At 74.7% G+C, this 55697-nt stretch carries 52 protein-coding genes (2 of these 52 cut by a window edge); 27 read left to right on the plus strand and 25 right to left on the minus strand.

Annotated elements, in window-relative coordinates; genetic code table 11:
• Window positions 1-878 carry the 5' portion of a pyruvate dehydrogenase gene (locus tag ACFU9A_RS03955; RefSeq protein ID WP_430573962.1) on the minus strand. It extends 862 nt beyond the left edge of the window, so 878 of the gene's 1740 nt are visible here — the first part of the coding sequence; it begins with the start codon at window positions 876-878; the stop codon falls past the left edge of the window.
• A 130-nt stretch (window positions 879-1008) separates the two neighbouring features.
• Here ACFU9A_RS03955 and ACFU9A_RS03960 point away from each other — a divergent pair, with 130 nt between their 5' ends.
• Both ACFU9A_RS03960 and ACFU9A_RS03965 read left to right on the plus strand, forming a co-directional pair.
• Complete coding sequence (locus ACFU9A_RS03960) at window positions 1009-1743, plus strand: thiamine pyrophosphate-dependent enzyme (RefSeq protein WP_430573963.1); 735 nt, start codon at window positions 1009-1011, stop codon at window positions 1741-1743.
• Entirely contained in the window at window positions 1740-2702 is a 963-nt protein-coding gene (locus ACFU9A_RS03965; protein ID WP_430573964.1) for a transketolase family protein, read from the plus strand. The genes ACFU9A_RS03960 and ACFU9A_RS03965 overlap by 4 nt, the downstream gene beginning before the upstream one ends.
• Here the strand turns inward: ACFU9A_RS03965 and ACFU9A_RS03970 are convergent.
• Window positions 2683-3171: a DUF952 domain-containing protein gene (locus ACFU9A_RS03970; RefSeq protein WP_430573965.1), complete on the minus strand. Its 489-nt coding sequence runs from the start codon at window positions 3169-3171 to the stop codon at window positions 2683-2685. The genes ACFU9A_RS03965 and ACFU9A_RS03970 overlap by 20 nt on opposite strands.
• Window positions 3172-3241: 70 nt before the next feature.
• Between ACFU9A_RS03970 and ACFU9A_RS03975 the strand changes: the two genes are divergently transcribed.
• Window positions 3242-3859 (plus strand): TetR/AcrR family transcriptional regulator, encoded by a 618-nt coding sequence (locus ACFU9A_RS03975; protein WP_430573966.1) that lies wholly within the window; start codon window positions 3242-3244, stop codon window positions 3857-3859.
• A 108-nt stretch (window positions 3860-3967) separates the two neighbouring features.
• Window positions 3968-4579: a class I SAM-dependent methyltransferase gene (locus tag ACFU9A_RS03980; RefSeq protein ID WP_430573967.1), complete on the plus strand. Its 612-nt coding sequence runs from the start codon at window positions 3968-3970 to the stop codon at window positions 4577-4579.
• A 28-nt stretch (window positions 4580-4607) separates the two neighbouring features.
• Here the strand turns inward: ACFU9A_RS03980 and ACFU9A_RS03985 are convergent, their stop codons facing one another.
• Both ACFU9A_RS03985 and ACFU9A_RS03990 read right to left on the minus strand, forming a co-directional pair.
• The gene (locus ACFU9A_RS03985) at window positions 4608-5288 is read right to left on the minus strand and encodes an SDR family oxidoreductase (RefSeq protein WP_430573968.1); all 681 of its coding nucleotides are present in this window, start codon (window positions 5286-5288) and stop codon (window positions 4608-4610) included.
• 245 nt (window positions 5289-5533) lie between these two features.
• Window positions 5534-7051 (minus strand): MFS transporter, encoded by a 1518-nt coding sequence (locus ACFU9A_RS03990; protein WP_430573969.1) that lies wholly within the window; start codon window positions 7049-7051, stop codon window positions 5534-5536.
• 114 nt (window positions 7052-7165) lie between these two features.
• Here ACFU9A_RS03990 and ACFU9A_RS03995 point away from each other — a divergent pair, with 114 nt between their 5' ends.
• From ACFU9A_RS03995 to ACFU9A_RS04030, 8 genes are all read left to right on the plus strand, one after another.
• Window positions 7166-8086, plus strand: coding sequence for a helix-turn-helix transcriptional regulator (locus ACFU9A_RS03995; protein WP_430573970.1), 921 nt, complete (start codon window positions 7166-7168; stop codon window positions 8084-8086).
• The gene (locus tag ACFU9A_RS04000; protein ID WP_430575335.1) at window positions 8086-9312 is read left to right on the plus strand and encodes a pyridoxal phosphate-dependent aminotransferase; all 1227 of its coding nucleotides are present in this window, start codon (window positions 8086-8088) and stop codon (window positions 9310-9312) included. Before ACFU9A_RS03995 ends, ACFU9A_RS04000 begins: the two co-directional genes overlap by 1 nt.
• Before the next feature lie 239 nt (window positions 9313-9551).
• Window positions 9552-10010 carry an SRPBCC family protein gene (locus tag ACFU9A_RS04005; protein ID WP_430573971.1) on the plus strand — a complete coding sequence of 153 codons (459 nt, stop codon included), beginning with the start codon at window positions 9552-9554 and terminating at the stop codon, window positions 10008-10010.
• Window positions 10007-10360, plus strand: a complete 354-nt coding sequence (locus ACFU9A_RS04010) for an ArsR/SmtB family transcription factor (RefSeq protein WP_430573972.1) — start codon at window positions 10007-10009, stop codon at window positions 10358-10360. Before ACFU9A_RS04005 ends, ACFU9A_RS04010 begins: the two co-directional genes overlap by 4 nt.
• 5 nt (window positions 10361-10365) lie before the next feature.
• Window positions 10366-10809 (plus strand): SRPBCC domain-containing protein, encoded by a 444-nt coding sequence (locus ACFU9A_RS04015; RefSeq protein WP_430573973.1) that lies wholly within the window; start codon window positions 10366-10368, stop codon window positions 10807-10809.
• A 97-nt stretch (window positions 10810-10906) separates the two neighbouring features.
• Window positions 10907-12091 (plus strand): sensor histidine kinase, encoded by a 1185-nt coding sequence (locus tag ACFU9A_RS04020; RefSeq protein WP_430573974.1) that lies wholly within the window; start codon window positions 10907-10909, stop codon window positions 12089-12091.
• Window positions 12088-12777: a response regulator gene (locus ACFU9A_RS04025; RefSeq protein WP_430573975.1), complete on the plus strand. Its 690-nt coding sequence runs from the start codon at window positions 12088-12090 to the stop codon at window positions 12775-12777. The genes ACFU9A_RS04020 and ACFU9A_RS04025 overlap by 4 nt, the downstream gene beginning before the upstream one ends.
• A 67-nt stretch (window positions 12778-12844) precedes the next feature.
• Complete coding sequence (locus ACFU9A_RS04030) at window positions 12845-14110, plus strand: alpha/beta hydrolase (RefSeq protein WP_430573976.1); 1266 nt, start codon at window positions 12845-12847, stop codon at window positions 14108-14110.
• Here ACFU9A_RS04030 and ACFU9A_RS04035 read toward each other — a convergent pair.
• Window positions 14082-15122 carry an acetylxylan esterase gene (locus ACFU9A_RS04035; protein WP_430573977.1) on the minus strand — a complete coding sequence of 347 codons (1041 nt, stop codon included), beginning with the start codon at window positions 15120-15122 and terminating at the stop codon, window positions 14082-14084. The two genes, ACFU9A_RS04030 and ACFU9A_RS04035, sit on opposite strands and share 29 nt — an antisense overlap.
• A gap of 137 nt (window positions 15123-15259) precedes the next feature.
• Between ACFU9A_RS04035 and ACFU9A_RS04040 the strand changes: the two genes are divergently transcribed.
• Window positions 15260-16057, plus strand: coding sequence for a DeoR/GlpR family DNA-binding transcription regulator (locus tag ACFU9A_RS04040; protein ID WP_430573978.1), 798 nt, complete (start codon window positions 15260-15262; stop codon window positions 16055-16057).
• Window positions 16058-16095: 38 nt separating this feature from the next.
• On the opposite strand, the gene ACFU9A_RS04045 is transcribed toward ACFU9A_RS04040, so the two are convergent.
• From ACFU9A_RS04045 to ACFU9A_RS04090, 10 genes are all read right to left on the minus strand, one after another.
• A complete protein-coding gene (locus ACFU9A_RS04045) occupies window positions 16096-16950 on the minus strand; it encodes a LacI family DNA-binding transcriptional regulator (RefSeq protein ID WP_430573979.1) in 855 nt (284 codons plus the stop codon).
• A gap of 71 nt (window positions 16951-17021) precedes the next feature.
• On the minus strand, window positions 17022-19316 hold the full coding sequence (locus ACFU9A_RS04050) for an FAD-dependent oxidoreductase (protein ID WP_430573980.1): 2295 nt from the start codon (window positions 19314-19316) through the stop codon (window positions 17022-17024).
• 89 nt (window positions 19317-19405) lie between these two features.
• Entirely contained in the window at window positions 19406-21310 is a 1905-nt protein-coding gene (locus ACFU9A_RS04055) for a BNR-4 repeat-containing protein (RefSeq protein ID WP_430573981.1), read from the minus strand.
• A gap of 71 nt (window positions 21311-21381) precedes the next feature.
• On the minus strand, window positions 21382-22704 hold the full coding sequence (locus tag ACFU9A_RS04060; RefSeq protein ID WP_430573982.1) for an extracellular solute-binding protein: 1323 nt from the start codon (window positions 22702-22704) through the stop codon (window positions 21382-21384).
• Between the two features lie 62 nt (window positions 22705-22766).
• On the minus strand, window positions 22767-23702 hold the full coding sequence (locus ACFU9A_RS04065) for a carbohydrate ABC transporter permease (protein ID WP_430573983.1): 936 nt from the start codon (window positions 23700-23702) through the stop codon (window positions 22767-22769).
• Complete coding sequence (locus ACFU9A_RS04070; RefSeq protein WP_430573984.1) at window positions 23699-24625, minus strand: carbohydrate ABC transporter permease; 927 nt, start codon at window positions 24623-24625, stop codon at window positions 23699-23701. The genes ACFU9A_RS04065 and ACFU9A_RS04070 overlap by 4 nt, the downstream gene beginning before the upstream one ends.
• A gap of 256 nt (window positions 24626-24881) precedes the next feature.
• Window positions 24882-25829 (minus strand): DUF1214 domain-containing protein, encoded by a 948-nt coding sequence (locus tag ACFU9A_RS04075; protein WP_430573985.1) that lies wholly within the window; start codon window positions 25827-25829, stop codon window positions 24882-24884.
• A 105-nt stretch (window positions 25830-25934) separates the two neighbouring features.
• Window positions 25935-28202, minus strand: a complete 2268-nt coding sequence (locus tag ACFU9A_RS04080) for an alpha-galactosidase (protein WP_430573986.1) — start codon at window positions 28200-28202, stop codon at window positions 25935-25937.
• A 107-nt stretch (window positions 28203-28309) separates the two neighbouring features.
• Entirely contained in the window at window positions 28310-28570 is a 261-nt protein-coding gene (locus ACFU9A_RS04085) for a hypothetical protein (RefSeq protein WP_430573987.1), read from the minus strand.
• Between the two features lie 32 nt (window positions 28571-28602).
• A complete protein-coding gene (locus tag ACFU9A_RS04090) occupies window positions 28603-29028 on the minus strand; it encodes a RidA family protein (protein ID WP_430573988.1) in 426 nt (141 codons plus the stop codon).
• Between the two features lie 96 nt (window positions 29029-29124).
• Here ACFU9A_RS04090 and ACFU9A_RS04095 point away from each other — a divergent pair, with 96 nt between their 5' ends.
• From ACFU9A_RS04095 to ACFU9A_RS04110, 4 genes are all read left to right on the plus strand, one after another.
• A complete protein-coding gene (locus tag ACFU9A_RS04095) occupies window positions 29125-29391 on the plus strand; it encodes a hypothetical protein (RefSeq protein WP_430573989.1) in 267 nt (88 codons plus the stop codon).
• 213 nt (window positions 29392-29604) lie between these two features.
• Window positions 29605-30768: a pyruvate dehydrogenase (acetyl-transferring) E1 component subunit alpha gene (gene pdhA, locus ACFU9A_RS04100; protein WP_430573990.1), complete on the plus strand. Its 1164-nt coding sequence runs from the start codon at window positions 29605-29607 to the stop codon at window positions 30766-30768.
• A complete protein-coding gene (locus tag ACFU9A_RS04105) occupies window positions 30765-31766 on the plus strand; it encodes an alpha-ketoacid dehydrogenase subunit beta (protein ID WP_430573991.1) in 1002 nt (333 codons plus the stop codon). Before pdhA ends, ACFU9A_RS04105 begins: the two co-directional genes overlap by 4 nt.
• A gap of 20 nt (window positions 31767-31786) precedes the next feature.
• Window positions 31787-33274: a dihydrolipoamide acetyltransferase family protein gene (locus ACFU9A_RS04110; RefSeq protein WP_430573992.1), complete on the plus strand. Its 1488-nt coding sequence runs from the start codon at window positions 31787-31789 to the stop codon at window positions 33272-33274.
• 90 nt (window positions 33275-33364) lie between these two features.
• Here the strand turns inward: ACFU9A_RS04110 and ACFU9A_RS04115 are convergent, their stop codons facing one another.
• The 7 genes from ACFU9A_RS04115 to ACFU9A_RS04145 are packed head-to-tail and all read right to left on the minus strand — an operon-like array spanning window position 33365 to window position 41309.
• Complete coding sequence (locus ACFU9A_RS04115) at window positions 33365-34852, minus strand: NAD-dependent succinate-semialdehyde dehydrogenase (RefSeq protein ID WP_430573993.1); 1488 nt, start codon at window positions 34850-34852, stop codon at window positions 33365-33367.
• Window positions 34849-35691: an HpcH/HpaI aldolase/citrate lyase family protein gene (locus ACFU9A_RS04120; protein WP_430573994.1), complete on the minus strand. Its 843-nt coding sequence runs from the start codon at window positions 35689-35691 to the stop codon at window positions 34849-34851. The genes ACFU9A_RS04115 and ACFU9A_RS04120 overlap by 4 nt, the downstream gene beginning before the upstream one ends.
• On the minus strand, window positions 35676-36488 hold the full coding sequence (gene hpaH, locus ACFU9A_RS04125; protein ID WP_430575336.1) for a 2-oxo-hept-4-ene-1,7-dioate hydratase: 813 nt from the start codon (window positions 36486-36488) through the stop codon (window positions 35676-35678). The genes ACFU9A_RS04120 and hpaH overlap by 16 nt, the downstream gene beginning before the upstream one ends.
• Before the next feature lie 8 nt (window positions 36489-36496).
• Window positions 36497-37645: a 3,4-dihydroxyphenylacetate 2,3-dioxygenase gene (hpaD, locus tag ACFU9A_RS04130; protein WP_430573995.1), complete on the minus strand. Its 1149-nt coding sequence runs from the start codon at window positions 37643-37645 to the stop codon at window positions 36497-36499.
• A gap of 30 nt (window positions 37646-37675) precedes the next feature.
• Window positions 37676-39175, minus strand: a complete 1500-nt coding sequence (gene hpaE / locus ACFU9A_RS04135) for a 5-carboxymethyl-2-hydroxymuconate semialdehyde dehydrogenase (RefSeq protein WP_430573996.1) — start codon at window positions 39173-39175, stop codon at window positions 37676-37678.
• Window positions 39175-39870, minus strand: coding sequence for a GntR family transcriptional regulator (locus ACFU9A_RS04140; RefSeq protein ID WP_430573997.1), 696 nt, complete (start codon window positions 39868-39870; stop codon window positions 39175-39177). The genes hpaE and ACFU9A_RS04140 overlap by 1 nt, the downstream gene beginning before the upstream one ends.
• Window positions 39867-41309, minus strand: a complete 1443-nt coding sequence (locus ACFU9A_RS04145) for a fumarylacetoacetate hydrolase family protein (RefSeq protein WP_430573998.1) — start codon at window positions 41307-41309, stop codon at window positions 39867-39869. Before ACFU9A_RS04145 ends, ACFU9A_RS04140 begins: the two co-directional genes overlap by 4 nt.
• Window positions 41310-41409: 100 nt before the next feature.
• Between ACFU9A_RS04145 and ACFU9A_RS04150 the strand changes: the two genes are divergently transcribed.
• Window positions 41410-42801, plus strand: coding sequence for an MFS transporter (locus ACFU9A_RS04150; protein WP_430573999.1), 1392 nt, complete (start codon window positions 41410-41412; stop codon window positions 42799-42801).
• Between the two features lie 90 nt (window positions 42802-42891).
• Window positions 42892-44388 carry a carboxylesterase/lipase family protein gene (locus ACFU9A_RS04155; RefSeq protein ID WP_430574000.1) on the plus strand — a complete coding sequence of 499 codons (1497 nt, stop codon included), beginning with the start codon at window positions 42892-42894 and terminating at the stop codon, window positions 44386-44388.
• 20 nt (window positions 44389-44408) lie between these two features.
• Here ACFU9A_RS04155 and ACFU9A_RS04160 read toward each other — a convergent pair whose 3' ends face one another.
• Entirely contained in the window at window positions 44409-45113 is a 705-nt protein-coding gene (locus tag ACFU9A_RS04160) for an IclR family transcriptional regulator (RefSeq protein WP_430574001.1), read from the minus strand.
• A 127-nt stretch (window positions 45114-45240) separates the two neighbouring features.
• Between ACFU9A_RS04160 and ACFU9A_RS04165 the strand changes: the two genes are divergently transcribed.
• From ACFU9A_RS04165 to ACFU9A_RS04175, 3 genes are all read left to right on the plus strand, one after another.
• Window positions 45241-47133, plus strand: coding sequence for an FAD-dependent monooxygenase (locus ACFU9A_RS04165; RefSeq protein WP_430574002.1), 1893 nt, complete (start codon window positions 45241-45243; stop codon window positions 47131-47133).
• Between the two features lie 28 nt (window positions 47134-47161).
• Window positions 47162-47761 carry a gamma carbonic anhydrase family protein gene (locus ACFU9A_RS04170; RefSeq protein WP_430574003.1) on the plus strand — a complete coding sequence of 200 codons (600 nt, stop codon included), beginning with the start codon at window positions 47162-47164 and terminating at the stop codon, window positions 47759-47761.
• Window positions 47762-47845: 84 nt separating this feature from the next.
• Entirely contained in the window at window positions 47846-48412 is a 567-nt protein-coding gene (locus tag ACFU9A_RS04175) for a dihydrofolate reductase family protein (protein WP_430574004.1), read from the plus strand.
• A 4-nt stretch (window positions 48413-48416) separates the two neighbouring features.
• Here the strand turns inward: ACFU9A_RS04175 and ACFU9A_RS04180 are convergent, their stop codons facing one another.
• Window positions 48417-50081, minus strand: a complete 1665-nt coding sequence (locus ACFU9A_RS04180; RefSeq protein ID WP_430574005.1) for a thiamine pyrophosphate-binding protein — start codon at window positions 50079-50081, stop codon at window positions 48417-48419.
• Window positions 50082-50264: 183 nt separating this feature from the next.
• Window positions 50265-51587, minus strand: coding sequence for an alpha-L-fucosidase (locus ACFU9A_RS04185; protein ID WP_430574006.1), 1323 nt, complete (start codon window positions 51585-51587; stop codon window positions 50265-50267).
• A 148-nt stretch (window positions 51588-51735) separates the two neighbouring features.
• Here ACFU9A_RS04185 and ACFU9A_RS04190 point away from each other — a divergent pair, with 148 nt between their 5' ends.
• The 5 genes from ACFU9A_RS04190 to ACFU9A_RS04210 form a co-directional block, all read left to right on the plus strand.
• The gene (locus tag ACFU9A_RS04190; protein ID WP_430574007.1) at window positions 51736-52665 is read left to right on the plus strand and encodes an amidohydrolase family protein; all 930 of its coding nucleotides are present in this window, start codon (window positions 51736-51738) and stop codon (window positions 52663-52665) included.
• Window positions 52662-53441, plus strand: coding sequence for an SDR family NAD(P)-dependent oxidoreductase (locus ACFU9A_RS04195; RefSeq protein WP_430574008.1), 780 nt, complete (start codon window positions 52662-52664; stop codon window positions 53439-53441). The genes ACFU9A_RS04190 and ACFU9A_RS04195 overlap by 4 nt, the downstream gene beginning before the upstream one ends.
• Entirely contained in the window at window positions 53438-54460 is a 1023-nt protein-coding gene (locus ACFU9A_RS04200; RefSeq protein WP_430574009.1) for an aldo/keto reductase, read from the plus strand. Before ACFU9A_RS04195 ends, ACFU9A_RS04200 begins: the two co-directional genes overlap by 4 nt.
• A 102-nt stretch (window positions 54461-54562) precedes the next feature.
• The gene (locus tag ACFU9A_RS04205; protein ID WP_430574010.1) at window positions 54563-55459 is read left to right on the plus strand and encodes a fumarylacetoacetate hydrolase family protein; all 897 of its coding nucleotides are present in this window, start codon (window positions 54563-54565) and stop codon (window positions 55457-55459) included.
• Between the two features lies 1 nt (window position 55460).
• A protein-coding gene (locus tag ACFU9A_RS04210; protein WP_430574011.1) for an RbsD/FucU domain-containing protein crosses the window boundary here: on the plus strand, window positions 55461-55697 show its 5' portion. It continues 213 nt past the right edge of the window; only the first 237 of its 450 coding nucleotides appear in the window; it begins with the start codon at window positions 55461-55463; the stop codon falls past the right edge of the window.

Raw genomic sequence — 55697 nt, forward strand, 5'->3', positions numbered from 1 at the left:
TCGATCTGCGCGGTCCGGACGTCGCTCGGCAGGAACGAGTCGTAGGGGAAGTCGGTGCCGACGAGGATCAGCAGGTCGGCGGACTGCATCGCCTCGTGGCAGGAGCCGTAGCCGAGGAGCCCGGACATGCCGACGTCGTGGGGGTTCTCGTACTGGATGATCTCCTTGCCGCGCAGCGAGTGGCCGATCGGCGCGGCGGCGAGGTCGGCGAGCTCGAGCACCTCCTCGCGCGAGCCGCGTGCGCCCGCGCCGACGAACAGCGTGACCTTCCTGGCCTTGTTGATCGCGTCGGCCAGGGCCCCGACGTCGGCGTCGTTCGGCACGATCCGGGCCGGGCAGGCGCCGGGCACGAGGATCGGGGCGGCATCGTCGGGCACCCGCTGGTCGGCGACGTCGCCCGGCAGGGTCAGCACCGCGACGCCCGGGGCCGAGAGCGCGTGCTGGATGGCGGACCGCGTCACGCGGGGGAGCTGGGCCGCCGTCGAGATCATCTCCGAGAACACCGAGGCCTCGGTGAAGATGCGGTCGGGGTGCGTCTCCTGGAAGAACTGCGTGCCGATCTGCGGGCTGGGGATGTGCGACGCGATGGCGAGCACGGGCAGCCGGGACCGGTTCGCGTCGTAGAGGCCGTTGATGAGGTGCAGGTTGCCCGGCCCGCACGACCCGGCGCAGACGGCGAGCTCGCCCGTGACCTCCGCGTCGGCGGCGGCCGCGAAGGCGGCGGCCTCCTCGTGGCGCACGTGCACCCAGTCGATGCCCTCGGTGCGGCGCACGGCGTCGACGACGGGGTTCAGGGAGTCCCCGACGATCCCGTAGATGCGCTTCACTCCGGCGGCGACGAGCTGGTCGACGAGGTGTTCGGCGACGGTGCGGGCCATGACGAGACCTCCTGGTGACGGCGGTGGGTCCGTCTCGATCCTGCCCCGGGCGGCGGGGTTCCGCAGGACGTCCGGCGTGACGTCGCCCACCCCTTGACCTCAACAATGGTTGAGGTCGCAGCATCGAGGCATGACGACGACAAGCACCCCGCCGGCCGGGCCGGTCGAGGCCCCCGTGAGCGTCCCGCAGCACGTGCGCGACCTCGTCGCCCGCGTGACCGGCGACGAGAAGCACGACCCCAGCGCGCACTCGACGCTCGACGTCGTGTGGGCGCTGTACGACCGGGTGCTCCGCGTCGACCCGGCGCACCCGGACGATCCCGACCGCGACCGCTTCCTGCTCTCCAAGGGGCACGGCCCGGCGTCCACCTACGCCGTGCTCGCCGCGAAGGGGTTCTTCCCGACGGCGTGGCTCGACGACGTCGCGTCGTTCGACTCGCCGCTGGGCCACCACCCCGACCGCACCCTGGTGCCGGGCATCGAGATCGGCAGCGGCTCGCTGGGGCACGGCCTGCCGATCGGGGTCGGCCTCGCCCTCGGGCTGCGCGGTCGGTCGCCGGCGCGCGTCGTGGTGCTGGTGGGCGACGCCGAGCTCGACGAGGGCAGCAACGCCGAGGCGATCCAGGTGGCCGGCCGGTTCGGCCTCGGCAACCTCACGTGCGTCGTGGTGGACAACCACAGCGACAGCCTGGGCTGGCTGGGCGGCATCGCGTCCCGGTTCGCGCTCGAGGGCTGGGCGGCTGCGGAGGCGCGCACGTCCGACACGCCCCGCCTGACCGCCGCGCTGCGGCACGCGGAGGCCGACCGGCCGACGGTCGTGGTGGTCGACACCACCCCGGCCCGCGCGAACGGGGTGGCGGCATGACCGCGCAGGTGGAGGCCCGGCAGGTGGCGGCGGCCCCCGAGCCGGACCAGCGTGCCCGGTTCTACGCCGAGCTCGGCCCGGTGCTGGACGCGCACCCGGACGTCGACGTGGTCCTGGCCGTCATCGGCTCGGGGTACCTGGGCCGCGCGATCGAGCGGCACCCGGACCGCGTGATCGACGTCGGGATCCGGGAGCAGGCGCTGGTCGGCATGGCCGGGGGGCTCGCCCTGGCCGGCCGCCGCCCGATCGTGCACACGTTCGCGTCGTTCCTGGTGGAGCGGGCGTACGAGCAGGTCAAGCTGGACCTCGGCCACCAGGACGTCGGCGCCGTGCTCGTGAGCGCGGGCGCGTCCTACGACGTGTCCGCGGGCGGCCGCACCCACCAGGCCCCCGCCGACGTGGCGCTGATCTCCGCGCTGCCCGGCTGGACGGTGCACGTGCCGGGCCACGCCGACGAGGTCGCGGAGATCCTGCACCGCGAGGCGGCGGGCACGGGGCGCGTCTACGTGCGCCTGTCGGGGCAGCGCAACGCCCGCCCGGGGCCCGTCGACGGCCGGCTGCACCTGGTGCGCGACCGCGCCGGCGTCGGGACCGGCGAGGCGCCCCTCGTCGTCGCCGTCGGGCCGATGCTCGACACCGTCCTCGAGGCCACCGCCGACCTCCCCGTCCGCGTGGCGTGGACGGCCACCCCGCACCCGCTCGACGCGCAGGGGCTGCGCGCCCTGCTGCCCGCGGGCCCCGGCGCGGCGCCGTCGCTCGCCGTCGTCGAGCCGTACCTGGAGGGCACGAGCGCCGCCGCCGTGGCGGCCGCGCTGGCCGACCGCCCGAGCCGCGTGCTGCACGTGGGCGTCCCCGGCGAGGCCGAGCTGCGCCGCTACGGCACGCCGCGCGACCACGCCGCGGCGCACGGCCTCGACGCGGCGGGCATGCGCCGCCGGGTCACGACCCTGCTGGGCTGACCCCCGGGCCGGCCTCGCGCGCCGCCTCGAGTGTTGCCTCGAGCGCCGCCTCGAGCGCCGCCTCGAGCGCCGCCTCGGGGGCCGTCTCGCGGACGTCGAGGCCGGAGAGGTCGGGGGCGGCCCACCCGTCCGGGCCGCGCCCGACCTCCAGGACGGCGACCACCGTCGCGCGGTCCATCGGCAGCACGGCGCCGATGCGGGGCGCGGGCCCGCCCGCCGCGGGCTCCCAGCGCACCGGGATCCCCTGGTCGGCGAGGGCGTCCTCGTCGATCACGGCGAGCACCAGCGCCTCGGTGGCGTCGCCGTAGACGTCGCGCAGCACGGCAGGCAGGCCGCCCGCCGTGGTCGCGTGGATGTGGCCCGCGTCGTCGAACAGGGTGCGCCGCGTGGCGACGTCGTAATCCCCGAACCGCCCGCACGCCTCCCAGTCGTCGCTGAAGGCCACGTGCAGCAGCCGTCGTCCACCCATCGGTCCTCCTCGTGTGGTGCGGCGTCGTGTGATGCCACGCCATAATGAAACGGTGCCGTATCATTAGAGCATGGACACGGAGACCGGCCGGCCCCCCGCCCGCCGCGGGCGCCCCCGCCGCGACGAGGCGGAGGCGCGCCGGGAGGCGATCCTCGACGCGGCCACCGCGCAGCTCGCCGAGCACGGGTTCGCCGGCACGACGATCGAGGGCGTCGCGGCCGCGGCCGGCGTCACCAAGCGCACGATCTACGCCCGCTTCACGGACAAGGAGGGCCTCTTCCTCGCCGCCGTCGAGCGCCTGCACCGGCACGAGCAGGAGGGCCTGCACGCGGGGGACGACCTCGAGGAGGTCGCCACCCGCGTCGTGCGGACGCTGCACGGCGACGACGCCGTGACGCTGCACCGCCTCGTCGTCGCGGAGGCGCGCCAGCTGCCGCGGCTCGCCGCGGACTTCTACGCGAACGGCCCCGCGCGCACCGTCGACGCCCTCGCGACGCTCCTCGCGGCCGAGCACCCCGGCCTCGACGACCTGCCCCGGCGCGCCGAGGAGCTGTACACGCTGCTGCTCGGCGAGGCGCACCGCCGCCGGCTGCTCGGCCTGGAGCCCGCGCCCTCGCCCGCCACGGCCCGCGCGCACGCCCGGCGCGCGCTCCGCACGGTCGCCGGTCGGGTCCCCGGCCGCGACTGACCGGCCGCCCCGGCCGCCCCGGCCGCGTACGGCCGTCCCGGCCCGGCCGCGTCCGACCGGGCCGCGTCCGACCGGGCCGCGTCCGACCCGGTCCCTAGGGTGGCCGCCATGACGGGTGAGGCCAGCGCCGCGTACGCGGCGCGCGCGCAGGAGTACACCGACCTCTTCGGGTCGATGGCGTCGGTGCACGACGAGGACCGCGACCTCGTCGCGCGCTGGGCGGCCGGGCTGGCGGGCCGCGTGGTCGACGCCGGCTGCGGGCCCGGGCAGTGGACGGACTTCCTCGCGCGGCAGGGGCTGGACGCCGAGGGCGTGGACCTCGCCGAGCCGTTCCTGGAGCGCGCCCGCGCGGAGTACCCCGGCGTCCCCTTCCGCCGCGCCGCGCTGGACGACCTCGGCGTGCCCGACGGCGGCCTCGGCGGGCTGCTCGCGTGGTACTCCGTCATCCACACCCCGCCCGAGGGTGTGGACGACGTGCTGGCCGAGTTCGCCCGCGCCCTCGCCCCCGGCGGCGGGCTGCTGGTCGGCTACTTCCGCGGCCCGCGCGTGGAGCCGTTCGACCACCAGGTCACGACGGCGTGGTTCTGGCCGCCCGACGAGCTCGCGGAGCGCCTCGACCGCGCGGGCTTCGACGTCGTGGCGACCGCCGAGCGCACCGACCCCGGCCACCGCCCGCACGGCGCGGTCACCGCGCGGCGTCGGGCAGGGCTCATCGCCTGAGCAGGGAACCCTGGTCGAGGCGCGCGGTCTACCCCAGGTCGCGCAGCGCGGCGGGGATCGGCGTGTCCCCCGAGGAGAAGCGCACGAACCGGCCGACCGTCGCGGGCTCGCGCAGCGTCCGGGCGACGACCTGCGCGACGTCGGCCCGCGGCACGCTGGTGTCGGTGCCGCGCGGCACGGGGCCCGTCTCCGGGAACAGCGCGATGCGCCCGGTGGGCGGCTCGTCCGTCAGGGTGCCGGGGCCGAGGATCGTCCAGTCGAGGTCGGTGGTGCGCAGGTGGTCGTCGGCGGCCAGCTTGGCGTCGGCGTAGGCGAAGAAGCCCGCGCTCTCGGGGACGCCGTGCTCGGGGGTCGAGCCGATCCACGACACCATCACGTACCGCCGCACGCCGGCGCTCGCGGCGGCGTCCATGGACCGGATCGCGGCGGCGCGGTCGACCGCGTCCGTGCGCTCGGGGCTCCCGCCGCCGGCGCCGGCGGACCAGACGACGGCGTCCGCGCCGGCCAGGACCGCGGCGATCTCCTCGGTGGTCGCGTGCTCGACGTCGAGGAGCGCCGGGTCGGCGCCGAGGTCGGCGACGCGGTCGGTCTGCTCGGGCTTGCGGACCACGCCGACGACGTCGACCACTGGCCCCGTGCCGCCGTCCGCCAGCAGCGGGACCAGCTGGCGCGCGACCTTGCCGAGCGCACCGATGACGACGACCTTCATGACGACCTCCGAACGGGGCGACGGACCGGACTCCCACCGTCGCCCACCGGGTCGCCGGACGGCAACCTGCGGGCGTGGCGCGCGGCGATCTTGAGCGAAGCCCGCGGCGGAACCTGGGCCGATCCTGAGGTGGTCGTCGCACGCTCGTCGTGGGGGAATCCCCTGACCCCCACCAGCACGGCGCCACCCCGACTCCCCGTCGCGGGGCGGCGCCGTGCGTATGTCCCGGCCGTCTCGGCCCGGGGTCAGCGGGCCCGCGCGATGCGGGCGGCCAGCGCGGCGAAGGCGAGCGCCAGCCCGGCCTGCACGACGACGGCGACCGCGAAGCCGCGGGGCAGCCCCGCCGCCACGCCGCCGGGTGCCCGCGCGGCGACGGCCTGGAACAGCCCGCCGAGCACGGCCACGCCGAGGCCGAGCCCGAGCTGCTGGAGCGTGGTGAACAGCCCGCCCGCGACACCCGCCGCCCAGGTGGGGGTGCGGAGCAGGACCGTGCGCAGCACCGGCCCGTACATGAGCGCCTGGGCCGCGCCGAGGGCCATGAGCAGCGGCTGCAGGGCCGCCGTCGAGCCGCCGTGCCCGCTGCCGACCACGAGCCCGAGGGCGAGCAGCACCCCCGTCTGGGCCAGCGCCGCGCCCGTCATCGTCCACCGGCCGGTGCGGCGCTCGATCGCCGGGAGGGCGAGGGCCGTGGCGATGAACGCGCCGCCGAAGCCGAGGAGCAGCACCACCGTGCCCCAGGCGTCGGCGCCGAGCGCGCCCTGCGCGAGCGCCGACACCTCGTACAGGAACGCGCCGTAGCCGGTGAAGAACAGGAGCGTCATGACGAGGCCGTGCCGCACGGCCGGCGTGCGCAGCACGCTCGGCGGCACGACCGGCAGCTCGCCGCGCCGCTCGGCCGCGCGCTGGGACCGGGCGAACAGGGCGAGGACGGCGCCCGCGGCGGCGAGCATCCCGAGGAGCACCGGCGGCCACCCCGCCGCCGCGCCGAGCGTCAGCGGCACGACCAGCAGCAGGAGGCCCGCGGCCAGGAGGGTCGCGCCGCGCAGGTCGAGGGCCAGCGGCGCCGTGGACCGGGACTCCGGGACGGTCCGCAGCGCGAGGAGCGCCGCCGCCGCGATCACCCCCGTGACGACCTGCACCGCCCGCCAGCCGAGGTGCGGGCCGGCGGCGCCGGCGACCGCGCCCGCCAGGACCTGCCCGGCGATGGTCGCGGCGCCGCTCACGGCGGTGAAGAGGGTCACGCCCAGCGCGCGCAGCCGGTCGGGCGCCGCGGCCTGGATGGTGGAGAGCACCTGAGGCGTGAACAGGCCCGCGGCGACGCCGAGCCCGGCGCGCAGCGCGACCAGCGTCGCCAGGCCCGGCGCGACGGCGGCCGCGGCGGACAGCACGGCGAACGCGACCAGCCCGACCGCGAGCAGCCGGCGCCGGCCGTACCGGTCGCCGAGCCGCCCGGCGACGACGAGCGTCGCGGCGAACGTCGTCGTGTACGCGGAGAGGACGAGCTGCCCGCCCGACGTCGCGGCGCCGAGGTCCGCCGTGATCGCCGGGGCGAGCAGGTTGACGGACCCGAACGTCATGTTGACCGGCAGGTAGGCGACGAGGAGGACGGCGAGGCCGACGCCCGTGAGGGCACGTGGTGGGAGGGCGCGGGGTGGGAGGTCGCGGGGTGCGGGGTCGCGGGGTGCGAGGTCGCCGTGCGGCGCCGCGGGGGCGGGTGCACCGGCTCGGGCGGTGCGCGCGGCGGGCGCGCTGGTCGTGGTCATGACGACGACGGTGCGCCCCCGCTCATCCTGGTACCAGGAGCCTGCTGATCGTGGTACCGGCACCACCTGGCTCGACGCTGGTCCGGCGGGGCGGGCCGGGCGACACTGGTCGTCATGACCGCCACCTCGCCCGACCGGGCCGCCCTCGGGGAGTTCCTGCGCGAGCGGCGCGGCCGGATCGGGCCCGGCGACGTGGGGCTGCCCGCGAGCGGCCGCCGCCGCACGCCGGGGCTGCGCCGCGAGGAGGTGGCGCAGCTCGCCGGCGTGGGGGTCACCTGGTACACGTGGCTGGAGCAGGGCCGGGCGCGGAACGTGTCCGACCAGGTGCTCGACGCGGTCGCCCGGGTGCTCCGGCTCGACGCCGCCGAGCGCCGCCACCTCCTGGCGCTGGCCGGCCGGGAGCCGGCCGTCGCGCCGGGGCCGCCGCCCCAGGTGCACCCGGAGCAGCTCGCCGTCCTCGAGCGCCTGCTGCCCTACCCGGCCGCGATCCAGACGGACAGCTACGACCTGCTCGCCGCCAACCGCGCGTACCGGTACCTGTTCGACGACCTCGACGCCCGCCCGGCCGAGGACCGCAACTGCGCGTGGCTGATGTTCACCGACCCGCGGTGGCGCGGGGCGCTGGGCGACGCCGAGGACACGGTGCTGCACAACATCGCCGCCCGGCTTCGCGCCCGGGAGCCCGAGCACCGTGACGACCCGCGCTGGACGGCGCTGTTGACGCGCCTGCGTGACGCGTCCCCGGACTTCGTCCGGCACTGGGAGTCCTACGACGTGGCGGGGGACGGCACCCAGCTGCGCCGCTACCGGTCGCCCCGCGTGGGCCGCTTGGACGTGCACTTCCAGAGCCTGTGGCTGGACCGCGCCCGCGGCGACCGCGTCATCCTCATGACCCCGGCCGACGACGCCACCCGGCAGCGGCTGGAGCGCCTGGACGCGCTGGTGGGCGCGGCGCCCGCGACCACCACGCGGGACGACGCGGGGTCCGCTCGTCGTGGAATGGCCGTGTCGGGCACGGGGGACGCGGGGGGATGATGGACCCCGTGCGCACCATCCGGCAGAGCAAGAAGCTCCTCAACGTCCGCTACGACGTCCGCGGCCCGATCCTCGTCGAGGCGCAGCGCCTCGAGGCGGAGGGGCACCGCATCCTCAAGCTGAACATCGGCAACACGGCACCGTTCGGCTTCGAGGCACCGGCAGCGATCCAGGCGGACGTTGTGCACCACCTGCCGGAGGCGCAGGGGTACAGCGACTCGCGCGGCATCTACGAGGCGCGCACGGCGGTGGCGCAGTACTACCAGTCGCGCGGCCTGCGCGACACGACGGTGGACGACGTGTTCATCGGCAACGGGGTCTCCGAGCTCATCTCGATGGTGCTGCAGGCGTTCGTCGACGAGGGGAACGAGATCCTCGTCCCGGCGCCCGACTACCCGCTGTGGACGGGCGCGGTGACCCTGTGCGGCGGCACGGCCGTGCACTACCGGTGCGACGAGGCGAACGGCTGGATGCCGGACCTCGAGGACATCGAGTCGAAGATCACCGAGAACACGCACGCCATGGTGATCATCAACCCGAACAACCCCACGGGCGCCGTGTACTCCAAGGAGATGGTCGAGGCGCTCGTCGACATCGCGCGCCGCCACGACCTCGTGATCCTCACCGACGAGATCTACGAGAAGATCCTGTTCGATGGCGCCACGCACCACCACGCCGCGGCCGCCGCGGGTGACGACGTCCTGTGCCTGACGTTCAGCGGCCTGTCGAAGGCGTACCGCGTGTGCGGCTACCGCGCCGGCTGGGTCATGATCTCGGGCCCCAAGGAGAACGCCGCCGAGTTCCTCGAGGGCCTCACCCTGCTCGCCAACATGCGCATGTGCGCCAACGTGCCCGCGCAGCACGCGATCCAGACCGCGCTCGGCGGGTACCAGTCGATCGACGAGCTGATCGTGCCCGGCGGCCGGTTCTACGACCAGGCGATGCTGGCCGACAAGCTCCTCAACGAGCTCCCCGGCGTGACGTCGGTGCGCCCGCGCGGCGCGCTGTACTGCTTCCCGCGCCTCGACCCGGAGATGTACCCGATCGACGACGACCAGCAGTTCGTCATCGAGCTGCTGCGGGCCAAGAAGATCCTCGTCACCCACGGCACCGGGTTCAACTGGTTCGAGCCCGACCACTTCCGCCTCGTCACGCTGCCCGACGAGGAGATCCTCACCGAGGCCATCGGCCGGATCGGGGAGTTCCTGGCCACGCGCCGCCGGTAGCGGGTGGGCACGGCGCCGCCCCGCGAAGGGGGAGTCGGGGTGGCGCCGTGCTCGTGGGTTCACCCACGACGAGCGTGCGACGGCCTCCTCAGGAACGCGTCAGCGTCGGCGAGGCGGCGGCTCAGGATTGCCGCGATCTCCCGCGCGCGGACGCCCCGCGACCGCATATGCAATCAATGGTTGCGCATTGCTCGCGCCCGGGCTACCTTGATGTGCAACCAATAGTTGCAGGAAGAGCCATGGAGCTGGGGAGCATCGAGCGCGAGCTGTACGTGGAGGCGTCGCCGGAAGTCGTCTTCGAGGTGGTGAGCCGCCCGGAGCACGTGCGGCAGTGGTGGCCCGACGACGCGGACTTCGAGCCGGAGCCCGGGGGAGCGGGAAGCATCACGTTCGGCGACGGCCCCGACCGGACCGTCGAGTCGTTCACCGTGGTCGAGTCGCTGCCGCCGCGGGCGTTCTCGTTCCGCTGGACGCACCCGGCCGGCGAGGAGGCGCGGGCGGGGAACTCGCTGCTCGTGACGTTCGAGCTGGTCCCGTCCGGCGACGGCACGCTGCTGCGGATGACGGAGACCGGCTTCCGCGAGATGGGCTGGGAGATCGCCGTCCTCGAGCAGCGGTACTCCGAGCACGTGGACGGCTGGGCCTTCTACCTGCCGCGCCTGGCGCCGTACGCCGAGAGCCTCGGGGTGCGGTCGTGACGGCGCCGGCACCGCCGTCGTCCGTGGACGACGACCTCTGGTCGGCGATCGGCGACCCCACGCGGCGCCGCATCCTCGACCTCCTGCTGGCCGGCGGCGGCGGCACCGCCACGTCGCTCAGCCGGCAGCTCCCGGTGACCCGGCAGGCCGTGGCCAAGCACCTCGACGTCCTCGACCGGGCCGGCCTGGTCCGCTCGAGCGCGGTGGGCCGGGAGAAGCAGTGCCAGGTGGACGCCGCCCAGCTCGAGCGGGCGGCGGACCAGCTCGCGTCCGTCGGCCGGGCGTGGGACCGCCGGCTGCACCGCATCAAGGCGATCGCCGAGGCGATCGAGACCACGAGAAGGAGCTGATCACGATGGTGGACATCCTGCACCGGATCGGGGCCACGACCCCGACGCCGGCGTCGATGTACGAGGCGCTGACGACGATCGACGGCCTCGCCGGCTGGTGGACCGAGAAGACGACGGGCGACGCCGGCCTCGGCGGACGGGTCGAGTTCCGGTTCCCCGACGGCGGGTTCGACATGGAGGTCGAGGAGGCGGTCCCGCTGCGCCGCGTGGTGTGGCGGGTGGTCGACGGCCCCGAGGAGTGGGTCGGGACGACGATCGAGTGGGACCTGCGCCAGGACGGCGACTGGACCATCCTGCTGTTCGCGCACCGCGGCTGGCGCGAGCCCGTCGAGTTCATGCACCACTGCAGCACCAAGTGGGCCACGTTCCTGCAGAGCCTCAAGGCCCTGGTCGAGGGCGACGACGCCGCGCCGTCGCCCCGGGACGTGAAGATCGACAACTGGAACTGACGCCACGGTCGGCGGTCGCCCCGCCGTCACCGGCCATACTGAGCGGATGGTCGGGGGCGGCGGGGTTCGCGGTGCGCTGAGCACTGCGTGGAGCACGGTGCGCAGCGACCTGCTGACCCTGGCTCCGCAGCCGATGCCGCCGATGCGCGGCCCGCGGGCGCTCCGCCGGCTGCCGCACGTGGCGGTCGTCGCGGTGGCGGCCTTCGCGGCCGTCACGGCCACCGAGGACGTCGGGACCCGGGTCGTCGCGGTGCTCCACGTGGCGCTGCTCGTGGTGGCGCTGCGCTGGCCGCTCCCGGCGTGGTGGGTCTCGCTGGTGGCGCTGCCGGTGCTCGCCCTCGTCCCGTCCTTCGGCACCTACGTGGGCTGGGCGTGGGCCGTGCACGCCGGGCTGCTGTTCCTGGTGGCGCTGCGGAACCCGTGGCGGGTGGTCGTCGAGACGGTCGGGCTGACCCTGCTGGTGCTGGGTGCGCTGCTGGCGGCGGGCGAGATGGGCCCGGGGCGCTTCACGCTCATCGCGCTGGCGATGATCGCCGTCGCCGTGGGCGCCGCGGCCGGGGCGCGCGGCACGCGGGAGGTCCGCTCCCGGCTCGCGGAGCAGGAGGTCGCCCTCGCGCAGGAGCGCGCGCACCGCACCGTGCTGGAGGAGCGCGCCCGCATCGCCCGCGAGCTGCACGACGTCGTCGCGCACCACATGTCGGTCATCGCGATCCAGGCGGACGCGGCCCCGCTCCGCGTGCCCGACCCGCCGGCGGAGCTGGTCGGGGCGTTCGCCGACATCCGCACCGGTGCGCTGTCCGGGCTGACCGAGCTGCGGCGCATCCTCGGCGTGCTGCGCTCCGAGGAGCGCCCTGACACCGGCGCGCCCGGGGCGCCGCAACCCACCCTGGACCACCTCGACGAGCTGGTCGCCGGGGTGCAGGCCGCCGGCCTCGACGTGACGACCACCGTCTCCGGCGCCCGTCGCCGCCTGCCCGACGGCGTGGAGCTGTCGGCGTACCGGATCGTGCAGGAGGCGCTGAGCAACACCCTCCGCCACGCCCCCGGCGCCGCGGCGCGCGTCGAGCTCGACTACGCCCCGGACGTCCTGCGCCTGAGGGTGGTCAACGGGCCCGGCGGCCGCCCGGCCACGGTGTTCCCGGGCGCCGGGCACGGGATCCCGGGCATGCGCGAGCGGGCTGCCATGCTCGGCGGGGACCTGACCGCGGGCCCGACGCCCGACGGCGGATACGAGGTCGCCGCCCGGCTCGCGGCGCCGACCGGCGAGGAGCGCTCCGCATGACGATCCGGGTGATGATCGCCGACGACCAGGCGATGGTGCGCGAGGCCTTCTCGGTGCTGCTCGGCGCCCAGCCGGGGGTCGAGGTGGTCGCGACGGCGGCCGACGGTGCGGAGGCCGTGGTCCGGGCACGGGAGCTGCGGCCCGACGTGGTCGTCATGGACATCCGGATGCCGGGGACGAACGGCATCGAGGCCACCCGCCAGATCGTGGGGGACCCCGACCTGGCCACGAAGATCCTCGTGCTGACCACGTTCGACCTCGACGAGTACGTGTACGAGGCCCTGCGCGCGGGCGCCAGCGGCTTCCTCCTCAAAGAGGCCTCGGGGGCGCAGCTCGCGGAGGCGGTGCGCGTCGTGGCCGCGGGCGACGCGCTGCTGTCCCCGGAGATCACCCGCCGGCTCATCACGGAGTTCTCGCGGCTCAGCGGCCCGGGCCGTCCCGTCCCCGGGGTGCGGGTCGAGGCGCTCACCGGCCGCGAGACCGAGGTGCTCACCTGTGTGGCCCAGGGCCTGTCGAACGCGGAGATCGCCGCAGAGCTCGTGGTCGCGGAGCAGACGATCAAGACCCACGTGGGCAACATCCTGCAGAAGCTGCAGGTGCGGGACCGCACGCAGGCGGCCGTCTACGCCTACGAGTCCGGCCTCGTCGCCCCGGGACGCACCCACCCGCGGACACCCCCTACCTGAGAGCCAGGCCCGACGTTGGCTCCGTGGCGGGAGGTGCGAGGGGGTGACCCGTTCCTAGCGTCGTGGCATGACCTCCCCCATGACCTACCCCGTCCTTGCCCCGCCCGCACCGCGCGCCCGCCGCGGTCCCGACCGCCGGCGGTCCCGGCCCGTCCGGGTCCTGCGGACCCTGAGCGCTCTCGCGGCGTCCGTCCTCGCGTTCCTCGCCGTCGCGATCGTCCTGGGCGCGTACGTCCCGGCGATCCCGAAGATCGGGGTGATCGGGCCCGTGCTGGGCGGGCAGTACCCGTTCCACGTGGCGCTGCTGGCCGTGCTGGCCGCCACCCTCGCGGCCCTTGCCTGGGCCGGCGGGACGGTGCGCTGGGGCCGCGCGGTCGCCGTCGTCGGCGCGGCCGCCGCCGTGGGGGCCCTTGCCATCGGGGGAGTCCAGCTCCAGGCCGCGCGGAGCGCCGGCGCCGACGTCTCGTGGGGCGAGGTGGCCGGAGGGCTCGGCTACCCGGACGTCCAGCCCGACACGACCGCCACGTTCGCCCGCCCCGACGGCGAGGCGCTCGACGTCGACGCGTACCTGCCCGCAGGCGGGGCGGGGGAGGCGGCGCCCGCCGTCGTGCTCGCCCACGCCGGCGGCTTCCACACCTTCGACAAGGGTGACCTGCGCGGCACGGGCCGCTGGCTGGCCGACCACGGCGTGGCCGTGTTCGCCGTCGACTACCGGCTGGCCCGCGCCGACCGGCCCACCTGGGACAAGGCACCGCAGGACCTCGCGTCAGCGCTCGCCTGGGTGCGGGAGCACGCCGACGAGTACGGCGTCGACCCCGCGCAGGTCTCCCTCGGCGGCATGTCCGCGGGCGGCACGCTCGCGCTGAACGCCGCCTACCGCCTCCAGGAGGGCACCCTCGCGACCGCCGACGGCGACGCCGTCGGGCCGCCCGCCTCCGTGATCGGCTTCTACCCCGGCACCGACGTCGCCGGGATGTGGGAGGACGACGTGGCCGGGACCCGCGAGGCCGCCGAGCTGTTCACCGGCGGCACGCCGCAGGACCACCCGGACCGCTACCGCGAGGTGTCGCCGACCGCCGCCGTCGGGCCCGGGCTGCCCCGGACCCTGCTCGTGGTCGGCGACCGCGACCGCAGCGCCCGGCCGGGGACCGTCACCGGCCTCGGCGACGCCCTCGCCGCGCAGGGGGTCGACACCCGCGTCGAGGTGCTGCCCTACGCCGAGCACGCGTTCGACGACGCCTACGGCAGCCTCACGTCGCAGGCCAGCCGCCAGATCCTGCTCGACTTCCTCACGGACGGCGAGATCACGGGCCAGGACGGCGGGCGCGGCTGACCGACCGCTCCACGTGCGCGCGGGTGGCGGCGAACGCCGCCGCCATCTCGCGCGCCTGGCCCGGGTACTCCGCGTGCCCGGCGGAGTGCACCGCCAGCTCCAGCTCCGCCCCGGTGCCCGCGCGCTCGGCGGCCGCGACGCCGGCCGCGACGCCGAACTGGCCCGGCGGCGGCACGTGCGCGTCCCACAGGGCGCACTCGACCCGCGTCGGGACGCGCAGGTGCGTCGCCGCGACGGACGCGTCGGTGAGCGCGAGGACCGCGCGGGCCTCCGGGTGCTCCGCCACGTACCCGCGCTGCGCCTCGCCGCTGCCCGTGCACGGCACGGCGAGGCGCTCGTCGTACTGGCCGAAGCTCGGCACCTCCAGCGTGGCGCCCACGAACCGGTCGTCCCACGGCACCGCCAGCGCGCCGACGCCGCCGCCGAAGCTGGTGCCCACGTAGTACAGGGGCAGGTCGGCGGGGACGCCCGGCACGGCCGCCAGCTCCTCCTGCAGCGCGGTGGCCGCGTGCCACAGGTCGACGGCGCAGCGGCCCAGCACGTACGTCTCCACGTCCTCGATGCCGGCGAGCACGTGCTCGCTGCTCACGTCCGGGGCGCCGAGCCCCGCGTTGAGGGCCCCGAGACCGCGCGCCACCGGGAAGATCACGGCCGCGTCGTGCGGCACGCGCTCGAAGGACGGCGCCTCGCGGCCGCCGTAGCCGTGCCCGTGCACGATCCCGACGCGCACCTCCGCCCCCACCGGCAGGGCGAGCCACGCACGCAGGCGCAGGCCCCCCGCAGCGGTGAACGACACCACGGACACCTCGTGCGCCCCCTGCCGTCCCACCGGTTCGGCCACGACGTCGGCCGGCACCCGCCGCGCCTCGTCGTGCCACGACCGCCACAGGTCCGCGAACCCGTCCGGCTCGGCGGCGGGCGGAAGGGCCAGCAGGCCGTCCCGGTCGTACCCGTACGTACCGTCGATCGGGCTGTCGGGGAACCAGGCGTCGTAGGGGGCGGGCAGCGTCACGGGATCTCCAGTGCGGGACAGGACGGGGCTGGGCAGGGCTTGGACAGGGCTGGATAGGGCTGGACAGGGCTCGACGGGGAGCGGGGCCGGTCACGGCGGCGCGTGACAGACTGTGCCGCGGGTCGAAAGGGGAGCGGGTGCTCGTCGCAGAACGCAGGTCACGGATCGTGGCCGAGGTGCGCCGTCGGGGCGCCGCGAGCGTCACCGAGCTGGCCGAGGAGCTGGGCGTCAGCGCGATGACGGTGCGCCGGGACATCGAGGCGCTCGCGGACGCGGGAGAGCTGGACCGGGTGCGCGGCGGCGCCACGACCCGCGGGGACGCCGGCGGGGCGCAGGAGCGGGGCTTCGCCTCGCGGGTGCAGCAGCAGGTCGCGGCCAAGCAGGCCATCGCGCGCCGCGCGGCGCAGCTGGTGGAGCCGGGCATGGCGGTGGGCCTCTCCGGCGGCACGACGACGTGGGTGCTCGCGCAGGAGCTGCGCGCCGTCCCGGACCTCACCGTCGTGACCAACTCGCTTCCCGTCGCCGAGGCGTTCCGCCGCCCCGACCGCGCCGACGAGCCGTACACGCAGTCCGTGGTGCTCACCGGCGGCGTGCGCACCCCGTCCGACGCCCTGGTGGGCCCGGTCGCCGTGCGCTCGCTGGAGCACCTGCACCTCGACGTCGCGTTCCTCGGCGTGCACGGGCTGGACCTGCACGCGGGCCTCACCACGCCCAACCTGCTGGAGGCGGAGACGGACCGCGCGCTCCTGGCCGCCGGCCAGGACGCCGTCGTGCTCGCCGACCACACCAAGTGGGGCGTCGTCGGCCTGACCACCATCGTCGACCTGCACGAGGTGGAGCGCCTCGTCACCGACGACGGCCTGGACGCCGACGCCCGCGAGCTGCTGGAGGCGCACGTGGGCGAGCTCTGGGTGGTCCCCGCCGACTCCGACTGACGGCGGCGCCCCCCGCCCACGCGCCCGCACCGGGAGGCTCAGCGGGCGGTGCTCGCGCGGGCCACGACGCGGGCCGGGACCACCACGTGCTGCACCGGCAGGTTGGCGCCGGGCGGCGTCGCGATCTGCCGCTCCAGCTCGCTCAGGGCGCGCTCGACCAGCGCCTCCTTGTCCGGGGACACGGAGGTGAGCGACGGCGTCGTGAACCGGGCGCCGCGCACGTCGTCGATACCGACCACGGCGACGTCCGCGGGCACGCGCCGCCCCGCCTCGTGAAGGGCGGGCAGCGCGCCGAAGGCGACCGAGTCGTTGGAGCAGACGATGCCGTCGAGCTCGACGCCCCGCTCCAGGAGGCCGCGCACGGCGCGCTGCCCCTCGGCGGGGGTGAACGCCTCGACCTGGGCCACGAGGTCCGGGTCGTCGGCGATGCCGAGCGCGGCCACGGCCTCGCGGTAGCCGGCGTACCGGCGGTCCGCGGCGTCCGAGGGACGGGCGTCGCGGGGGCCGACGAACGCGACCCGCCGGCACCCGACGGACGCCAGGTGCTCCGTGGCGGCGTACGACGCGGCCCGGTTGTCGATCGTCACGTGCGTGAACGGGCTGACGAGGATGTGCTCGCCGAGCAGCACCAGCGGCCCGGGGGAGGTGCGCCGGGTCAGGTCGGCCACGGACAGCGCGCGCGGGATGTGGATGAGGCCGTCGGTCGGGGGCAGCCCGATGCCGTTGGCGACGTCCACCTCGCGCTCGTGGTCGCCTGCGGTCTGCTGGATGAGGATCGACAGCCCGCGCTCGTCGGCGCGCCGCACCAGCAGGGCCGTGAGCTCGGCGAAGTACGGCTCCTCGAGGTCCGGCACGGCGAGCGCCACGATGCCGGTGCGCTCCTTCCTGTGCACGGCGGTCAGCGTAGCCCGGGCCTGGGTCGTGGCGCCGCGCGCGGGGCGGGCGAGTCCGGCGTGCGGCACGGTCACTCCTGCACGCGCAGCGCGACCACGCGGGCCTGCGCTGCGCCGTTCGTGGCGCCGACGACGAGGCGTGCGGCGCGCAGCGGGCCGAGGTCGGCCGGCAGCGGGTGCACGCGCAGGCGCCACCGGTTGTCGGTCTCGGCGGCGACGGTCACCCACCGGTCCTCGGCGGGGACGCCGCCGGCGGGCAGCACCTCGAGGCGGTAGTCCTTGACGAGCGTCGGCATGGTCTCGTGGGGCGTGCGGTGGTGGTGCAGCGTGTTGAGCTCGACGTCGAGGTCGTCGTCGAACACGACCCGCACCTCGCGCGCCGTCACCGGCTCGTCCCAGTCGAGGCGCAGCCACTCGTCGCGGCCGGGCGCCATCGGCGACGAGGCCCACAGGTGCGGGCCGCCGTGGTTGCGGTGGTACCCGCTCGTGGCGCGCTCGGGGGCGAGGGCGCGGGTGTCGGGGCCGGCGCGGAACACGACGGAGCGGCCGCGCAGGGGCTTGGTGGGCCACTGCACCAGCAGCTCGTCGGAGCTGATCTGCACGTTCTGGTCGTCGTTGTCGACGCGGTGCACCAGCGTGAGCACGCCCGCGGGCAGCGGCGCGGTGGTGCGGACGGCGACGTCGGGGTTGGCGCGCAGCACGACGACGGCGTTCTGCGGCACGTCGGGCGTGAACGGTACGTGGGCGGTCACCCAGCGCTCGTCGCCGGCGGGCACCACCACGTCGGTCTTGGCCTCGAGGTGCGCGGGCACCACGTTCTGCGGCTTGCCGGTGGAGTACACCTCGACGGCGAGCGTGGTGTCGCGGCGGGCGGAGACGAGCAGCTCGACCGTGTCGAGGCGCGGGTCCACGGGGAGCACGATGCCGAGGTCGACGTCGAGGTCGTAGACGTCGTACGCGTCGTAGGGGTCGCCGTCGGCCGGTTCGACGACGGGCGCGGCCATCCGCGTCGTCGTGCTGGAGGCGGTGACGGCGGCGCGGCGCGCGTGGTCGTGCGGGTCGGCGTTCGCGATGCCGACGGCGGGCGCGTCCCAGCGCAGCAGCGTCTGGCGCAGCTCGTCGAGGTGGTCGGTGTAGACGCCGCGCGGGGTGGTGCCGTGCTCCACGCACAGCGCCGCGGCGGTGCCGGCCGCCTGGCCCATCGCGCCGCAGGTGGCCATGACGCGCGCCGCGCCGAAGGCGATGTGGGTGGCCGAGACGTCGCGCCCGGCGAACAGCATGTTCTCCACGTTCACCGAGTACAGGGAGCGGTAGGGGATCTCGAAGACGCCCTCGGAGAACCGCTGCAGCGCGCCCGCGCCTTCGGCGTACATGCCCTGGGCGGGGTGCAGGTCGATGGACCAGCCGCCGAACGCGACGCCGTCGTCGAAGACGGTCTGGTCGACGACGTCGCCCTGGTGCAGCGTGTAGTCGCCGACGAACCGGCGGTACTCGCGCTTGCCGGGCACGTTGCCGATCCACTCGAGGGTGAGGTTGTCGGCGTCGAACTTGCCGGAGTTCTTGATGTAGTCCCAGATGCCGAGGATGACGCCGCGCAGCTCGTCGCGGATGCGCTCGTTGTCGTCGACGATGTCGATCTCGCCGCCCCACTCGATCCACCAGTAGTGGGCGCCGGAGTCGCCGCTGCGGATGACGCGGTTCATGGGGATGGGCGTGGAGGTGATGTCGATCGCGGTCTCCGGCGCGACGTACTTCACCGGGTGGCCGAGGTCCTTGGTGTAGAAGAGCAGCGTGGAGCCGAGGAACTCGCGCACCGGCTCCGGCGGCGCCCACTCCTCGCCGAACTCGGCCTGGGACTCCTTGCCGAGCCGGTAGCGGGCGCCGGCCAGGGCGCCGACGAGCCCGTCGCCCGTGCAGTCGAGGAAGACCGGCGCGGTGAAGGTCGTGAGGATCTCCGAGCCCATCGTCCAGCCGGTGACGGACTCGATGCGGCGGGCGTCCTCGGGGCCGGTGGCGACGACGTCGCGCACGTCCGTGTTGAGGAACAGCCGGATGTTCTTCTCCCGGCGGACGGTGTCCAGCACGACGTCGTCCCAGTAGACGGGGTTGCCCTCGGGGTTGCGGTACTGGTTCTCGACGTACATCTCGCCGACGATCCCGGTCTCGCGGGCCCAGCGCTGGTTGCCGTGGGCGGTGGCGCCGCACACCCACACCCGCACCTCGGAGGAGGAGTTGCCGCCCAGCACCGGTCGGTTGTTGACCAGCACCACCTGGCGGCCCAGCCGCGCGGCGGCGACCGCCGCGCTGACGCCGGCGAGCCCCCCTCCGACGACGACGACGTCCGCCTCGACGGTCTGCGTACGCATGATCTCTCAGTCCTCAATCCGGTGGTTGTGCTGGTCGAACGTGGTGGTTCGGGTGGTGCGGGGGCGGGTGTGCGGCGCGGGTCGCGGCGTCAGCCGGCGGCCAGCACCTCGATCTCGAAGACGCGGGCCACGTCCGTCTCGGACGCCGACGGGTCGGTGACGACCAGGCGGACCTGGTCGGCCGTCACGCCGGTGGCGGGGAGGGTGACGACCCCGGCCGTGCTGCCGGTGACCGCGCCCACCTGCACCCAGCCGCCCGTGGTGTGCAGCTCGACGGAGAAGTCGCGCAGCACGGCCGAGGCGGGGTCGACGGCGGCGCGGTAGCCGCTGTGCACCCGGACCGACGCCACCGGGGCGGCGTCGTCCCAGGCGACGGTGAGGGTGGGCGTCGCGTCGTCCGCTGCGGAGATCCAGCGGCTGTCGTCGGTGAGCCGGCCGTCCACGGCCTTCTCCCCGCCCGTGTCGGCGCGCAGCGCCGACGACGCGGTGACGGTGCCGCCGAGCGCCAGGTTGCCGGTGGGCTCCGGGGTCCCCGGGTCGCCGCCGTCGTCGTCGCGGACCCCCGCGACGACGTCCGCGAGCGGGCTGCCGACCAGCGGACCGCCCGTGCGGGGCACGCGGGCGTGGAACAGCGTGCCCGACGTCGGGCCCGACTCGGCGGCGCTCACGTACAGGACGTCCGTGCCCGACGAGGGGCCGGTGCGGATCGTGCGTGCGGCGAGGCGCTGCTGGCCCACCTGCACGTCGCCGAGCCCGGCGAACTGCCAGGTCCCGCCGTCGAGCCCGCGCTCCGCGCGGACCACCTGCGTGCGGACCTGCCCGGCGACCGTGCCCTGCACGACCGCGTACGCGCGGGTGGTGCCCGCCGCGGACGTGGCGTCGAGCGCGGCCACGGTGTCGGTCCCGGCGCCCAGGTCGTCGGCGTCGACGACGGTCTCCCGCTGCCAGGCGGCGCCGTCCCACCGCGCGAAGCGCACGTCGAAGCGGTCCGGCGTGCCGTCGGCCTTCGCCGCGGCGTAGCGGTAGACGACGCCCGCGAGCGTGTCGCCGTGCACGGCCAGCTTGGCCGTCTGCACGGTGGGGCCGTCGGTCTGGAGCGACTCGCCGTCGGCGAACGGCTGGTAGACGACGGCGCCGCCCGCGGACGGGGCGATCGGCGTGCTCAGGGGGCTCCCCGCGGCGTCGTGCCACGAGTCGTCCTTCGGGTCGTAGACCGCGTACGAGCCGAGGTGCCGGTACGGGCCCGCGGCCCAGCGGTGCCACTCCCACAGCACGTGCAGGCGGCCGTCCGTGCCGACCTCGAGGTCGTCCGGGTAGACCGACGCGCCCACGCCCGAGGCGAAGACCGCCACCCGGGACCACGTGCCCGTGGCCGTGTCGAAGCGGTACAGGCGCCCGTCCCGCACCGTGGCCTCGTCGCGCCCGCCGCGCACCATGACGTAGGCGTCACCGTCGGTGCCGCGCGCGGTGACCGGGTACGTCATCGGCACGCCCTGGTCGGGCAGGTCCGCGCTCGCGTCGACCAGCGACGTGATGTCGCCGGGCGTCGTGGAGCGGTAGTACTGCCACGGCACGTGGTGCATCGACACGAACGCGTGGATCGTGCCCTCGCCGTCCACGACGATCGACGGCTGGTCGTGCCCGCTGTCGTCGAGGAACGTCGCGCACGCCCCGTCGTCGGCGCGCAGGCAGCCGGCGGTCCACCCGCCGTCGGGACCCTGCGCGGCGATGTGCACCTCGTGGCGGGCCGGGTCCGCGGCGGGCGAGTCGAACGCCATGTAGGTCACGCCGTCGACCACGTCGAGCGGCGTCCACCAGCCCGCGTTGTTGGAGCGGTCCACCGGGAACGGCAGCTGCTCCACGGTCTCGGTGTGCTTGCCGGGGGTGGCCGGGGCCGCCAGGGCGGCCGCGGCGGGGACGGTGGCGGCGGCCACCGCGGCCGCCGCGAGGGCGGCCGCGGCGGTGCGCAGCCTCGGGGTGGGACGTCGTCGCATGGTTCCTCCTCGAACCGTGGTCGTGACTCCGGGATGGGTGGGGGCGAGCGGGGTTGGTACGGGCGGGAGCGTCAGCCGACGAGCTTCTGCGCGGCCTCGCCGGCCTTCTGCATGGCCTTCTTCGGGTCGGTCTTGCCGACGAGCACGGCCTGCACCTGCTCGGCGATCACGGTCTCGATCTGCGAGTACGCGGTGAACGCCCAGAACGGGTTGGACGAGGCGGTCGCCGTGATGCGCTCGCTGAACAGCGACCCGAACGTGTCGGACGCGACGACGTCCGACTGCTGCGCCTCGGTGATCACGGGCGGCAGGCCGCGCACCTCGTAGTCCGCCAGCACGGTGTCCAGGTCGGACGTCGCGAACTGCGCGAAGTCGGCGGCGGTGGCCGCGCCCTCGCCGTCGACGACGGCGATCGCGCCGCCCCACACCAGGGCGCGGGGGGTGTCGCCGGCCTTGAGCACGGGGCGCGAGACGGGGTTGAGCTTGCTGCCGAGGTCCTTGTCGGGGGACTCCTCGGTGATCGCGTTGCGGCCGACGGGGGCGTCGTCCAGGATCGCGGCGCGGCCCTGCGCGAACAGCGAGCGGGCGTCGAAGCGGTCGACGTCGGCCGCGATGAGCTTCTGGTCGTACAGGCTCTTGTACCAGGTCACGGCCTCGACGGAGGCGTCGTCGCCGATGGTGACGGTGTCGCCGTCGACGAGCGGGCTGCCGAAGGTCTGCATCCAGATGAGGATGTCCTTGAGCTGGGCCGCCTTGGTGGACGCGGCGTAGGGGATGAGCCCGCCGCCGAGGCCCTTGAGGGCCTTGAGCGTCTTCTCGAACTCGTCGATCGTCGTCGGGAACGCGTCGTCGGCGACCCCGACCTTCTGCAGCAGCTCCGCGTTGGTGATGAGGCCGATGGCGCCGATCGTCCAGGGCAGGCCGTACTGCACGCCGTCGAACTGGGCGGCCGACAGCGCGGCGTCGGTGTACCCGCGGCCCTCCGTCAGCGCCGACAGGTCCTGCAGCTTGCCCATCGCGGCGAGCGAGCCGAGCCACGCGACGTCCACGTGGGCGGCGCCGGTGAACTGGCCGCCCTTCACCTGCAGGGTGAGCTGGTTGATGTACTCGTTGTAGGGGAACGAGACGTCCTTGACGGTGACGCCGGCCTTGTCCTGGTAGGCCTTGACGATCGCCTCGAGGGCGGGCGCCGCGGCCTCCTCGGTGAAGGACCAGGAGGAGAACGCGAAGTCGGTCTTGGCGCCGCCGGTGGCGGCGGCCGAGGCGGCGCCGCCGGCCGACGAGCCGGCGGACGGCGCGCACGCGGCGAGGGCGGCGGTGCCGGCGCCGAGACCGAGCAGCTGGAGCATGCGGCGGCGGGAGACGGCCGACTGCATCAGGGGGTTCGTGGACATGGGGATCCTCCGCATCGAGGGTCGTTCGGGGTGGGGAAGGGGATGGAGCTCGAGGGGGCCGGTCAGCCCTTGACGGCGCCGGCGGTGAGGCCGCCGACCAGGTACTTCTGCAGGGCGATGAACGCGATCGCGACGGGGAGCGACACGACGAGCGACGCCGCCATGAGCTCGGGCCACGCCGTGGAGGCCTCGCCGATGAAGGTGTTCACCAGGCCGGGCGGCAGGGTCTGCTTCTCCGGGCCCGCGAGGGTGAGGGCGAAGACGAAGTCGTTCCAGCCGCGGACGAAGGCGAACAGCCCGGCCGCGATCAGCCCGGGCGCCGCGAGCGGCAGCACGATCGAGTGGATGATCCGCAGGCGCGAGGCGCCGTCGACGCGGGCCGCCTCGATGAGCTCGTCCGGGATGGTGTCGAAGAAGCCCTTGAGCATCCACACGCAGAGCGGCAGCGTGAACGTGGTGAAGCTCAGCACCAGCGCGGTGTACGTGTTGAGCAGGTTGTACGCGCTGAAGACGCTGTAGAGGGTGACCAGCAGCAGCGCCTGCGGGAACATCTGCGACGCGAGCACCAGGTACATCAGCGAGCGGCGGCCGCGGTAGCGGAACTTGGAGAACGAGTACCCCATGTACGCCGAGACCAGCACCGACAGCAGCGCCGTGATCACGGAGACGATCACGCTGTTGCGCAGGTAGCCGAACAGCTGGTCGTTGGAGGCGAGCGACGCGAACGCGTCCAGGGTCGGCGCGGCCGGGAAGAACCGCGGCGGGTACGCGAAGACCTGGTCGCGCGGCGTGAGCGAGGTCGCCAGCAGCCAGTAGACGGGCAGGAGGCCGAAGCCGCCGCACACGACCACGGTGGCCCAGGCGGCGATCCGGACGCCGGGCCGCTCGGAGCGCAGGGCGCTGCGACGGCGGCGCCGCGGCGGGTGCGGTGCGGCGGCCGGGGCCGGCGCGGAGGAGGGCGGGGTGGGCGCGGCGGGGAGCTGCGTCGTCGCGCTCATCGCTCCTCTCCCTTCTCCGAGAAGCGGACGTACACGACGACGAGCGCCATGAGCAGGATCATCCACAGGAGGCCGAGCGCGCCGGCCCTGCCGAGGTCGAAGCCCTGGAAGGCGGTCTCGTACACCGCGGTGGCGAACGTCTGGGTGGCGCCCGCGGGGCCGCCGCCGGTGAGGACGTAGATGATGTCGAAGTGCTGGAAGTTCCAGATGAACTCCAGCAGCACCACGAGGCCGACGATGCCCTTGAGGTGCGGCAGCGTGATGGCGAAGAACCGGCGGACCGTGCCGGCGCCGTCCATCTCGGCGGCCTCGTGCAGCTCGACCGGCACCGTCTGCAGGCCCGCGAGCAGCATGACCATCATCCAGGGGAACGACTGCCAGGTCTTCGCCAGCACGACGGCGCCCATGGCGGTGCCGGGCTGGGCCAGCCAGGCCTGCGGGTCGTCGATCAGGCCGATCGACTGCAGCAGCGCGTTCATCACGCCGTAGTTGGCGTTGAAGATCCACATCCACAGGAACGACACGACGACGCCGGGCACGAGCCAGGGGATGAGCATGAGGCCGCGCAGCACCTTGGCCCCGCGGATCTTGGTGTTCAGCGCCAGCGCGAGGGCGAACCCGACGACGAACGGCAGGATCGTCGTGCCGAGCGTGAAGACCAGCGTCTGGCGCAGCAGGCGCAGGAAGTCGCCCTGCAGCACGTCGACGATGTTCTGCAGCCCGACGAACGTCCGTCCGGGCAGCACGAGGCTCTGCTCGAAGAAGGCCGTGACGAGCGCCGCGACCAGCGGGTACAGCACGACGCCCGCGAGCAGGGCGACGCCCGGCAGCAGCAGCAGGACGGCGAACTGCCCGTCGCTGAGCCGACGCGGTGGCGTCTGTGACTTTCTGTGTTCAAGAGTGTGAGTTTGTGAACTCGACATGTCCACGTCCCTGTGGGTCAACCTCGGCAACGAGGGTGATGATCTGGTGTCCGCGACACACTCTGGCGGAACTTGGCCGATCTGGTCAAACCCCTGCGGTTGCGGTGCGATAACGAAACGAACTCAAAGATCACAAGAACAAACACAACGGTTCACGAATCGCACACGACGAAGGCCGCCGAGCCCGACGGGGAGTCGGGCTCGGCGGCCTCGTGGAGGAAGGGCCGCGGGTGGTGGGCCCGCCGGCCTGCCGGTCTCAGCGCGGTCGCAGGGGCGGCACGGTCCAGGTGCCGTCGAGGACCTCGGGGCGCGGGCGGTAGAGGCGCACCAGGTAGTTCCAGCCCTCGGGGACGGGGACCGTGTTCGGCTCGTCGCCGACGTCGCCCTCCGCGGCGAACCGTACGGTGACCCCGCCGTCCTCGTCCGGCACGGCGGTGACGCTGTTGACGCTGTAGCGGTCCAGCGCGTTGGGCGCGAAGAAGCCGCGGGCGTCGTAGACGCTGACGGACCAGAAGGCGTCCACCGGGACGTCCTTCATCGTCAGCGCGAACCGACCCGGCGGGAGCTGGGGGTCGACGCCGACGTACGACGCCTCCGAGGAGGGCAGCCCGCCCCAGCCTGCCGCCGTCCCGATGAGGTGGTGCACGGGCCGGACCTCCGCGCGCGTGCCGAACATGTGGTCGAAGCCGCGCAGGCCCGAGGCGAGCGACAGGAGCGCGGTGCGGGTCGCGTCCAGGCTGGCGACGTCGTAGTCGGGGGAGACGAACGGCTCGGCCGACGCCGCCGTGAGCGACACGGCGTCCTGCACGGCGGCGACCGCGTCGAGGTCGGCGGGGTCGTCGGGGTCCACCAGCGTCCGCACCGCGACGAGCGCGTACCGGGTCCCGACCGTGGCGGCGTCGAGCGGGTGCTCGCCCGGGTCGTGCAGGATCGTGCTCACCAGGTGGTCGTTGTCCACGACCATCGCGGACAGGTACCGGTCCCCGGCGTCGGGAAGATCGAGGGTCGCGCCACCGGCGAGGTCGACCACCGCGAAGCTGTACAGCGTGTCGCGGTTCAGCCGGATCACGGTCTGCGCGTCGACGGAGGCCGGCGCGCGGTTGTGCCGGAACCGGTTGACCCCTCCGGAGTCACGCTGCAGGTCCGCGAACATGCGGTCGGTCTCGGCGCGGACGAAGGAGTCGACGTCGACGTGCTGGCCCATGGCACTCCCTGGGGTCGGGCCCGCAGGGTGCGGGCGGCGGCAGGGGAAGCGAAGCACGGGCCGCGCGACCGGGCGAGCCGAACGGGCGACCTCGGCCCGCCCGCGTCAGTCCACGGCCTCCACGAGCAGCACCAGTGACGACCCGGGTGCGGACTCGGGCGTCTGCAGGCCGGCGACGGCGAGCGCGCGGCCGGTGAGCACCGCGCCGCGGGGCACGTCGTCGGGCCGCGCGGGCCGGGGCTGGGCGGTGACGCCGTCGGACGCCGTCGCGCCGTCCGCGGAGGGCAGGCCGAACCACGGCGGCACCGACCAGAGGCTGAAGGCCTCGCGGCTCAGCGGCAGGGGCGTGACGCGGTAGCGGCGCTCGGGGTCCAGGCCGCGCAGCGTGAAGCGGCCGGGCGGCGCGGACGCCGGGCGGACGAGGGTCGCGAGCTGGAACACGGCGCGGGAGCGGTCGGCAGCGACGACGCCCCACACCTGCGGGTCGTCCGGGCCGGGGGAGTCCTGGCGTACGAGGGTGCCGGTGTGCAGCAGCCCGCGCTCGGCCTTGTAGAGCTCGACCCAGCCGGCCAGGTCGGCGAGCTGCTCGGGCGTCGAGCGCGTGAGGTCCCACTCGATCCCGAAGTGGCCGAACAGGGCCGTCGCCGCGCGGAAGGCGAGGGTGTGCGCGCGGTGGGTCTGGTGGCTGACGTCCGCCGCGACGTGCGCCCCCAGGTACTCCAGCGGCAGCAGCTGCGCCGTCCACGGCTGCATCTGCTGCCGCTCCAGCGGGTCGGTGCAGTCCGACACCCAGACGCGCTGCGTGTGCTCGGCGACGCCCAGGTCGACGCGGCCGCCGCCCGACGAGCAGGACTCGATCTCCAGCCCCGGGTGCCGCCGCCGCAGCTCGGCCATGATCCCGTAGGCGGCGAGCGTCTGGGCGTGCACGACCGGCCGCCCGTCCCGCCCGGAGCCCGGGTCGACGAGGTCGCGGTTGTGGTCCCACTTCACGTAGTCGACGCCGTGCTCGCCGATGACGGAGCTCATCCGGTCCAGCACGAAGGCGGCGGCGTCCGGGTTCGACAGGTCGAGCACGTGCTGGTGCCGCGACGGCACCGGGACGCGGCCGCCGGCGCCCATGACCCACTCCGGGTGGGCGCGCGCGAGGTCGCTGTCGAGGTTGACCATCTCCGGCTCGAACCACAGCCCGAACTCCATGCCGAGGCCGTGCACGTGGTCGGCGACCGGGCCCAGCCCGTCGGGCCACACCTCCTCGTCGACGTACCAGTCGCCCAGGCCGCGGGTGTCGTCGCGGCGTCCGCGGAACCAGCCGTCGTCGAGCACGTACCGCTCCACACCGAGCTCCGCCGCGGCGTCGGCCAGCGCGGTGAGCCGCTCGAGGTCGTGGTCGAAGTACACGGCCTCCCACACGTTGAGCGTCACGGGCCGCGGGGTGCGCGGGTGCGCGGTGCGGCGGCGCAGCATCCGGTGCAGCCGCGCGGCCTGCGCGTCCAGGCCGTGGCCGTGCACGCCGTACACCCACGGGGTCTCGTACTCCTCGCCCGCCGCGAGCGTCACCTCGCCGGGCAGCAGCAGCTCCCCGCCGCCCAGCACCTGGTCGCCGGTGGGCAGCCGCTCCGCCCAGTGCCGGTGGTTGCCCGACCAGCCCACGTGCAGGCCCCACACCTCGCCGTGCCCGAAGCCGAACCCCGGCACCCCCGCGGTCAGCACGGTGGCCGCGTCGAAGCCCGTGCGGCCGCGGCGGCCCTCGCGCAGGTGCGTCCCCACCGTGAGGTCGTGCCGCTGCGGCACGCGCTCCTTGCCCCACCGGCCGGTAAGGTCGAGCACCTCGCGCGCCCGCGGCGGCACGGGCAGGACGACGGCGAGCTCGTGCAGCCGGTACGGGGCGCCGTCGTTGCGCAGCGTGGCGCGGGCACGGAGAACGCCGTCGGGCGTGAGCTCGACGTCGAGGACGAGCGCGAGCCGCGCGGTCGCGTCGGTCGCCTCGACCCGCAGCGCCCCCGCTCCGCCTTCCGTGAGGCCGCCGGCCAGCGTCGCGCCGCACAGCGTCGCGACGGTCGTCGTGAAGCGCGGCGACCAGGCGTCGCCCTCGCGCTCGCCCACGATCCCCGGGCGGCCGAGCCAGCCCGTGCGAGGCTCCGGCACGAGCGCCAGCCGCGTCGGCTCGTCCGGCCCGCTGTTCACCAGCGGGGCCGTCGCGGCCAGGACGACCGCGGCCGCGTCGTCGGCGCCCAGCGGGCCGAGGTCGTCGCCCCAGTGGACGACGGCGGGCAGCTCGCCGCCACGGGCGTCGATCAGCACGCTGACGCCGTCCGCGCGCAGGTGGACGAGGGCGTCGACGGCGGGCAGGACGGGGTCGGCGGTGACGGTCACGGCCAGAGCCTGCCACCTCTGGGCCGTGGGATCGGTCAACCGTGCGAGATCGGTCAGGATCACGACCGATCCCGCGCCTGTGGACCGGACTCGCTCCGCCGGGCCGGTCAGGCGGCGGCGCGCCGCACCACCCGCAGCCGCCAGCCCACCGCGGCCGCGAGCAGCGCGACGGCGAGCCAGGCGAGCCCGTGCAGGAGCGCGTCGTGCGCCTTGGTGAGGATGTCGAGGGCGTAGGCGGCGTCGCCGGGGCCGTCGAACATCGTCGAGACGTACCAGCGGTTGCCCCAGCGGAACGCGTCGGCGACCGCGAGGCACGCGGCCACGACGGCCACCGCCCGGAAGAGTCCACGACCTCGGCGACTGCGCACGGCGTCCACCCTAGGGCCGCGGGGCTCGGCGGTCAGGGCTCCGGGACCGCCGCGACCGCCTCGACCTCCACGAGCGCGCCGGGCCGGGCCGGGGCGACGGCGAGGACCGTCACGGCGGTGCGCGCCTGCCAGACCCGGCCGGACGCGGCGTAGGCCTCGTTCGGGTCGATCGTGGGGTCGAGGTAGATCGTCAGCTTCGCGACGTGCTCCACGTCGGTGCCCGCCTCGGTGAGCACGGCGATCACGTTGTGCAGCGCCTGCTCGGTCTGGGGGCCGAGGCCGCCGTCCACGAGGGCGCCGTCCGGGCCGGTGCCGTTCTGCCCGCCCACGTACAGCGTGCGCCCGGCGGGCAGGATCATGCCCCACGCGAACGCGGGGTTCTGGTGCAGCTCGGGCGGGTTGACGGGCGTCGGCGTCGACTGCGCGGCCATGGAGCGTCCCTTCGTCGAGGTGTCCATCGATCCTCGCGCGCGCCACCGACACCTGCGCGACGTCGTACGTCGTGGCTCGTCCACCGGTTGCGGCGCGGCCGTGCCCGGGGAGACTCGCTGACCATGGACAACTGGGACTACGACCAGCTCGCGGACGACTACGGCTGGCTGTTCGGCACGGCCGCGCTCGTCGTCTACCTCGCGATCGCCGTGCTCTTCCTCGTCGCGTACATCCGGATCATCCAGAAGGCGGGCTACTCCGGCTGGTGGGTGCTCGTGGGCATCGTGCCGATCCTCAACGTGGTGATGTTCCTCGTCTTCGCGTTCGCGCGCTGGCCGGTGCTGCGGGAGCGGGACGCGCTGCGGGTGGGCCAGGCGTACCCGCGCTGACCTGCGGGGGCGGCGGCGGGCCCGGACGGCTTTGGAGGAACCCTCCAAAATGGGCGGGGGGACATTGGTAGCGCCGCTGGGGGGTGCGCCCCATGGACGGCAACCTACGCTGGCGTAGGCTACGAAGGCGTAGGTTCCGGTGGGTCCACCGCCGGAACCTCGTCCGTGCCGGAGCAGCCCGCCCCGCCCGGGGCCGCCAGCGAAGGAGAACGCGTGCCGCAGCCCACCACCGGCGAGCCCGACGTCGTGCCCGCCGACGTCCATCCCCTCGTCCAGCTCGTCTCGCCCACCGGCGAGCGTGTCGTCGAACCCGACAACGCGACCTACCGCTCGCGTGTCGACCACCTCACCTCCGAGGATCTGCGCGCCCTGTACCGCGACATGGTGCTGACGCGACGGTTCGACGACGAGGCCACGGCCCTGCAGCGCCAGGGCGAGCTCGCGCTGTACGCGCAGGGCCGTGGCCAGGAGGCAGCCCAGGTCGGGTCGGCGTACGCCCTGTCGCCGCAGGACTACGTGTTCCCCTCGTACCGGGAGCACGGGGTGCTGCAGGCGCGCGGCGTCGACCCGGTCGACCGCCTCCGCCTGTACCGCGGCGAGGACCACGGCGGCTGGGACCCGAACGAGCACAACGTGCACCTGTACACGCTCGTCATCGGCTCCCACGTGCTGCACGCCACCGGCTACGCCATGGGCGTGCAGCGCGACGGCGCGGTCGGCACCGGCGACGCGGCGCGCGACGCCGCCGTCGTCACCTACTTCGGCGACGGCGCCACCAGCCAGGGCGACGTGAGCGAGGCGCTCGTGTTCGCGGCCGTGAACAACGCGCCCGTCGTGTTCTTCCTGCAGAACAACCAGTGGGCCATCTCCGAGCCGACGTCGCGCCAGACGCGCTCGCCCCTGTACCAGCGCGGCGAGGGCTTCGGCATCCCCAGCGTCCGGGTGGACGGCAACGACGTGCTCGCCTGCTACGCCGTGACGGCGGAGGCGATCGAGCGCGCCCACTCCGGCGGCGGCCCGACGTTCGTCGAGGCGTACACGTACCGGATGGGCGCGCACACCACCTCCGACGACCCGACCCGGTACCGGTCCCGCGCCGAGGAGGACTACTGGGCCCGCCGCGACCCGATCGACCGCCTCGCCGCGCTGCTGCGCGCCGAGGACGCCTGGGACGACGACTGGGCGGCCGGCATCGACCGCGAGGCCGACGCGCTCGGCGAGCGGCTGCGCACGGAGGTCCGCGAGCTGGGCGCCCCGCCCACCGCGACGATGTTCGAGCACGTGTACGCCACCGAGCACGCGCAGGTCACCGCCGAGCGGGCGTGGTTCGAGCAGTACGAGAACGAGACGAGCGAGACGACGGGGGCCACCCGATGAGCGAGACCCTCACCTTCGCCCGCGCCATCACGGAGGGCCTGCGCTCCGCGCTCGAGTCCGACCCGAAGGTCCTCGTCATGGGCGAGGACGTGGGCCGCAACGGCGGCGTCTTCCGCGTCACCGACGGCCTGCAGAAGGACTTCGGCGAGGACCGCGTGGTGGACACGCCGCTGGCGGAGTCCGGCATCGTCGGCACCGCGATCGGCATGGCGCTGCGCGGCTACCGGCCCGTGTGCGAGATCCAGTTCGACGGCTTCGTCTTCCCGGCCTACGACCAGATCACGACGCAGCTGGCCAAGATGCACTACCGGTCGCGCGGCCGGCTGCAGGTGCCCGTCGTCATCCGCATCCCCTACGGCGGCGGTATCGGCGCGGTGGAGCACCACTCGGAGAGCCCGGAGGCGCTGTTCGCGCACACGCCCGGCCTGCGCGTCGTGTCGCCGTCCACCCCGCAGGACGCCTACGACATGATCCGCGCCGCCGTCGCGTCGCCCGACCCGGTGCTCTTCTTCGAGCCCAAGGGCCGCTACTGGTCCAAGGGCGAGGTCACCACCAGCCCCTACCCGACGGCGCACGCCGCGGGGGCCGCGGACGTGCTCAACCGGGCGCACGTCGCCCGGCCGGGCACCGACGTCACGCTGGTCGCGTACGGGCCGACCGTCGCGACGGCGCTCAAGGCCGCCGACACCCTGGCGGCCGAGGGCACCAGCGCCGAGGTCGTCGACCTGCGCTCGATCTCGCCGCTCGACGTCACCGCCGTCGCCGAGTCCGTGCGCCGCACCGGACGCTGCGTCGTGGTGCACGAGGCCCCCACGTTCCTCGGCTCGGGCGCCGAGGTCGCGGCCCGCGTCAGCGAGGAGTGCTTCTACTCGCTGGAGGCCCCCGTCCTGCGGGTGGGCGGCTTCCACGCGCCGTACCCGGTCGCGAAGCTCGAGCACGAGTACCTGCCGAGCGTCGACCGCGTCGTGGACGCCGTCGACCGCGTCCTGGCCCACTGAGAGCAAGGCTGAGGAGAACGATGACGACCCAGCGCTTCCCGCTGCCCGACGTCGGCGAGGGCCTCACCGAGGCCGAGATCGTCGAGTGGCGCGTCGCCGTCGGCGACACCGTCACCGTCAACCAGGTGATCGTGGAGATCGAGAGCGCCAAGTCGCTCGTCGAGCTGCCGTCGCCGTGGGCCGGCACCGTCACGGCGCTGCTCGCGGAGGAGGGCACGACGGTCGACGTCGGCACGGCGATCATCGAGATCACCACCGACGCGCCGGCCGGTGCGCCGTCGGGCGGCGCGCCCGAAGCGCCTGCGGCGGCCGCCGGCGAGGCGTCGGGGGAGGGCTCCGGTTCCGTGCTCGTCGGGTACGGCACCGGCGACGGCGCGGGCGGTGGCCGACGTCGGCGCCGCGGTGCCGCCCCGGCCGCCGAGGTCGAGGCGAAGCGCCCGACGTCGACGTCCGGGACCTCGACCTCGAGCGCTCGCCTCGACGTCGACGCACCGGCGCCGGCACCGGCCCCTGCTCCGGCTCCGGCGCCCGCCCCGGCCGGGCCGGCGATCGAGAAGCCGATGGCGAGCGTGCCCGCGTCGTCCGCCGCGGGCGCGCAGAGCGCCCGCGTGCTGGCCAAGCCGCCGGTGCGCAAGCTCGCCAAGGACCTCGGCGTCGACCTCGCCTCCGTGCACCCCACGGGCCCGGGCGGGATCGTCACGCGGGAGGACGTCGTCGCGCACGCCGAGGGCGCCGCGCCGAAGGCCCTGGCCACCTACCCGGACGACGACCGGCCCTGGCTCGCGTCCGGCACGGTCAGCGGCGACGGCCGGCAGACGCGCGTCCCGGTGAAGTCGGTGCGCAAGCGCACGGCCGAGGCGATGGTGGCCAGCGCGTTCACCGCCCCGCACGTCACCGTCTTCCAGACCGTCGACGTCACCAAGACGATGAAGCTCGTCGCCTCGCTCAAGGAGGACCGCGACTTCGCCGACGTGCGCGTCACGCCGCTGCTCGTCGCGGCCAAGGCCGTGCTGCTCGCCGTGAACCGGCACCCGCAGATCAACGCGAGCTGGGACGAGGCGTCGCAGGAGATCGTCTACAAGCACTACGTGAACCTGGGGATCGCGGCCGCCACGCCGCGCGGGCTCGTCGTGCCGAACATCAAGGACGCCCACACCCTCGACCTGCTCGGCCTGGCGAAGGCGATCGCCACGCTGACGTCGACCGCTCGCGCCGGTCGCACGCAGCCCGCGGACATGGCGGACGGCTCGATCACGATCACCAACGTCGGCATCTTCGGGACGGACACCGGCACCCCGATCCTCAACCCGGGGGAGGCCGGCATCCTCGCGTTCGGCGCGATCCGGAAGCAGCCGTGGGTGCACAAGGGCAAGATCAAGGCCCGCTGGGTCACCCAGCTCGCCCTGTCCGTCGACCACCGGCTCGTGGACGGCGAGCTCGCCGCCCGCTACCTGGCCGACGTCGCGAAGGTGCTCGAGGACCCGGCCCGCGGGCTCGTCTGGGGCTGAGGGGTCCCGGACCACGACGAGATCGAGGTACCCGTCGCGAGATCGACCTCCTGAAGGTCGACCTCGCGACGGGTACCTCGATCTCGTGGTTCAGAGCGGCATGCCGACGTACTGGGTCTCCTGGTACTCGGCGATGCCCTCGAAGCCGCCCTCGCGGCCGGAGCCGGACTGCTTCATCCCGCCGAACGGCGCGGCGGCGTTGGAGATGACGCCCGCGTTGAGGCCCAGCAGGCCGAACTCGAGGCGCTCGGCGAACGCGAGCCCACGACGCACGTCGGCGGTGAAGACGTACGACGCCAGCCCGTACTCGGTGGAGTTGGCGAGCTCGGCGGCCTCGTCCTCGGTGCGGAAGGTGGCGACGGGGGCGACGGGGCCGAAGATCTCCTCCGTCATGCAGCGGGCGTCGGCGGGGACGTCGCGCAGCAGGGTGGCCGGGTAGAAGTGGCCGGGGCCGTCGGGGCGGGTGCCGCCGACGACGACCTGCGCGCCGCGGGCGACGGCGTCGTCCACGAGGGCGGCGACGGAGTCCACGGCCTTGGCCTCGACGAGCGGGCCGAGCGTCGTCCCGTCGTCCAGGCCGTTCCCGGCGACGACGGCGCGGAAGCGCTCGGCGAGCCGGGAGACGAACTCGTCGGCCACGGACTCGTGCACGTAGAACCGGTTGGCCGCGGTGCAGGCCTCGCCGCCGTTGCGGAGCTTGGCGGCCATGGCACCGTCGACGGCGGCGTCCAGGTCGGCGTCCTCGAAGACGACCAGCGGGGCGTTGCCGCCGAGCTCCATGGAGGTGCGCAGCACGTTCTCGGCGGCCGACCGCAGCAGCGACTGGCCCACCGGGGTGGACCCGGTGAACGACACCTTCCGCAGCCGCCGGTCGGCCATCAGCGGCTCGCTCACGGCCGCCGCGGAGGCCGAGGGCACCACGTTGAGCACGCCGTCCGGCAGGCCGGCCTCGACCATGAGCTGCGCGAACAGCAGCGACGTCAGCGGCGTGAGGCGGGCCGGCTTGAGCACCATGGTGCAGCCGGCGGCGACGGCGGGCGCCACCTTGCGGGTGGCCATCGCGAGCGGGAAGTTCCACGGCGTGATGAGCAGGCACGGGCCCACGGGGCGGCGCTGCACGAGCAGGCGGAGCGTCCCCTCCGGGCTGTGCGCGTACCGGCTGTCGTCGTGGGTGGCCTGCTCGGCGAACCAGCGCAGGAACTCGCCGCCGTAGGTCACCTCGCCGCGCGCCTCGGCCAGCGGCTTGCCCATCTCGAGCGTCATGAGCAGCGCGAGGTCCTCGCGACGCTCCTGCACGAGGGCGAACCCGCGGCGCAGGATCTCGGCGCGCTCGCGCGCCGGGGTCGCGCCCCAGGACGCCTGCGCGGCGGCGGCCGCGTCGAGGGCGGCGCGCGCGTCGTCGGCGGTCGCGGAGGCGACGCGCACCAGCGTCTCCTCGGTGGCCGGGTTCTCGACGGCGAACGTGCCGCCGTCCGTCGCGTCGCGCCAGGTACCGCCGATCAGCAGCCCCGTGGGCGTGGTGGCGAGGAGCTCGGCCGCCCGTGCGCGGGGTCCGGTCGTGGTCGGGGTTGTCGTCATCGGGGTCCACCGTCCTTCGGCTGTGCGGTCGCTGTGGTGCGGGAGGCGACGCGCGCGGCGAGCTGTTCCGTGCCGCGCGCGAGCAGGGTGACGTCGGCGCCGACGACGACGTACGAGGCGCCGGCGTCGAGGTAGCGGTCGGCCATGGCCGGGTCGAAGGCGTTGACGCCGACGGGCGTGCCCGCCGCGCGGCACGCGGCGATCGCGCCGAGCACGGCGTCGACGACCTCCGGGTGGTCCTGCTGCCCGAGGTGGCCGAGGGACGCGGCGAGGTCCGCGGGCCCGACCAGCACGGCGCCGACGCCGTCGGTCCCCGCGATGCCCGCGGCGTCCTCGATCGCGGCCCGGGTCTCGAGCTGCACGACCAGGGTGATGCCGTCGTCCGCGCCGCCCAGGTACCCGGGCACGCGGCTCCACCGCGAGGAGCGGGCGAGCGCGCTGCCGACGCCGCGCACCCCCGCGGGCGGGTAGCGCACGGCGCGGACGGCGGCCTCGGCCTCGGCGGTGGAGTCGACCATGGGCACCAGCACGTTGGTGGCGCCGAGGTCGAGCACCCGCTTGAGGCCGACGGGGTCGCCGGAGGGCACCCGCACCAGCGTGGCCACGGGGTACGCGGCCGTGGCCTGGAGCTGCGCGAGGACGGTGGTGAGGTCGTTCGGGCCGTGCTCGCCGTCGACCAGCACGACGTCCAGGCCGCTGCCGGCCAGGATCTCCGCGGCGACGGGGCTGCCCATCGACGACCACGCGCCGACGAGGGGGCGGCCCTCGTCCGCGGCCCCGGCGAGCAGGGCGGCGAGCGAGCGGTCGGTGGTCGGGTCGTCGGTCACACGAAGCGGCATGTCACGGCCCCCAGGCTTCCGTAGTCGGCGTGCACGGTGTCGCCGGGGTGCACCCACGTGGGGCGGGTGAACGACCCGGCGAGGACGGTCTCGCCCGCGGCGAGCGAGTCGCCGTGCGCGGCCAGCTTGTTCGCGAGCCAGGCGACGCCGGCGGCGGGGTGCCCGAGCACCCCGGCGGCCACGCCCGTCTCCTCGATGGTCTCGTTGCGGTACAGGAGGGCGGACACCCAGCGCAGGTCGACGTCGTCGACCCGGACGGGCCGCCCGCCCACCACCATGGCACCCATGGCGGCGTTGTCGCTGATCGTGTCGACGATGGTGCGGCCCGGCATCTCGACGCGCGCGTCGAGGATCTCCAGCGCCGGCACGACGCGGTCGGTGGCGCGCAGCACGTCGGTCACGGTGACGCCCGGGCCCGCCAGGGGCTCGGCAAGCACGAACGCGAGCTCCACCTCGACGCGCACGTTCGAGTACGCGGCGTGCTCCACGACGCCGCCGGACTCGAGCACCATGTCGTCGAAGATGACGCCGTAGTCCGGCTCCGTGATGCCGGTCGCGGCCTGCATGGCCTTCGACGTCAGGCCGATCTTGTGCCCGACGACGCGGCGCCCGCGCGCCTCGCCGCGCTCGCGCCAGGTGCGCTGCACGGCGTACGCGTCGGCCACCGTCATGCCCGGGTGCCGCGCGGTGAGCAGCGGCACGGGGGTGCGGGTGCGGTCCGCCTCGGCGAGCTCGTCCGCGATCGCGACGACGGCGTCGTCGTCGAGCGTGCGCTCGCCGTCGGGCGTCGCGCCCACCGGGGGAGTCACAGCGTCGCCCCCAGCTTGAAGCCCTGCACCCCGCCGTCGTCGTCCTTGCGGGTGTAGGAGAAGCCGTCGGCGCCGACCGTCACCTCCATCTCGGAGTCGTCGGTGCGGGCGACGACGGGCTGCGGGTCGCCGTCGAGGTCCAGCACCAGGGACGCCTCGGTGTACCAGCTCGGCACCACGGGGTTGCCCCACCAGTCGCGGCGCTGGTTGTCGTGCACGTCCCAGGTGACGACCGGGTTGTCCGGGTCGCCGGTGTAGTAGTCCTGCGTGTAGATCTCGACGCGGTGGCCGTCGGGGTCGCGCAGGTACAGGTAGAACGCGTTGGAGACGCCGTGGCGGCCGGGGCCCCGCTCGATGCAGTCGGAGCGGCGCAGCGCCCCGAGCTTGTCGCAGATGGCCAGGATGTTGTGCTTCTCGTGGGTCGAGAACGCGACGTGGTGCATGCGGGGGCCGTCGCCGCCCGTCATCGCCGTGTCGTGCACGGTGGGCTTGCGGCGCATCCACGCGGCGTAGACGGTGCCGGCGTCGTCCTGGATGTCCTCGGTGACGCGGAAGCCCAGGTCCTGCATGAACTTCACGGCCCGGGGCACGTCGGGCGTCACCTGGTTGAAATGGTCCAGGCGCACCAGCTCGCCGGGGGTGTGCAGGTCGTAGCGCCACGACAGCCGCTCCACGTGCTGCACGTCGTGGAAGAACTCGTACGGGAAGCCGAGCGGGTCGACCACGCGCACCGAGTCCCCGATGCCCTGGGTGAACCCGCCGGGCTCGCGCCGCACCTCGCAGCCGAGCTCGGTGTAGAAGGCGACGGCCCTGTCGAGGTCCTCCGGCGTGCGCACGCGGTAGGAGAACGCCGCGACCGCCGCGACCGCGCCCTTGCGGAGCACGAGGTTGTGGTGGATGAACTCCTCGGTGGACCGCAGGTAGACGCTCTCGTCGTCCTCCGCGGTGACGTACAGGCCGAGCACGTCGACGTAGAACTCGCGGGAGGCCGCGAGGTCCGTGACGACGAGCTCCATGTACGCGCAGCGCAGGATGTCGGGCGCGGGGCTCGACGGCGTCGCGATCGGGTTCTCCGCGTGGATCGGCGCCTCCTGGGAGACGTAGAAGCCCGAGGAGGTGAGGGTGCGGTCGTTCTTGTCGGTCATGTCAGCGTCCTTGCTCGTGTACCGAGTGCGTCAGTTCTTGCCGAAGGTGGGGTTGTGCACCTTGCCGAGGGTGATGTGCACGGCCTGCTGGTCGGTGTAGAAGTCGATGGAGCGGTAGCCGCCCTCGTGGCCGAGCCCCGACGCCTTGACGCCGCCGAACGGGGTGCGCAGGTCGCGCACGTTGTTCGAGTTCAGCCACACCATCCCGGCCTCGACGGCCTGGGAGAAGTTGTGGGCCCGCTTGAGGTCGTTCGTCCACACGTAGGCGGCCAGGCCGTACCTCACGCCGTTGGCGAGCTCGAGCGCCTCGGCCTCGGTGTCGAACGGGGTGATCGCGACGACGGGGCCGAAGATCTCCTCCTGGAAGATCCGGGCGTCGGGCTTCACGTCGGCGAAGACGGTGGGGGCCACGAAGTTGCCGGTCTCGAAGCCCTCGGGGCGGCCGCCGCCGGCGACGAGCCGGCCCTCGGACCTGCCGATCTCCACGTAGCCCATGACCTTCGCGAAGTGCTCCGGGTGCACGAGGGCGCCGACCTCGGTCTCCTTCTCGTGCGGGTAGCCGACGCGCACGCGCTTCGCCTGGGCGGCGTACCGCTCCACGAACTCGTCGTAGACGGGGCGCTCGACGAGGATGCGGCTCCCGGCGGTGCAGCGCTCGCCGTTGAGGGAGAAGACGCCGAAGATCGTCGCGTCGATCGCGGCGTCGAGGTCGGCGTCGGCGAACACGATCGCCGGGGACTTGCCGCCCAGCTCCATGGACAGGCCCTTGAGGTACGGGGCGGCGTTGCCGAAGATCAGCTGGCCGGTGCTGCTCTCGCCGGTGAAGGAGATGAGCGGGACGTCGGGGTGCTTCACCAGCGCGTCGCCGGCCTCCTCGCCGAGCCCGTTGACGAGGTTGAAGACGCCCTGCGGCAGGCCGGCCTCCTCGAAGATCCCCGCCCACAGCGACGCCGACAGCGGCGTGAACTCGGCGGGCTTGAGCACCACGGTGTTCCCGGTGGCGAGCGCGGGCGCGAGCTTCCACGACTCGAGCATGAACGGCGTGTTCCACGGCGTGATGAGCCCGGCGACGCCGATCGGCTTGCGGTTGACGTAGTTGATCTGGCGCCCGGGCACCTTGTAGGTGTCGTCGGCCTGCGCCACGATCAGGTCCGCGAAGAAGCGGAAGTTCTCGGCCGCGCGGCGGGCCTGGCCCAGCGCCTGCGTGATCGGCAGGCCGGAGTCGAAGGACTCCAGCTCGGCGAGGCGGGCGTCCCGGGACTCCACGAGGTCGGCGATCCGGTGCAGCACGCGCGAGCGCTCGCGGGGCAGCATCCGCGGCCACGGGCCCTCGGTGAAGGCGCGGCGGGCGGCGGCGACGGCGGCGTCGACGTCGGCCTTCTTGCCCGCGGCGGCCTGCAGGTACGTCTCGTTGGTGACGGGGTCCAGCACGTCGAACGTGGCGCCGTCGGCGGAGTCGACGAACCGGCCGTCGACGTAGTGCCGGATCGCGGCGGGCAGGTCGGCGGGGCGGTGGGACTGCTCGGTCATCACTTCTCCTGGGACTGGGAGTGCGGACGGTGGTCGGCCTGGTAGGCGAGCACGGCGTCGAGGGTGGCGGTGCGGTGGCGCCGGGCGGCGAGCTCGACGTCGGTGGCGGTGGCCGTGCCGGCCTGCAGGTCCGCGACGAGATCGAGGATCCGGTCGTGCTCGGCGACCGACTCGCGCGCCCGGCCGGGCACGAACGAGAACGAGGAGTCGCGCAGCACGGTCATGCGCCGCCACCCGCGGTGCACGAGGTCGAGCACGTGCGGGTTGGGGCACGGCTCGAACAGCACGGCGTGGAAGTCGAGGTTGAGCGCCGTGAAGCGGTGCGGGTCGAAGTCGGCGAGGCAGCCGCGCATCCGCTCGTTGACCTCGCGCGCGGTCGCGAGCTGCGCGGCGCTCAGGTGCGGGGCCGACAGCGCGGTGGCGAAGCCCTCCACCAGCGCCAGCGTCTCCATGGTGTGCTGGTACTCGGTCTCCTTGAGGAGGGCGACCTGGGCGCCGACGTTGCGCTCGAACGTCACCAGGCCCTCGGCCTCGAGGCGGCGGATCGCCTCGCGCACCGGCACCACGGACATGTCGAGCTCGCCGGCGAGCTGGGCCAGCACCAGCCGGTAGCCCGGCACGAACGTGCCGTCCTCGATCCGCTCGCGCAGGGACGCGTACGCCCGCTGCGACTTGCTCACGGTCACGGCGGTCATCGGGCGCCCGTCTCGCGCTCGTACCGCGCCCGCCACTCGGCGTCCATGGGGAACAGGCCGTCGACAGGGGCGCCGGCGGCGACCTGGGTCGCGACCCAGGCGTCGGCGGCCTCCTGGGCCTCGGCCTCGGCGAGCACCTCCTCGACGAGGGCGGGCGGGATGACGAGGACGCCGTCGCCGTCGCCCACCACGACGTCGCCCGGCTGGACGGCGGCGCCGCCGCAGGCGACGGTCACGTCCGTCTCCCACGGCACGTGCTTGCGCCCGAGGACGGACGGGTGCGGGCCCTGGGAGAACACGGGGATGCCGATCTCGGCCACGGCGTCGGCGTCGCGGACGCCGCCGTCGGTGACGACCGCCGCCGCTCCGCGCACGTGGGCGCGCAGGGCGAGCACGTCGCCCACGGTGCCGGTGCCGCGCTCGCCGCGCGCCTCGACCACGATCACCTCGCCCGGCCCGACGGCGTCGAACGCGCGCTTCTGCGCGTTGAAGCCGCCGCCGTGGGAGGCGAACAGGTCCGGGCGGAACGGGATCAGCCGCAGCGTGCGGGCGGTGCCCACGAACCGGTCGCCCGGGTGGTTGGCGTGCACGCCCTCGACGAAGACGTCGGTGTAGCCGCGCTTGCGCAGCGCGGCCGACAGCGTGGCGACGGCGACGCCTCCGAACCGGTCGCGCATCGCGTCGGTGAGGACGAACGCGGGCGCGGGCGCCTGGGTGCCCCAGGCCTCCGCCCGCTGCGTGTCGTCGACGGCGGGCCTCGACCCGAAGTCGCCGAAGGCGCGCGTGCCGGCGGTGACGGTGGTGACGAGGCGGCCGCTGGACGGGGCGCCGGGCGCGTCGGGGGCATCCACCTCGACCTCGACGACCTGCCCCGGCCCCACGACCGACGAGCCTGCCGGCGTGCCGGTGAGGACCACGTCGCCGGGCTCGAGCGTGAGGTGCTGGGAGAGGTCGGCGACGAGGCGGCCGAGGTCGAACAGCAGGGTGCCGGTCGAGTCGTCCTGGACCAGCTCGCCGTCCACCCAGGTGCGCACGCGCAGGCCGGCCGGGTCGACGTCGGCGGCGGGGATCCAGCGCGGGCCGAGCGGCGTGAAGCCGTCCCCGCCCTTGTTGCGCAGGTTGGAGCCCTTGTCGGCGGCGCGCAGGTCGTAGAGCCCGAAGTCGTTCGCCGCGGTGACGGCGTCGACGTGCGACCAGCCGTCGGCGGGGGAGACCCAGCGCGCGGCGGTGCCGATGCGGATCGCGACCTCGCCCTCGAAGGCGAGGAGCTCCGTGCCGAGCGGGCGCTCGATGGTGCCGCCGGTCGCGGCGAGCGACGAGGCGGGCTTGAGGAAGTAGGACGGCTGGCTCGGCGTCCGGCCCCGCTGCGCCGCGCGCGACGGGTAGTTGAGGTGGACGGCGATGATCTTGCCGGGCTTGGGCGGGTCGTCGGTGACCACGGGCACCCCACTATCAGGTCGAGGCTGTCATGTCGTATCTCGGATGATATACGATCCTGCGATCTGCACCACCCGCGGACTGACAGAGAGGTCTCCCGCCATGTCCACCACCGGGACCACCGGCACGGCTGCCGCCCCGACCACCGAGCGCCGCGAGCTCCGCCGCGTCGCGTTCGCGACCGTCATCGGTACCACCATCGAGTGGTACGACTTCTTCCTCTACGCCAGCGCCGCCGGGCTGGTGTTCGGCACGCTGTTCTTCGAGCCGGCCGGCAAGAGCGCGGCCACCCTGCTGTCGTTCGCGACCGTCGGGATCAGCTTCCTGTTCCGCCCCCTCGGCGCCTTCCTCGCCGGCCACTTCGGCGACAAGATCGGCCGCAAGGCGATGCTCGTCGTCACGCTCGTCCTCATGGGCGGCGCCACCACCCTCATCGGCCTGCTGCCCACCTACGACACGATCGGCATCGCCGCCCCGGCGCTCCTCGTGCTGCTGCGCATCGTCCAGGGCCTGTCGACCGGCGGCGAGTGGGGCGGCGCCGTCCTCATGGCCGTCGAGCACGCGCCCGACGGCCGTCGCGGCCGCATGGGCGCGTTCCCGCAGATCGGCGTCCCGATCGGCCTGCTCCTCGCCTCCGGCGTGCTGGCGCTCATGACCGGCGTCATCTCCCCGGGCGACGCCTTCCTCCAGTGGGGCTGGCGCATCCCGTTCCTGCTGAGCGTGGTGCTGATCCTGGTCGGCATCGTCGTGCGGCGGTCGGTCGAGGAGAGCCCCGTCTTCCTCGAGATCGCGGAGAAGAAGGCGGCCGCGAAGACGCCGATCCTCACCCTCTTCCGCAAGCACTGGCTGCTGGTGCTGCTCGCCGCGCTCACCTTCGCCGGCAACAACGCCGCCGGCTACATGACCACCGGTGGGTACCTGCAGAACTACGCGACCACGCCGCTCGCCGACGGCGGCCTCGTCGGCATGGACCGCACGCCGGTGCTGCTCGCCGTCGCGGGCGCGTCCGTGGTCTGGCTGGCCTGCACGTTCGCGGCGGGCGCCGTCTCCGACCGCATCGGGCGCCGGAACACGTACATCATCGGCTGGGTCGCCTTCCTGGCCACGGTGTTCCTGCTGTTCCCGCTGGTGAACACGGGCAGCCCCTGGCTGCTGTTCGTCGGCGTCTCGCTCTTCGCGATCGGCAACGGCTTCACGTACGGGCAGCAGGCCGCGTACTTCGCGGAGCTCTTCCCGGCCTCGATCCGCTACTCCGGCGTGTCGATCACCTACGCGATCGGCGCCATCCTGGGCGGCGCGTTCGCCCCGACCATCGCGGCCTGGCTGGTGCAGCGCACCGGCACCGCGACGTCCGTCGCGTTCTACATCGCGGGCGTCATGGTGGTGGCGTTCGCCGCCACGCTGCTGCTGCGCGACCGCACCGGCATCCCGCTGGGGCCGGAGCACGAGGAGGAGCAGGCGGCCAGCCCGATCTACGGGGTCTCGCGCGCCTGACGCCTCACCCCCGTCGGGGGAGGATCAGGAGCGCGGCGTCGGCGCGTACGGTGTGCACCGGTGTGCACCGTCACGAGCGCGGAGGTCCTGATGACGAACGAGACCGGGCAGTCCGGACCGGCCGACCTCGTCGAGGTGCGGACCGTCGCCGGCCGGGTGCGTGGGCGCTGGCGTCCGGGCGCCGGGCCGGGGGCGCCCCGCTCCGCCGCCTTCCTGGGCATCCCGTTCGCCGAGCCGCCCGTGGGCGACCTGCGGTTCGCCGCCCCCGTGCCGCACGCCCCGTGGGACGGGGTGCGGGACGCCCTCGAGCACGGCGCCACCGCCCAGCGCGGCGACCCCGGCGTCACGCTCATCCCCGAGCCCAGCGTGCCGGGGGAGTCCACGCTCAACGTCAACGTGTTCACGCCCTCGCCCGAGCCCGCGTCTCCCGGCGCGGGCCTGCCGGTGCTCGTCTGGATCCACGGGGGCGGCTACTTCGCCGGGTCGCCCGCGAGCCCCTGGTACGACGGCCGCGCCTTCAACCGCGACGGCGTCGTCACGGTGTCGGTGTCGTACCGCCTCGGCTTCGACGGCTTCGGCCGGATCGAGGGCGCGCCGTCCAACCGCGGCGTGCGTGACTGGCTCCTCGCGCTGGAGTGGGTGCAGCAGAACGTCGCGGCCTTCGGCGGCGACCCGGCGCGCGTGACGGTCGCCGGGCAGTCGGCGGGAGGCGGCGCGGTGCTCACCATGCTCGGCATGGAGCGCGCGCAGCACCTCTTCCACGGGGTCTACGCGCTCTCCGGCGCGCTCGCCGACGTGTCCGACGAGCGCGCGCGGGCGCTCGCCGAGGACATCGCCCGGCGGGCCGGCGTCGCGCCGACGCGTGAGGGCTTCGCGTACGTCCCCGAGGAGCGGCTCCTCGCCCTCCAGAAGGAAGCCACCGACCTCGACCCCCGGCAGCTGGACACGGTGATCTCGCAGGGGCTGCCGCTCGGCCCCGCCGTCGACGGCGACCTCCTGCCGCGGCCCACCCGCGAGTCGCTGCGCGCCGGCGTCGGCGCGGACAAGCCCCTCGTGCTCGGCACCACGGACGACGAGTTCACGATGGCGCTCGCGGGCGCCGCGCGGACGCTGCGCTGGGTGCCGCGGTCGTTGCTGCTGTCCCGGCTGGGCGTGCCGGCCCGGGCGCGCCGCGCCTACCTGGACGCCAACGCGGACGTCGTCGCGCTCGGGAAGGTCCGGCTGGCGGGCCGCGTCGTCACCGACCGGATGTTCCGGACCGGTGCGCTGCGCGTCGCCGCCGACCGCGGGGGCGCGGCGACCTGGCTCTACCGGTTCGCGTGGCCGTCGGGCGCCTTCGGCTTCGCCGAGCACTGCCTCGACGTGCCGTTCTTCTTCGACTGCCTCGACGGGCCCGCGACGGAGCCGCTCGCCGGCCCGCACCCGCCGCAGGAGCTCGCCGACGCGGTCCACGCCGCGGCGGTGGCGTTCGTCGTCGACGGCGACCCCGGCTGGCCGCGTCACGACGACGCCGGGACCGCCCGCGTCTGGGACGTGCCGGTGCGTGACGAGCCGGACGCCTACGCCTCGGTGCGCCCCCTGCTCTGAGGGCCGGGCGCCGCCCGGGGTCAGCCGCCCAGGGCGTCGCGGACGGCGGCGGCGGACCGGGTGAGCCGGGCGGCCACCTGCTGGTGGTCCAGGGGGCTCGCGACGTGCACCACGGCGAGCGCGGCCGGCCCGCGGCCGCGCAGCGCGAGCGGCACGGCCACGGACTCGAGGCTGGGGATCACCTCGTCGTGGCTGGTCGCCCACCCGCGCCCGGCGGCCTCGGCGACGGTGGCGCGCAGCGTGGCCGGGATGCCGGCGGGCCAGTCGGCCTCCGGCACCAGCGTGAGGATCGCCTTGCCGGGGGCCCCGGCGGTGACGGCGTGCCGGGTGCCCGGGCGCTGCGCCACGGGTGCGACGGCGTGGCGCGGCTCGACGCTGACGAGCGTCACGCACTCGTCGTGGTCGAGGACGACGAGGAAGCACGTCATCCCCAGCTCGTTCGCGACGGCGGTGAGCTCCGGCAGCGCCTCGGCCTGCAGGTCGTGGGCGACCCCGGCGGCCAGCGCCGCCATCCGCGCGCCGAGGGCGACGTGCCCGTTCGCGTCACGCACCACCAGCCCGTGGTGCTCCAGGGTGCGCAGCAGCCGGTACGCGATCGACCGGTGCACGCCGAGCCGCCCGGCGACGTCGTCGATGGTGAGCGGCTCGCGGGCGTCGGCGAGGGTCTCGAGGATGCGGATCCCGCGGCTGAGGGTCTGCGACGGCGGGGGGCCGGCGTCGGGCATCGGCGTCCTTCCGGTGGGTTAGGCTGCATTCAATAGTAGAACGGCGTGTTCGAATATAGAACGGCGCCGCCGAGCGTGCAAGGCCCGACGCGGACGTCGGGGGCATCGACGACGATGAGGAGAGCTCGTGCAGTTCCACCACCACGGCTACGTGTCCGGCGACCCGCGGGTGCTGCCGCCCGCCGGCACCGGTGTGGACCGGCCCGACGACCTGCCCGACGAGGTCGACGTGCTCGTCGTCGGGTCCGGACCCGCGGGCATGCTGCTCGCCGCGCAGATGTCGCAGTACCCCGGGGTCACGACGCGCATCATCGAGAAGCGCGAGGGCCGGCTGGTGCTCGGCCAGGCGGACGGCATCCAGCCGCGCAGCGTCGAGACCTTCGACGCGTTCGGCTTCGCGGAGCGCATCGTCGCCGAGGCGTACAACATCGGCTGGATGAACTTCTGGGGCCCGGACCCCCGGAACCCGGAGCACATCGTGCGCACCACGCGCACCGAGGACTACGGCCTCAAGATCAGCGAGTACCCGCACCTCATCGTCAACCAGGCGCGCGTGCTCGACTACTTCGCCGAGGCCGCCGCGCACGGGCCGGCCCGCATCGTGCCCGACTACGGCGTCGAGTTCCTCGGCCTCACGGTGCACGACGGCGACGAGCACCCCGTCGAGGTTCGCGTGCGGCACGTCGCGGGCGACCGCGCCGGCGAGGAGCGCACCGTACGCGCCAGGTACGTCGCCGGGTGCGACGGCGCCCGCAGCGCGGTGCGCGAGGCGATCGGCCGCAAGCACGTCGGCGAGTTCGCGGCGCACGCCTGGGGCGTGATGGACGTGCTCGTCAACACCGACTTCCCCGACTGGCGCTCCAAGTGCGCCATCAACTCCGAGGCCGGGAACATCCTCCTCATCCCGCGCGAGGGCGGGTACCTCTGCCGCGTGTACGTGGACCTCGGCGAGGTCGCCGCGGACGACCACCACCGGGTGCGCACGACACCGATCGAGGAGATCGTCCGCCGGGCCAACGAGATCCTCACGCCGTACACGCTGGACGTGAAGGAGGTCGCCTGGCACAGCGTGTACGAGGTCGGCCACCGCGTCACCGACAAGTTCGACGACGTGCGCGACGGCGAGGAGCACCGCACCCCGCGCGTCTTCCTCACCGGCGACGCCTGCCACACCCACAGCGCCAAGGCGGGGCAGGGGATGAACGTGTCGATGCAGGACGGGTTCAACCTGGGCTGGAAGCTCGGGTCCGTGCTGACCGGCCTCAGCCCCGAGTCCCTCCTGGCCACCTACACCACCGAGCGGCAGCCCGTGGCGCAGCAGCTCATCGACTTCGACCGCGAGTGGTCGAGCCTCATGGCCCGCAAGCCCGAGGAGATCTCCGACCCGCAGGAGCTGGCCCACTACTACCTCGCGACGTCGGAGTTCCCCTCCGGGTTCATGACGCAGTACGGGCCGTCGTCGATCGTGGCCGGCGGCGCGCGGCAGGAGCTGGCGGCCGGCTTCCCGCTCGGCAAGCGGTTCAAGTCCGCCGAGGTGACGCGCGTGTGCGACGGCAACGCCGTGCACCTGGGCCACCACGCCAAGGCGGACGGCCGGTGGCGGGTCTACGCGTTCGCCGACGCCGCCGCCCCGGGGGCGGGGTCCGCGCTCGACGCGTGGGCGGCCTGGCTGGCGTCGCCGGAGTCCCCCGTGGCCCGGTGCACGCCGGACGGCGCCGACGTCGACGCCGTCCTCGACGTGAAGGTCGTCTACCAGCAGGCCTTCCAGGACGTGGACCTCGCGGAGGTCCCCGAGGTGTTCCGGCCGCAGACCGGACCCCTGGGGCTCACCGACTGGGAGAAGGTGTACGCCGCCGGGCCCACCGTCTGGACCGGGGACGACATCTTCGCCGAGCGAGAGCTCTCCCGCGACGGGGTGGTGGTCGTCGTGCGTCCCGACCAGTACGTGGCGCACGTGCTGCCGCTCGACGCCACCGACGAGCTCGCCGAGTTCTTCGCGGGGGTGTTCGTCGGCCGCTGACGCCGCCCCCGCTGGTACGTTCCGGGCCATGCTGATCCGTCATCGAGGAACCGCGCCCACCGTCGACCCGTCGGCGTACGTCGCGCCGACGGCGGTGCTGGTCGGCGACGTGCGCGTCGCCGCCGGGGCCCGGATCCTGCACGGCGCCGTCCTCACCGCGGAGGACGGCGCCGTCGTCGTCGGCCGCGACACCGTGGTCATGGAGCAGGCTCTCGTGCGCGGCCGCCGCGGCCACGACGCGCGGCTGGGCGACGCCGTGCTGGTGGGCCCGCACGCGCACGTCAACGGCAGCGTGGTCGAGGACGAGGCGTTCGTCGCGACCGGCGCCGCCCTGTTCCCGGGGAGCCGGGTCGGTGCCGGCGCGGAGGTGCGCATCCACGGCGTCGTGCACGTCAACACCGTCCTCCCGCCGGGCGCGGTCGTGCCGATCGGGTGGGTCGCCGTGGGCGACCCGGCCCGGATCCTGCCGCCCGGGAGCCACGACGAGATCTGGGCCGTGCAGCGCGAGCTCGACTTCCCGGGCACGGTCTACGGGACCGCGCGGGACACGCCGGCGCGCGAGACGATGCGCCGCCAGTCGGAGTTCTACGGCGCGCACCGGGACGACGAGGTCGTCGACCCGGGGTAGCCGTCGTCGTGCGCGCGGCCCCGACCCCTGCGAATACTGGGGCGGAGGCGTCGCCGACGACGCGCGCCAGGAAGGGGCCCTGCCATGGCCGACCTGATGATCGACTACATCACCTCGCTCGACGGGTTCGGCTCCGCCGAGGGGTGGCCGGGGCTGTGGGGCATGGGCGGCCCGGACTACTTCGCCTTCCTCGAGCGGGACGGCCGGCTGGAGTTCACCACCCTGCTGGGCGCCACGACGTACCGCCTCTTCGCCCAGTTCGCGGAGACGGGCGAGGAGGAGATGGCCGAGGTCACCGCGCGCCCCAAGGTCGTGTTCTCCCGGACGCTCACCGAGCCGCTGGAGTGGGCGAACACCACGCTCGTCCCGGGCGACGCCGTCGAGGCCGTGCGCGCGATGAAGCAGGAGGGCGTCCCGCTCCGGACGATCGGCAGCCCGGGCCTCGCCCGCTCGCTCCTCGTCGCCGGCCTGGTGGACCGGGTGCGCGTGGTCGTGTTCCCGGTGGTCAACGGCGCCACGGGCGGCGACCGCCTCTACGACGGCTGGCCCGACGTCCGGCTGGAGCTCCTCGACAGCCGCACCCTCGACGGCCGGCTGCAGCTGCTCGAGTACGCGCCGACCGTGCTGGACGGGCCGCCCGGGACGGGCTGAGCGACTACCGGGTGCGGCTCACCCGCAGGACCTCCTCCTGCCACGGGGCGACGACGGTCGAGGAGATGCGGCAGTCGAGCATGAGGAAGCGGCGCTGCCCGACGGGCTCGCGCGCCCACGTCCCGAGCCGGTCGAGGTCGTCCAGGGTGCGCACGACCACGCCCTCGGCGCCGACGGCCGCGGCGAGCGCGGCGAAGTCGGTCTCGGGGATGCGCATGGGCTCCTCGGCGAGGCCCTGGCGCCCGTAGACGTGCACCTCGGCGCCGTACACGGCGTCGTTCCAGACGACGGCGACGCCCCGACCGCCGGCGGTGCGGACCGCGGTCTCGAGGTCGGCGAGGGCCATGAGCCCGCCGCCGTCGCCGGTGGTGAGGACGACGGTCGCGTCGGGCAGGGCCGCGGCGGCGCCGGGCACGCTGGGGAACCCGAGGCCGATGGACTGGTAGGCGGTGCCGACCATCATCATGCGGTCGGGGGAGGCCACCGGCCAGTACATGTTGGCCCAGCCGATGAAGTGGCCGCCGTCGGAGACGACGACGCGGTCGGCGGGCAGCAGCGCGCCGATGCGGCTCGCGACGCCGCGGGGGTCGAGCCGGCCGTCGGCGGCGATCCCGTCCGCGGGGCCGGTGTCGTAGGTGCGGGCGGCCGCGACGCCCACGGAGTCGCGCCAGCCCGAGGGCACAGCGCCGAGGGAGCGCAGCTCGTCGAGCAGCGCGCGCGTCACGAGGGCGGCGTCCCCGCGGATGAACGAGCCGACGTGGCGGTGGGTCGCCGCCTCGGCGGTGTCCACCTGGACCACGCGGGTGCCGGGGGAGAAGAGGTCGCCGAACCGCATCGTGAACTGGTTGAGCGACGCGCCGACCACGACGGCGACGTCCGCCTCGCGCACCAGCGACATCGCCCCGTCGGCGCCGAAACCGCCGGCGACGCCGAGGTCGTACCGGCCGTCGGGGAACACGCCCCGGCCGAGCGCCGTCGACGCGGTGAGCGCGCCGGTCGCCGCGGCGAGCTCACCCAGCGCCTCCCCGGCGCCCGCGAGCCAGGCGCCGCGGCCGGCGAGCAGCAGCGGCCGCTCGGCACCCGCGAGGGCGCGCGCGAGGTCGGTGATCGCGGCGGCGTCGAACGGGCCCACGGGCGCGAGCGGCCCGGGCAGCGCCGGCTCGGGCGCCTCGGGGACGGGGCCGGCCTCGCGGGCGGCGACGTCGTAGGGGATCGCCAGGACGACGGGCACCCGGTAGGTCAGGGAGTGCTCGATCGCGATGACGGTGGTCGCGGCGGCGTCCGCGCGGCCGACGGTATAGGTGCGGGCGCCGACGGCGGCGGCCAGCGCGATCTGGTCGACGTCCCACGGGCGCGGGCCCGACGTCGGCTCGTCGCCGGTGAGCAGCACCAGGGGCACGCGCGCCTGCGCGGCCTCGGCCAGCGCCGTCAGCGTGTTCGTGAAGCCGGCGCCGTAGGTGGCGGTGGCGGCGGCGATGCGGCCCGACGCGCGGAAGTACGCGTCGGCCGCGACGACGCCGCCGGCCTCGTGCCGGACGGCGGTGAAGCGCGCGGACGTCGCGCGCTCGACGTCGTCGAGGAACCAGGCGTTGCCGTTGCCCATGACGCCGAAGACGTGGTCGACGTGCTGGGCGAGGGTACGGGCGACGTGGGCGGACACGGTGGGCACGGGGCCTCCAGGGAACAGTGACGGATGAGTGGTGCGGTCCGTATGTGTCCCGTGCGAGCCCGGCGCCGGTCGGTGGACGACTCCGACGACCGGGCTGCCGCGCGCCCCTTTTTCGAGCGCAGGCGGTGCGTGTCCGCCTCGACACCGGGGAGCATAGTCCAGCCCGGTGCCCACCGTGCGGCGTCAGCCCAGGTCGTCGAGGAACAGCTCCACCACCGGCACGGCGACGTCCGGCCGCACGGTGGGCAGGTGCAGCGTGAGGGTGCCCGCCGGCTGGCCGCCGGGGTTGGTGTTCCACGCCTTCTGGTCGGGGTCGGTGCGGGAGGTGCGCAGCTCGGAGCCGTCGTTCAGCAGCTGCGCGTACCGGACCCGGTCGGCCAGGCCGCGCAGGTGCACGTGCCCGAACGGCCAGGCGAACAGGTGCACGTACAGGCGGTCGCCGCGCTGGGTGAGCACGGCCCCGGGCGGCAGCCCGGGCGCGACGGCGGCGGCGAGGTCGGCGTCGGCCGGGCCCGCCCCGGTGATCGACCGACCGTGCAGGCGGGTCCACGCACCGAGCGCGGCCAGGGTCGTGGTGTCTCGGGCGGGGACGGCGCCGCGCCCGTCGGGCCCGATGTTGAGCAGCAGGTTGCCGCCCTTGGAGACCGTGTCGACGAGCATGCGCACCAGCAGGTCGGGGTCCTTGAACTTCGTGTTGTCGCGGTCGTAGCCCCAGCTGCCGTTGAGCGTCTGGCAGGCCTCCCAGACGACGAGCTCCCCGGCGGCGTCGCGCATCGGGGCGTCCGGCTGGTACTGCTCGGGGGTGACGAGGTCGCCGGGGATGCCGAGGCGGTCGTTCACCACGGCCTGCGGCTGCAGCTCGCGGACCAGGGCGAGCAGCTTCTCGGCCTCCCAGTCCTCGGGGTACTTGCCGCGCCAGCCGTCCTTGTCCTCGGCGAACGTGAAGTCGAAGAACACGTAGTCCACCGGCCCGTACCCGGTGAGCAGCTCCCGCACCTGGGCGTGCAGGTACTCGCGGTACCGGGCCATGTCGCGGCCCTCGTTGAGCGCGTGGGCGTCCGGGTCGTCCCGGCGGGGGTGCACGTGGTCCACGGTGAAGTCGGGGTGGTGCCAGTCGATGAGCGAGTGGTACAGCCCGAGGTGGAGGCCCTCCTCGCGGACCGCCTCGGCGAGCTCGGCCACGAGGTCGCGCCCGCGGGTGCGGGCGATGCTGTAGTCGCTGACGGCGGAGTCCCACAGCGCGAAGCCGTCGTGGTGCTTGGTGGTCAGCACCACGTACTTCATGCCGGCGTCCTTCGCGGCGCGGGCGATCGCGCGCGCGTCGAAGAGGTCCGGGTCGAACACCTCGGCGTAGCGTGCGTACTGCTCGGCGGTCTGCTTCTCGAAGCTCATCACCCACTCGTGCCGGGCGGCGGCGGAGTAGAGGCCGAAGTGCACGAAGAGGCCGAAGCGGGCCTCCGTGAACCAGGCCTGCTCGGGGCGCAGGGGCGGGGCGGCCGGGGTCATGCGGATCACTCCTCGTCGAGCGGGCGGTGCCGGTAGAGATATGACGTATCGGGCGTGCGCTCCGAGCCTATCGGCCGCACACGGGGGTAGCGCAAGGGGATCGACGGCCTATAGGTTGGATGAATTGCCCCAGGCCGAGGGAGTCCGGATGTCCGACGTCGTCGTCGACGCGCACCATCACCTGTGGGTCCGCGCGCGGACCCCGCAGCGCTGGATCGACCCCACGACCATGGCCGCGATCGACGCCGACTTCACGCCCGCCGACCTGCCCGCCGCCGCGCACGGGGTGGACGCCACCGTCGTCGTGCAGAGCGCCAGCACCTGGGCCGACACCGACGACCTGCTGGCCGTCGCCGCGTCGCCGGAGGGGCGCGCGGCGCGCGTCGCGGGTGTCGTCGGCTGGGCCGACCTGTTCGCCCCCGGCCTCGAGGACCGGCTGGTCGCGCTCCGCGAGGGCCCCGGCGGCGACCGCCTCGTCGGGATCCGCACGATGGTGCAGGCCGAGCCCGGCGCCGACTACCTGGACCGCCCCGACGTGCACGCCGGCATCGCCGCCGTCGGCGCCGCAGGGCTGCCCTTCGACCTCGTGGTGCGGGCCGACCAGCTCCCCTCGTGCGCGCGGCTGGCCGCCGCGCTGCCGGGCGTGCGGTTCGTGCTCGACCACCTCGCCAAGCCGCCGCTCGCCGCGCTGCCCGGCGCCGACGGGCGACCCGGCGACCCGGCCGCCCTCGACGCCTGGCGCCGCGACCTGGCCGCGCTCGCCGCCCGGCCGAACGTCGTCGCGAAGCTGTCCGGGCTGGTCACCGAGGCCCGCTGGGACTCGTGGACCACCGCCGACCTGCGGCCCGCCGTCGACCACGCGCTCGACGTCCTCGGCGCCGGCCGGCTGCTGCTCGGCAGCGACTGGCCCGTCTGCCTGCTCGCGTCCGGCTACGGCCGGTGGCTCGCCGCCGCCGACGAGCTGCTGGCCGGCCTCACCCCGGGCGAGCGCGCCGCCGTGCGCGGCGCGAACGCCGTCTCCGTCTACGGGCTCGACGTCGGGCCCGCCACCCTCCCCCGCACGAAGGAGCACCCGTGACCACCCCCACCGAGACCTTGCCGGAGTTCGCCGGCATCCGTGCCGTCGTGACAGGGGGCGCGTCGGGCATCGGCGCCGCCGTGGTGCGCGCGCTCCTGGCGCGCGGCGCGCGCGTGGCCGCGATCGACCGTACCCGCGACGGCGTGCCCGAGGGCGCGGGCGCGGAGGTCGCCGACGTCACCGACGACGTGGCCGTGCGCGCCGCCGTCGAGGCCGCGGCCGCCACGCTCGGCGGCATCGACGTCGTCGTGAACAACGCCGGGATCGGCGCCCAGGGCACGGTCGCGGACAACGACGACGCCGAGTGGCTGCGGGTGCTCGACGTCAACGTGCTCGGCATCGTGCGCGTGACGCGCGCGGCGCTGCCGCACCTGCGGGCCTCGGAGCACGCGGCCGTCGTGAACATGGCGTCGATCGCGTCGTGGTCGGGGCTGCCGCAGCGGGCGCTGTACTCCGCGAGCAAGGGGGCCGTGCAGGCCCTGACGCTCGCGATGGCGGCGGACCACGTGCGCGAGGGCATCCGCGTGACCTGCGTGAACCCCGGCACGGTCGACACCCCGTGGGTGGGCCGCCTGCTCGACTCCGCGGCCGACCCGGCCGCCGAGCGCGCCGCGCTGGAGGCCCGCCAGCCCACGGGGCGGCTCGTCAGCCCCGAGGCCGTGGCGCACGCCGTCTGCTACCTCGCCAGCCCGCTCGCGAGCTCCACCACGGGCACCGCGCTCGCCGTCGACGGCGGCATGCACGACCTGCGCGTGCGCCCGCCGGAGCAGGCGTGAGCGCCGCGCCGGCGGCGGGCGTGCTGCCGACCCGGGAGGTCCGCTCCACCGGGGTGCGCCTGACGAGCCTCGGGTACGGGGCGGCGCAGGCCGGCAACCTGTACCGGGCCACCACGGACGAGGAGACCGCCGAGGCGCTCGGCACGGCGTGGTCGGCCGGGGTGCGGTACGTCGACACGGCGCCGCACTACGGGCTCGGGCTCTCGGAGCGGCGCGTGGGCGCCGTGCTGCGCGACCTGCCGCGGGACGAGCTCGTGGTCTCGACGAAGGTCGGACGACTGCTGGTGCCCTCGCCCGAGACGGCCGACCGCCGGGACAGCGACATCTTCGACGTGCCCGCCGCCACCCGCCGGGAGTGGGACTTCTCCCGCGACGGCGTGCTGCGCTCGCTCGAGGCGAGCCTGGAGCGCACCGGCCTGGACCGGGTCGACGTCGTCTACCTGCACGACCCGGACGACCACGAGGAGCAGGCGTTCGCCGAGGCGGTCCCCGCGCTGCTGGAGCTGCGCGACCAGGGCGTCGTGGGCGCCGTGGGCGCGGGGATGAACCAGTCGGCGATGCTCGCCCGGTTCGTGCGCGAGACCGACGTGGACGTGGTGATGTGCGCCGGCCGGTTCACCCTGCTGGAGCAGCCCGCGCTGGCCGACCTGCTCCCGGCGGCCCTCGACCGGGGCGCCGCGGTGGTGGTGGCGGGCGTCTACAACTCGGGGCTGCTGGCCCGCGAGACCGTGCCCGACGACGCGACCTACGACTACGCGCAGGCCCCCGCCGCGCTGCTCGACCGCACCCGCGCCGTCGCGCGGGCGTGCGCCGACCACGGCGTCACGCTGCCGCAGGCGGCGGTGGCCTACGTGCGCACGCACCCGGCCGTCGCGAGCACCGTGGTGGGGCTCCGCACGGCGGACCAGGTGCGCCAGGCCGTGGACCGGCACACCGCCGTCGTGCCGCCCGAGCTGTGGACGGACCTCGTCGACCGGGGCCTGCTGGCCCCCGAGGCCCACCCCGACGCCTTCGCCTGACGCCCGGCCACCCCCGCCCGCCCGCATGGCGGGACGGATGTGACCGAGCGGCGACCCGGGCGCATGATCGATGCGCCCCCCAGAGAGAACTAGAGGACACCGATGCAGCTGCTCCGCCTGGGCCCGGTGGGCCAGGAGATCCCCGCCGTCACCCACGACGGCGTCACCTACGACCTGCGACCCGTGACCGCCGGCATCCCCGGCAGCCACGACGTCGACGGCGCGTTCCTCGCCGCCGACGGCATCGCCCGCACCCGGGCCGCGCTGGCGGCCGGCGAGCTCCCCGTGCTCGAGGGCGCGGACGCCCTGCGCGTGGGCGCGCCGATCGCGCGCCCCGCCGCAGTCGTGTGCGTGGGCCAGAACTACGCCGCGCACGCGCGGGAGTCGGGCGCGGAGCCCCCGCGCCTGCCGATCATCTTCTTCAAGCACCCCAACACGGTGGTCGGCCCCGACGACACGGTGCCGATCCCGCCCGGGTCGGACAAGGTCGACTGGGAGGTCGAGCTCGCGATCGTCGTCGGCAAGCAGGCCAGCTACCTGCCGTCCGTCGAGGCGGCCCGCGACCACGTCGCCGGGTACACCGTGGTGGACGACGTGAGCGAGCGGGCCTGGCAGCTCGACGACTCGCTCGGCCAGTGGTCGAAGGGCAAGTGCGGCCCCGCGTTCCTGCCCACCGGCCCCGCGCTGGTGCCCGCGGACGAGGTGGACCCCGCCGACCTGCGGCTGCGGTCGTTCGTCAACGGCGAGCCCCGCCAGGACTCGTCCACGACCGACATGATCTTCGACGTCGCGGCGATCGTGCACCACCTGTCGCAGTACATGACGCTCGAGGCGGGCGACCTGATCTGCACCGGCACCCCCGAGGGCGTCGCGCTGTCCGGCCGCTTCCCGTACCTCGCCGACGGCGACGTCGTCGAGGTCGAGATCGAGGGGCTCGGCCGCCAGCGCCACGCCTTCGCCTCCGCGCAGGTCCCGGCCGCGTCGTCGGTCCCCGCCTGACGTGCTGCGCTACGAGCTGCTGCACCCGGGCCTCGTCGCGGCGCTCGCCGCGGCGGGGCACGGGTCGCGCGTCCTGCTGGCCGACGCGAACTACCCGCACTCCACGGGCGCGCGGCCCGGCGCGGCGCGCGTGCACCTCAACCTGCGCCCCGGCCTGCTGACCGTGGACCAGGTGCTCGAGGTGCTCCTCGACGCCGTCCCGGTCGAGTCGGCGTCGGTCATGGTCCCCGGCGGGGTG

The sequence above is a fragment of the Isoptericola sp. NPDC057653 genome (assembly GCF_042799955.1).
In the GTDB taxonomy this organism is placed as follows: domain Bacteria; phylum Actinomycetota; class Actinomycetes; order Actinomycetales; family Cellulomonadaceae; genus Isoptericola.

What these genes read in the sequence shown, in the direction of transcription:
- ACFU9A_RS03960 (WP_430573963.1), top strand. Translation starts at nt 1,009, where the DNA reads ATGACGACGACAAGCACCCCGCCGGCCGGGCCGGTCGAGGCCCCCGTG.
- ACFU9A_RS03965 (WP_430573964.1), top strand. Translation starts at nt 1,740, where the DNA reads ATGACCGCGCAGGTGGAGGCCCGGCAGGTGGCGGCGGCCCCCGAGCCG.
- ACFU9A_RS03970 (WP_430573965.1), bottom strand. Translation starts at nt 3,171, where the DNA reads ATGGGTGGACGACGGCTGCTGCACGTGGCCTTCAGCGACGACTGGGAG.
- ACFU9A_RS03975 (WP_430573966.1), top strand. Translation starts at nt 3,242, where the DNA reads ATGGACACGGAGACCGGCCGGCCCCCCGCCCGCCGCGGGCGCCCCCGC.
- ACFU9A_RS03980 (WP_430573967.1), top strand. Translation starts at nt 3,968, where the DNA reads ATGACGGGTGAGGCCAGCGCCGCGTACGCGGCGCGCGCGCAGGAGTAC.
- ACFU9A_RS03985 (WP_430573968.1), bottom strand. Translation starts at nt 5,288, where the DNA reads ATGAAGGTCGTCGTCATCGGTGCGCTCGGCAAGGTCGCGCGCCAGCTG.
- ACFU9A_RS03990 (WP_430573969.1), bottom strand. Translation starts at nt 7,051, where the DNA reads ATGACCACGACCAGCGCGCCCGCCGCGCGCACCGCCCGAGCCGGTGCA.
- ACFU9A_RS03995 (WP_430573970.1), top strand. Translation starts at nt 7,166, where the DNA reads ATGACCGCCACCTCGCCCGACCGGGCCGCCCTCGGGGAGTTCCTGCGC.
- ACFU9A_RS04000 (WP_430575335.1), top strand. Translation starts at nt 8,086, where the DNA reads ATGGACCCCGTGCGCACCATCCGGCAGAGCAAGAAGCTCCTCAACGTC.
- ACFU9A_RS04005 (WP_430573971.1), top strand. Translation starts at nt 9,552, where the DNA reads ATGGAGCTGGGGAGCATCGAGCGCGAGCTGTACGTGGAGGCGTCGCCG.
- ACFU9A_RS04015 (WP_430573973.1), top strand. Translation starts at nt 10,366, where the DNA reads ATGGTGGACATCCTGCACCGGATCGGGGCCACGACCCCGACGCCGGCG.
- ACFU9A_RS04025 (WP_430573975.1), top strand. Translation starts at nt 12,088, where the DNA reads ATGACGATCCGGGTGATGATCGCCGACGACCAGGCGATGGTGCGCGAG.
- ACFU9A_RS04030 (WP_430573976.1), top strand. Translation starts at nt 12,845, where the DNA reads ATGACCTCCCCCATGACCTACCCCGTCCTTGCCCCGCCCGCACCGCGC.
- ACFU9A_RS04050 (WP_430573980.1), bottom strand. Translation starts at nt 19,316, where the DNA reads ATGCGTACGCAGACCGTCGAGGCGGACGTCGTCGTCGTCGGAGGGGGG.
- ACFU9A_RS04055 (WP_430573981.1), bottom strand. Translation starts at nt 21,310, where the DNA reads ATGCGACGACGTCCCACCCCGAGGCTGCGCACCGCCGCGGCCGCCCTC.
- ACFU9A_RS04060 (WP_430573982.1), bottom strand. Translation starts at nt 22,704, where the DNA reads ATGTCCACGAACCCCCTGATGCAGTCGGCCGTCTCCCGCCGCCGCATG.
- ACFU9A_RS04065 (WP_430573983.1), bottom strand. Translation starts at nt 23,702, where the DNA reads ATGAGCGCGACGACGCAGCTCCCCGCCGCGCCCACCCCGCCCTCCTCC.
- ACFU9A_RS04070 (WP_430573984.1), bottom strand. Translation starts at nt 24,625, where the DNA reads ATGTCGAGTTCACAAACTCACACTCTTGAACACAGAAAGTCACAGACG.
- ACFU9A_RS04075 (WP_430573985.1), bottom strand. Translation starts at nt 25,829, where the DNA reads ATGGGCCAGCACGTCGACGTCGACTCCTTCGTCCGCGCCGAGACCGAC.
- ACFU9A_RS04090 (WP_430573988.1), bottom strand. Translation starts at nt 29,028, where the DNA reads ATGGACACCTCGACGAAGGGACGCTCCATGGCCGCGCAGTCGACGCCG.
- ACFU9A_RS04095 (WP_430573989.1), top strand. Translation starts at nt 29,125, where the DNA reads ATGGACAACTGGGACTACGACCAGCTCGCGGACGACTACGGCTGGCTG.
- ACFU9A_RS04105 (WP_430573991.1), top strand. Translation starts at nt 30,765, where the DNA reads ATGAGCGAGACCCTCACCTTCGCCCGCGCCATCACGGAGGGCCTGCGC.
- ACFU9A_RS04110 (WP_430573992.1), top strand. Translation starts at nt 31,787, where the DNA reads ATGACGACCCAGCGCTTCCCGCTGCCCGACGTCGGCGAGGGCCTCACC.
- ACFU9A_RS04115 (WP_430573993.1), bottom strand. Translation starts at nt 34,852, where the DNA reads ATGACGACAACCCCGACCACGACCGGACCCCGCGCACGGGCGGCCGAG.
- ACFU9A_RS04120 (WP_430573994.1), bottom strand. Translation starts at nt 35,691, where the DNA reads ATGCCGCTTCGTGTGACCGACGACCCGACCACCGACCGCTCGCTCGCC.
- hpaD (WP_430573995.1), bottom strand. Translation starts at nt 37,645, where the DNA reads ATGACCGACAAGAACGACCGCACCCTCACCTCCTCGGGCTTCTACGTC.
- hpaE (WP_430573996.1), bottom strand. Translation starts at nt 39,175, where the DNA reads ATGACCGAGCAGTCCCACCGCCCCGCCGACCTGCCCGCCGCGATCCGG.
- ACFU9A_RS04140 (WP_430573997.1), bottom strand. Translation starts at nt 39,870, where the DNA reads ATGACCGCCGTGACCGTGAGCAAGTCGCAGCGGGCGTACGCGTCCCTG.
- ACFU9A_RS04150 (WP_430573999.1), top strand. Translation starts at nt 41,410, where the DNA reads ATGTCCACCACCGGGACCACCGGCACGGCTGCCGCCCCGACCACCGAG.
- ACFU9A_RS04155 (WP_430574000.1), top strand. Translation starts at nt 42,892, where the DNA reads ATGACGAACGAGACCGGGCAGTCCGGACCGGCCGACCTCGTCGAGGTG.
- ACFU9A_RS04160 (WP_430574001.1), bottom strand. Translation starts at nt 45,113, where the DNA reads ATGCCCGACGCCGGCCCCCCGCCGTCGCAGACCCTCAGCCGCGGGATC.
- ACFU9A_RS04170 (WP_430574003.1), top strand. Translation starts at nt 47,162, where the DNA reads ATGCTGATCCGTCATCGAGGAACCGCGCCCACCGTCGACCCGTCGGCG.
- ACFU9A_RS04175 (WP_430574004.1), top strand. Translation starts at nt 47,846, where the DNA reads ATGGCCGACCTGATGATCGACTACATCACCTCGCTCGACGGGTTCGGC.
- ACFU9A_RS04185 (WP_430574006.1), bottom strand. Translation starts at nt 51,587, where the DNA reads ATGACCCCGGCCGCCCCGCCCCTGCGCCCCGAGCAGGCCTGGTTCACG.
- ACFU9A_RS04190 (WP_430574007.1), top strand. Translation starts at nt 51,736, where the DNA reads ATGTCCGACGTCGTCGTCGACGCGCACCATCACCTGTGGGTCCGCGCG.
- ACFU9A_RS04205 (WP_430574010.1), top strand. Translation starts at nt 54,563, where the DNA reads ATGCAGCTGCTCCGCCTGGGCCCGGTGGGCCAGGAGATCCCCGCCGTC.